Source organism: Rouxiella aceris (genome assembly GCF_012933545.1).
Classification (GTDB): Bacteria; Pseudomonadota; Gammaproteobacteria; order Enterobacterales; family Enterobacteriaceae; genus Rouxiella; species Rouxiella aceris.
The window spans coordinates 115,344-173,014 of sequence record NZ_JAADJU010000010.1 but is presented as its reverse complement, the minus strand read 5'-3'; the positions used below and the strand labels follow the sequence as shown (position 1 = coordinate 173,014).

At 50.5% G+C, this 57,671-nt stretch carries 51 protein-coding genes, 2 tRNA genes and 1 other RNA gene (2 of these 54 cut by a window edge); 31 read left to right on the top strand and 23 right to left on the bottom strand.

Annotation, left to right across the window (positions count from 1 at the left end; all coding sequences use genetic code 11):
- Both pheT and ihfA read left to right on the top strand, forming a co-directional pair.
- A protein-coding gene (gene pheT / locus GW590_RS18510; RefSeq protein WP_169404558.1) for a phenylalanine--tRNA ligase subunit beta crosses the window boundary here: on the top strand, positions 1–2,273 show its 3' portion. The gene continues 115 nt to the left of window position 1, outside the view; 2,273 of the gene's 2,388 nt are visible here — the last part of the coding sequence; its start codon lies beyond the left edge, outside the window; its stop codon occupies positions 2,271–2,273.
- Positions 2,274–2,277: 4 nt separating this feature from the next.
- Positions 2,278–2,574 carry an integration host factor subunit alpha gene (gene ihfA / locus GW590_RS18505; protein ID WP_004717732.1) on the top strand — a complete coding sequence of 99 codons (297 nt, stop codon included), beginning with the start codon at positions 2,278–2,280 and terminating at the stop codon, positions 2,572–2,574.
- Positions 2,575–2,960: 386 nt separating this feature from the next.
- Here the strand turns inward: ihfA and GW590_RS18500 are convergent, their stop codons facing one another.
- The gene (locus tag GW590_RS18500; protein ID WP_169404557.1) at positions 2,961–3,113 is read right to left on the bottom strand and encodes a hypothetical protein; all 153 of its coding nucleotides are present in this window, start codon (positions 3,111–3,113) and stop codon (positions 2,961–2,963) included.
- 265 nt (positions 3,114–3,378) lie between these two features.
- Between GW590_RS18500 and GW590_RS18495 the strand changes: the two genes are divergently transcribed.
- The 15 genes from GW590_RS18495 to GW590_RS18425 all read left to right on the top strand — a co-directional run bounded on the left by GW590_RS18495 (position 3,379) and on the right by GW590_RS18425 (position 18,637).
- Positions 3,379–3,774 carry a DUF2502 domain-containing protein gene (locus GW590_RS18495; RefSeq protein WP_169404556.1) on the top strand — a complete coding sequence of 132 codons (396 nt, stop codon included), beginning with the start codon at positions 3,379–3,381 and terminating at the stop codon, positions 3,772–3,774.
- Positions 3,775–4,214: 440 nt separating this feature from the next.
- On the top strand, positions 4,215–5,222 hold the full coding sequence (gene btuC / locus GW590_RS18490; protein ID WP_169404555.1) for a vitamin B12 ABC transporter permease BtuC: 1,008 nt from the start codon (positions 4,215–4,217) through the stop codon (positions 5,220–5,222).
- Positions 5,223–5,291: 69 nt separating this feature from the next.
- A complete protein-coding gene (locus tag GW590_RS18485) occupies positions 5,292–5,843 on the top strand; it encodes a glutathione peroxidase (RefSeq protein ID WP_169404554.1) in 552 nt (183 codons plus the stop codon).
- Between the two features lie 83 nt (positions 5,844–5,926).
- The gene (gene btuD, locus GW590_RS18480) at positions 5,927–6,676 is read left to right on the top strand and encodes a vitamin B12 ABC transporter ATP-binding protein BtuD (protein WP_169404553.1); all 750 of its coding nucleotides are present in this window, start codon (positions 5,927–5,929) and stop codon (positions 6,674–6,676) included.
- Between the two features lie 366 nt (positions 6,677–7,042).
- Positions 7,043–8,182 (top strand): UDP-4-amino-4-deoxy-L-arabinose aminotransferase, encoded by a 1,140-nt coding sequence (arnB, locus tag GW590_RS18475; protein WP_169404552.1) that lies wholly within the window; start codon positions 7,043–7,045, stop codon positions 8,180–8,182.
- 2 nt (positions 8,183–8,184) lie between these two features.
- Positions 8,185–9,171: an undecaprenyl-phosphate 4-deoxy-4-formamido-L-arabinose transferase gene (arnC, locus tag GW590_RS18470; RefSeq protein WP_169404551.1), complete on the top strand. Its 987-nt coding sequence runs from the start codon at positions 8,185–8,187 to the stop codon at positions 9,169–9,171.
- Positions 9,171–11,153, top strand: coding sequence for a bifunctional UDP-4-amino-4-deoxy-L-arabinose formyltransferase/UDP-glucuronic acid oxidase ArnA (arnA, locus tag GW590_RS18465; RefSeq protein ID WP_169404550.1), 1,983 nt, complete (start codon positions 9,171–9,173; stop codon positions 11,151–11,153). The genes arnC and arnA overlap by 1 nt, the downstream gene beginning before the upstream one ends.
- A gap of 13 nt (positions 11,154–11,166) precedes the next feature.
- Complete coding sequence (gene arnD, locus GW590_RS18460; RefSeq protein WP_169404601.1) at positions 11,167–12,066, top strand: 4-deoxy-4-formamido-L-arabinose-phosphoundecaprenol deformylase; 900 nt, start codon at positions 11,167–11,169, stop codon at positions 12,064–12,066.
- Entirely contained in the window at positions 12,067–13,734 is a 1,668-nt protein-coding gene (arnT, locus tag GW590_RS18455; RefSeq protein WP_169404549.1) for a lipid IV(A) 4-amino-4-deoxy-L-arabinosyltransferase, read from the top strand. It abuts the gene before it with no gap.
- Positions 13,731–14,075, top strand: coding sequence for a 4-amino-4-deoxy-L-arabinose-phosphoundecaprenol flippase subunit ArnE (arnE, locus tag GW590_RS18450; protein ID WP_169404548.1), 345 nt, complete (start codon positions 13,731–13,733; stop codon positions 14,073–14,075). The genes arnT and arnE overlap by 4 nt, the downstream gene beginning before the upstream one ends.
- Positions 14,072–14,455 carry a 4-amino-4-deoxy-L-arabinose-phosphoundecaprenol flippase subunit ArnF gene (arnF, locus tag GW590_RS18445; protein WP_169404547.1) on the top strand — a complete coding sequence of 128 codons (384 nt, stop codon included), beginning with the start codon at positions 14,072–14,074 and terminating at the stop codon, positions 14,453–14,455. The genes arnE and arnF overlap by 4 nt, the downstream gene beginning before the upstream one ends.
- Before the next feature lie 171 nt (positions 14,456–14,626).
- Positions 14,627–15,106, top strand: a complete 480-nt coding sequence (locus tag GW590_RS18440) for an NlpC/P60 family protein (protein ID WP_169404546.1) — start codon at positions 14,627–14,629, stop codon at positions 15,104–15,106.
- Positions 15,107–15,276: 170 nt separating this feature from the next.
- Entirely contained in the window at positions 15,277–15,615 is a 339-nt protein-coding gene (locus tag GW590_RS18435) for a hypothetical protein (RefSeq protein WP_169404545.1), read from the top strand.
- A gap of 720 nt (positions 15,616–16,335) precedes the next feature.
- A complete protein-coding gene (locus GW590_RS18430) occupies positions 16,336–17,064 on the top strand; it encodes an EAL domain-containing protein (protein WP_169404544.1) in 729 nt (242 codons plus the stop codon).
- A gap of 130 nt (positions 17,065–17,194) precedes the next feature.
- Complete coding sequence (locus tag GW590_RS18425; RefSeq protein ID WP_169404543.1) at positions 17,195–18,637, top strand: protein adenylyltransferase SelO; 1,443 nt, start codon at positions 17,195–17,197, stop codon at positions 18,635–18,637.
- Between the two features lie 34 nt (positions 18,638–18,671).
- Here GW590_RS18425 and GW590_RS18420 read toward each other — a convergent pair whose 3' ends face one another.
- The 6 genes from GW590_RS18420 to ppsR all read right to left on the bottom strand — a co-directional run bounded on the left by GW590_RS18420 (position 18,672) and on the right by ppsR (position 24,697).
- On the bottom strand, positions 18,672–19,460 hold the full coding sequence (locus tag GW590_RS18420) for a heme ABC transporter ATP-binding protein (protein ID WP_169404542.1): 789 nt from the start codon (positions 19,458–19,460) through the stop codon (positions 18,672–18,674).
- Positions 19,453–20,481, bottom strand: coding sequence for a FecCD family ABC transporter permease (locus GW590_RS18415; protein ID WP_169404541.1), 1,029 nt, complete (start codon positions 20,479–20,481; stop codon positions 19,453–19,455). Before GW590_RS18415 ends, GW590_RS18420 begins: the two co-directional genes overlap by 8 nt.
- On the bottom strand, positions 20,478–21,308 hold the full coding sequence (locus tag GW590_RS18410; protein ID WP_235955987.1) for a heme/hemin ABC transporter substrate-binding protein: 831 nt from the start codon (positions 21,306–21,308) through the stop codon (positions 20,478–20,480). Before GW590_RS18410 ends, GW590_RS18415 begins: the two co-directional genes overlap by 4 nt.
- On the bottom strand, positions 21,305–22,336 hold the full coding sequence (locus tag GW590_RS18405; RefSeq protein ID WP_169404539.1) for a hemin-degrading factor: 1,032 nt from the start codon (positions 22,334–22,336) through the stop codon (positions 21,305–21,307). The genes GW590_RS18410 and GW590_RS18405 overlap by 4 nt, the downstream gene beginning before the upstream one ends.
- Positions 22,337–22,620: 284 nt before the next feature.
- Positions 22,621–23,673: a 3-deoxy-7-phosphoheptulonate synthase gene (locus GW590_RS18400; RefSeq protein ID WP_169404538.1), complete on the bottom strand. Its 1,053-nt coding sequence runs from the start codon at positions 23,671–23,673 to the stop codon at positions 22,621–22,623.
- 202 nt (positions 23,674–23,875) lie between these two features.
- Entirely contained in the window at positions 23,876–24,697 is an 822-nt protein-coding gene (gene ppsR, locus GW590_RS18395; RefSeq protein WP_169404537.1) for a posphoenolpyruvate synthetase regulatory kinase/phosphorylase PpsR, read from the bottom strand.
- Between the two features lie 680 nt (positions 24,698–25,377).
- Here ppsR and ppsA point away from each other — a divergent pair.
- Positions 25,378–27,753 (top strand): phosphoenolpyruvate synthase, encoded by a 2,376-nt coding sequence (gene ppsA / locus GW590_RS18390; RefSeq protein WP_169404536.1) that lies wholly within the window; start codon positions 25,378–25,380, stop codon positions 27,751–27,753.
- Positions 27,754–28,001: 248 nt separating this feature from the next.
- Here ppsA and rprA read toward each other — a convergent pair.
- Together rprA and ydiK are read right to left on the bottom strand one after the other, a co-directional pair.
- An RNA gene (gene rprA, locus GW590_RS18385) (antisense sRNA RprA) lies at positions 28,002–28,109 on the bottom strand.
- Positions 28,110–28,355: 246 nt separating this feature from the next.
- Complete coding sequence (gene ydiK / locus GW590_RS18380) at positions 28,356–29,453, bottom strand: AI-2E family transporter YdiK (protein WP_169404535.1); 1,098 nt, start codon at positions 29,451–29,453, stop codon at positions 28,356–28,358.
- 388 nt (positions 29,454–29,841) lie between these two features.
- Between ydiK and ydiJ the strand changes: the two genes are divergently transcribed.
- Together ydiJ and GW590_RS18370 are read left to right on the top strand one after the other, a co-directional pair.
- On the top strand, positions 29,842–32,898 hold the full coding sequence (gene ydiJ / locus GW590_RS18375) for a D-2-hydroxyglutarate dehydrogenase YdiJ (RefSeq protein ID WP_169404534.1): 3,057 nt from the start codon (positions 29,842–29,844) through the stop codon (positions 32,896–32,898).
- Between the two features lie 28 nt (positions 32,899–32,926).
- Positions 32,927–33,346 (top strand): hotdog fold thioesterase, encoded by a 420-nt coding sequence (locus GW590_RS18370; protein WP_169404533.1) that lies wholly within the window; start codon positions 32,927–32,929, stop codon positions 33,344–33,346.
- A gap of 114 nt (positions 33,347–33,460) precedes the next feature.
- Here GW590_RS18370 and GW590_RS18365 read toward each other — a convergent pair whose 3' ends face one another.
- Positions 33,461–33,865 (bottom strand): hypothetical protein, encoded by a 405-nt coding sequence (locus GW590_RS18365; protein ID WP_169404532.1) that lies wholly within the window; start codon positions 33,863–33,865, stop codon positions 33,461–33,463.
- A 459-nt stretch (positions 33,866–34,324) separates the two neighbouring features.
- Between GW590_RS18365 and sufA the strand changes: the two genes are divergently transcribed.
- From sufA to GW590_RS18330, 7 genes are all read left to right on the top strand, one after another.
- Positions 34,325–34,696, top strand: a complete 372-nt coding sequence (gene sufA, locus GW590_RS18360) for a Fe-S cluster assembly scaffold SufA (RefSeq protein WP_169404531.1) — start codon at positions 34,325–34,327, stop codon at positions 34,694–34,696.
- A 30-nt stretch (positions 34,697–34,726) separates the two neighbouring features.
- Complete coding sequence (sufB, locus tag GW590_RS18355) at positions 34,727–36,250, top strand: Fe-S cluster assembly protein SufB (protein ID WP_169404530.1); 1,524 nt, start codon at positions 34,727–34,729, stop codon at positions 36,248–36,250.
- A 99-nt stretch (positions 36,251–36,349) separates the two neighbouring features.
- On the top strand, positions 36,350–37,096 hold the full coding sequence (sufC, locus tag GW590_RS18350; protein WP_169404529.1) for a Fe-S cluster assembly ATPase SufC: 747 nt from the start codon (positions 36,350–36,352) through the stop codon (positions 37,094–37,096).
- Entirely contained in the window at positions 37,071–38,372 is a 1,302-nt protein-coding gene (sufD, locus tag GW590_RS18345) for a Fe-S cluster assembly protein SufD (RefSeq protein ID WP_169404528.1), read from the top strand. The genes sufC and sufD overlap by 26 nt, the downstream gene beginning before the upstream one ends.
- Positions 38,372–39,592: a cysteine desulfurase SufS gene (gene sufS / locus GW590_RS18340; RefSeq protein WP_169404527.1), complete on the top strand. Its 1,221-nt coding sequence runs from the start codon at positions 38,372–38,374 to the stop codon at positions 39,590–39,592. The genes sufD and sufS overlap by 1 nt, the downstream gene beginning before the upstream one ends.
- An 88-nt stretch (positions 39,593–39,680) precedes the next feature.
- Complete coding sequence (sufE, locus tag GW590_RS18335; RefSeq protein ID WP_169404526.1) at positions 39,681–40,097, top strand: cysteine desulfuration protein SufE; 417 nt, start codon at positions 39,681–39,683, stop codon at positions 40,095–40,097.
- Between the two features lie 297 nt (positions 40,098–40,394).
- Entirely contained in the window at positions 40,395–41,414 is a 1,020-nt protein-coding gene (locus GW590_RS18330) for a L,D-transpeptidase family protein (RefSeq protein ID WP_169404525.1), read from the top strand.
- Between the two features lie 291 nt (positions 41,415–41,705).
- Here GW590_RS18330 and GW590_RS18325 read toward each other — a convergent pair whose 3' ends face one another.
- From GW590_RS18325 to GW590_RS18305, 5 genes are all read right to left on the bottom strand, one after another.
- Positions 41,706–41,942 (bottom strand): major outer membrane lipoprotein, encoded by a 237-nt coding sequence (locus tag GW590_RS18325; RefSeq protein WP_169404524.1) that lies wholly within the window; start codon positions 41,940–41,942, stop codon positions 41,706–41,708.
- Between the two features lie 293 nt (positions 41,943–42,235).
- Entirely contained in the window at positions 42,236–43,648 is a 1,413-nt protein-coding gene (pykF, locus tag GW590_RS18320) for a pyruvate kinase PykF (protein ID WP_169404523.1), read from the bottom strand.
- A gap of 575 nt (positions 43,649–44,223) precedes the next feature.
- Positions 44,224–44,300: transfer RNA gene (locus tag GW590_RS18315), tRNA-Val, on the bottom strand.
- Between the two features lie 33 nt (positions 44,301–44,333).
- Positions 44,334–44,410: transfer RNA gene (locus GW590_RS18310), tRNA-Val, on the bottom strand.
- A gap of 192 nt (positions 44,411–44,602) precedes the next feature.
- Entirely contained in the window at positions 44,603–45,976 is a 1,374-nt protein-coding gene (locus GW590_RS18305) for an MATE family efflux transporter (RefSeq protein WP_169404522.1), read from the bottom strand.
- A gap of 300 nt (positions 45,977–46,276) precedes the next feature.
- Between GW590_RS18305 and GW590_RS18300 the strand changes: the two genes are divergently transcribed.
- Entirely contained in the window at positions 46,277–46,930 is a 654-nt protein-coding gene (locus GW590_RS18300) for a riboflavin synthase subunit alpha (protein WP_169404521.1), read from the top strand.
- 90 nt (positions 46,931–47,020) lie between these two features.
- Here the strand turns inward: GW590_RS18300 and cfa are convergent, their stop codons facing one another.
- Both cfa and punC read right to left on the bottom strand, forming a co-directional pair.
- The gene (gene cfa / locus GW590_RS18295) at positions 47,021–48,172 is read right to left on the bottom strand and encodes a cyclopropane fatty acyl phospholipid synthase (protein WP_169404520.1); all 1,152 of its coding nucleotides are present in this window, start codon (positions 48,170–48,172) and stop codon (positions 47,021–47,023) included.
- A 345-nt stretch (positions 48,173–48,517) separates the two neighbouring features.
- Positions 48,518–49,717, bottom strand: a complete 1,200-nt coding sequence (punC, locus tag GW590_RS18290; protein WP_169404519.1) for a purine nucleoside transporter PunC — start codon at positions 49,715–49,717, stop codon at positions 48,518–48,520.
- Between the two features lie 167 nt (positions 49,718–49,884).
- On the opposite strand from punC, the gene punR reads away from it, so the two are divergent.
- Positions 49,885–50,787 (top strand): DNA-binding transcriptional activator PunR, encoded by a 903-nt coding sequence (gene punR, locus GW590_RS18285; RefSeq protein ID WP_169404518.1) that lies wholly within the window; start codon positions 49,885–49,887, stop codon positions 50,785–50,787.
- Between the two features lie 40 nt (positions 50,788–50,827).
- On the opposite strand, the gene purR is transcribed toward punR, so the two are convergent.
- Entirely contained in the window at positions 50,828–51,859 is a 1,032-nt protein-coding gene (purR, locus tag GW590_RS18280) for an HTH-type transcriptional repressor PurR (protein WP_169404517.1), read from the bottom strand.
- Between the two features lie 446 nt (positions 51,860–52,305).
- Between purR and cydH the strand changes: the two genes are divergently transcribed.
- On the top strand, positions 52,306–52,395 hold the full coding sequence (cydH, locus tag GW590_RS24645; RefSeq protein WP_169404516.1) for a cytochrome bd-I oxidase subunit CydH: 90 nt from the start codon (positions 52,306–52,308) through the stop codon (positions 52,393–52,395).
- Between the two features lie 190 nt (positions 52,396–52,585).
- On the opposite strand, the gene GW590_RS18270 is transcribed toward cydH, so the two are convergent.
- On the bottom strand, positions 52,586–53,476 hold the full coding sequence (locus GW590_RS18270; protein WP_169404515.1) for a C40 family peptidase: 891 nt from the start codon (positions 53,474–53,476) through the stop codon (positions 52,586–52,588).
- Between the two features lie 547 nt (positions 53,477–54,023).
- Here GW590_RS18270 and GW590_RS18265 point away from each other — a divergent pair.
- Positions 54,024–54,371 carry a Grx4 family monothiol glutaredoxin gene (locus tag GW590_RS18265; protein ID WP_169404514.1) on the top strand — a complete coding sequence of 116 codons (348 nt, stop codon included), beginning with the start codon at positions 54,024–54,026 and terminating at the stop codon, positions 54,369–54,371.
- Positions 54,372–54,436: 65 nt separating this feature from the next.
- On the opposite strand, the gene rnt is transcribed toward GW590_RS18265, so the two are convergent.
- The 4 genes from rnt to GW590_RS18245 form a co-directional block, all read right to left on the bottom strand.
- The gene (gene rnt / locus GW590_RS18260) at positions 54,437–55,135 is read right to left on the bottom strand and encodes a ribonuclease T (RefSeq protein WP_169404513.1); all 699 of its coding nucleotides are present in this window, start codon (positions 55,133–55,135) and stop codon (positions 54,437–54,439) included.
- A 93-nt stretch (positions 55,136–55,228) separates the two neighbouring features.
- The gene (gene gloA / locus GW590_RS18255; protein ID WP_169404512.1) at positions 55,229–55,636 is read right to left on the bottom strand and encodes a lactoylglutathione lyase; all 408 of its coding nucleotides are present in this window, start codon (positions 55,634–55,636) and stop codon (positions 55,229–55,231) included.
- Between the two features lie 259 nt (positions 55,637–55,895).
- Complete coding sequence (nemA, locus tag GW590_RS18250; protein WP_169404511.1) at positions 55,896–56,993, bottom strand: alkene reductase; 1,098 nt, start codon at positions 56,991–56,993, stop codon at positions 55,896–55,898.
- A 110-nt stretch (positions 56,994–57,103) separates the two neighbouring features.
- On the bottom strand, positions 57,104–57,671 hold the 3' portion of the coding sequence (locus tag GW590_RS18245) for a TetR/AcrR family transcriptional regulator (protein ID WP_169404510.1). The gene runs 41 nt beyond the window's last position; only the last 568 of its 609 coding nucleotides appear in the window; the start codon falls outside the window, past its right edge — the gene reads right to left on this strand; its stop codon occupies positions 57,104–57,106.

The window sequence follows — 57,671 nt, the reverse complement described above, 5'->3', positions numbered from 1 at the left end:
CCGGGGCTTTCCACGGAGTGGTGGTCGGTGAAGTGGTGGAATGTGGTCAGCATCCTAATGCCGACAAACTGCGCGTCACCAAAATCAATGTCGGTGGCGACCGCCTGCTGGATATCGTTTGCGGTGCGCCCAACTGTCGCCAGGGCCTGAAAGTGGCCGTGGCCACCGTCGGCGCGGTGCTGCCGGGTGATTTTAAAATCAAAGCGGCAAAACTTCGCGGTGAGCCTTCTGAAGGGATGCTGTGCTCTTTCTCTGAGCTGGGTATTTCTGAAGATCACGACGGCATTATCGAACTGCCGCTGGATGCGCCTATTGGCACCGACATCCGTGAATTCCTGCAGCTCGATGACAAGATGATTGAAATCAGCGTCACCCCTAACCGTGCCGATTGCCTGGGCATCATTGGTATCGCCCGCGACGTGGCTGTTGTTAGCCAGTTGCCGCTTAGCGAACCGCTGATTGCCCCGGTTGCCGCCACTATTGCTGATACCTTGCCCATCGATGTTCAGGCCAGTGAAGCCTGCCCGCGCTATTTGGGTCGCGTTGTCAAAGGCATCGATATTACGGCAGCTACCCCGCTGTGGATGCGCGAAAAGCTGCGTCGCTGCGGTATTCGTTCCATCGATCCGGTAGTGGATATCACCAACTTTGTGCTGCTTGAGCTGGGCCAGCCAATGCATGCCTTCGATCTCAATCGTATTGAAGGCGGTATTGTGGTGCGCCTGGCGCAGAAAGACGAAAGCCTGACCCTGCTCGACGGCACCGTCGCCAAACTTAACGATGATGTATTAGTGATTGCCGACCATAAAAAAGCGTTGGCAATGGGCGGGATCTTTGGCGGCGAGCATTCAGGCGTCAATGCACAGACGCAAGATGTGCTGCTGGAGTGCGCATTCTTTAATCCTCTGTCCATCACTGGCCGTGCTCGCCGCCAGGGGCTGCATACTGATGCATCACATCGCTACGAACGTGGCGTCGATCCTCAGTTGCAGCATAAGGCAATGGCACGTGCGACCGCTTTGCTGCTGGAAATTTGTGGCGGCCAGGCAGGACCGGTAATTGATGTGACTGCCGAAGCACATTTGCCAAAAGCAGCCAAAATCACTCTGCGTCGCGAAAAACTTGATCGGGTCATCGGCCACCATGTTGCCGATGCTCAGGTAACGGATATTCTGCAACGCCTGGGGTGCCAGGTTGAGGTTCAGGCTGATACCTGGATTGCGGTTGCACCGAGCTGGCGTTTCGATATGCAAATCGAAGAAGACCTGGTCGAAGAGGTTGCACGCGTCTATGGCTACAACAACATTCCCGATGTGCCGGTAAAAGCCAATCTGGAAATGACACGCCACCGCGAAGCCGATCTTTCTTTGAAACGTGTCAAGAACCTGCTGGTCGATCGCGGCTTCCAGGAAGCCATTACCTATAGCTTTGTCGATCCTAAAGTTCAGCAATGGCTGCATCCAGACCAAGAAGTGCTGCTGTTGCCAAGCCCTATCTCCGTAGAAATGTCGGCAATGCGCCTCTCATTGTGGACCGGTTTGCTGACTTCTGTGGTTTATAACCAGAATCGTCAGCAGGGACGTGTGCGCTTGTTCGAAAGTGGCCTGCGTTTTGTTCCTGATACACAAGCTTATTTGGGTATCCGTCAGGATGTCATGCTGTCTGGGGTGATCGCCGGTAACCGTAGCGAAGAACATTGGGACCTGGCACGTCAGGCCGTGGACTATTACGATCTGAAGGGCGATCTTGAAGCGATTCTTGAGCTTACCGGAAAATTGGACCAGATTCAGTTCAAGGCTGAAATGAATCCTGCATTGCATCCCGGCCAGAGCGCAGCAATTTATTTACACGGCGAACGTATTGGTTTCATTGGAGTAGTGCATCCGGAATTGGAACGTAAACTGGACCTCAATGGTCGTACCGTGGTGTTTGAAATGTTGTGGAACAAGCTCGCAGACCGCGTCCTGCCTGATGCGCGCGAGATTTCTCGCTTCCCGGCAAACCGTCGTGATATCGCTGTTGTGGTGGCTGAAAACGTCGCCGCAGACGATATTTTGGCAGAGTGTAAGAAAGTTGGCGCAAATCAGGTAGTTGGCGTAAACTTATTTGACGTGTACCGTGGCAAGGGCGTAGCGGAGGGTTATAAAAGCCTGGCTATTAGTCTGGTATTGCAGGATACCGCTCGTACACTGGAAGAAGAGGAGATCGCCGCTACTGTTGCAAGATGTGTAGAGGCCCTAAAACAGCGATTCCAAGCATCCTTGAGGGATTGAACCTATGGCGCTTACTAAAGCTGAAATGTCAGAACACCTGTTTGAAAAGCTCGGGCTGAGCAAACGGGATGCCAAAGACCTGGTTGAACTGTTCTTTGAAGAAGTACGTCGTGCTTTGGAGAATGGCGAACAAGTTAAATTGTCTGGCTTTGGCAATTTTGATCTGCGTGACAAAAACCAACGTCCGGGGCGTAACCCGAAAACTGGCGAGGACATTCCTATTACGGCGCGCCGTGTGGTGACTTTCCGTCCAGGACAGAAGTTAAAAAGTCGCGTGGAAAATGCCACGCCCAAAGAATAAAAAAGTTAGTCTGATAAAAAGGCCGCGTAATGCGGCCTTTTTTTTGCGCCTGGTGGGTTTGTGGTGCTAACTCGTCAGGTAAGCGGGGAAGATCGTCGGTTAATGTCATTTAGGGGGAGGAGACGAAAAGTGAAAAGATAGTGTTAAGGTGTTGGGATTTTCAAGATTAGTCTGATAGATTAAATTTCGCGGTTAAACGAATGCGTTAAGTGGTTTTTATTTGTCTGATACGGAAAAAAACAAATAAAAAGGGACCGAAGTCCCTTGGTAAATAGCAGCAAGATAAATTAATTTTAAGAGAAATAATCAGTGGTGCTATTGATGGGTATAAATAAAATTAGAACTCATTTTCCCCAAAATAAAGCAATGGTCACCATTGAAAATGATTAACGACCTGGTCCGCCACCGTGGTAACCGCCACCACCGCCACCACCGCCGTGACCACCGCCGCCACCAGGGCCCCAAAATGGAGGGAACAGACAGCCACTCAGACTAGAGGCAACCAGAGCAATAGTAAGAAAAGCCAAAATACGACGCATAATTATTTCCTTCGTTTGATTACACCGTCTGAGTATAAATAAAACAATAACATTCTGTTGTCAGACTAGCGTTAAGAGATGTTAGCGTAGTTATGAAAACTGAATATTATTTACTCACAATCCTATTGAATTATTTCAATCGGGACACATCTGTATTTTTAGAGTAAGCCCCCCGTCATTTATTCGAAAGTTATCCCTGTTCTCATAGTCAGTTGTCACTCCCCCTGTTATAAAAAAGAGTAATAATAAAATTAAGGTGGACGTTTTGAATAAATATATTCTGATGTTGTGTTGTGCTCTGGCCCTGCCCGTGGTCGCGCAGGCGAATGTTTCGCTGAATGTCGATCTTCCTGGTGCATCTATTCATATCGGGGATAAGAATGATCGCGGTTACTACTGGGATGGCTATGACTGGCGTCCACCGCAGTGGTGGCACGATCACCAGGGTAAGCATATGGGTGAACGCAACAGCCATGGCTTATATTGGCATGGTAATCGTTGGGAAGCTGCGCCACCGCCAAAACACCAGCCACCTCGGCAGCCGCGGGGAGAGCCCAACCATGGCAATCATGATCCTCACGGCAATCAGGGCAAAGGTGACCAGGGCCATGGTAATCAAGGTCACGGCGAACCATTACCCCCAGACGCTCAGCATCACTAAAAGCGGCTCCGCTGTGTTTTAACCACAGCAGCTCTACGCAGATTTTCAGCGCTACCCTGTTACGAGGCAGCGGGTTATAGCTGGCCATAAGTTTACACTTATGGCCTTTTTAGTTTCCGCAGCCCACCTTTCTTAATGCCAAACGTCAACCACGGTTGCCTGGTTATTTCCTGCAAGTCAGACCATGGTCTGGCCAGCCGTTACTGTGCCAGCCATTGGCTTAGTGAGATAAGATTTTCATCTTGCCGGGTCATCATGATTTGTGCAAACTCACTCTTTGCTTATCTTATCCCCTGCGGATTACATCGCAGACTGCCTGATGTCTTCACAAGCCAGGGGCAGAAAATTGCGCAATGCTGCCAATAATAGATAGGATAAGCGGTCACCGGGACCCGGAACGGGTTATTTATACGGCTATAAGCAACAGGATGCTATTAAGCATGTCAGCCTTTCCTACCTTTACGCAGCTTGAGCAGCAGCAAAAATATCGTGACCGCCGGTGCCTGCAAGGGCTCTCCGCTGCTTTACTCTTGGTGTTGATCTTCAGTCTCTGTGCCGGTGATAGCTGGATATGGCCGAATCAGTGGTTTTCTCCGACATACAAACTCTTTGTCTGGCAAATCCGCTTGCCGCGTGCGTTGGCCGTAATGCTGGTGGGGGCGGCGCTGGCGGTCTCCGGGGCCGTGATGCAGTCATTATTTGAAAACACTCTGGCTGAACCCGGGCTGCTGGGCGTGGCAAGTGGAGCCGGTGTGGCTCTGGTAATTTGCGTTATGCTGGGTAAAGGGCTGCTTTCGCCAGCATTAATGAGCCTGAGTGCCGTACTCGGTGCGCTGGTAGTGACCTTCTTTTTGCTCTATTTTTCACGAAAACGGCTGTTTACCCATTCGCGCCTGCTGTTGGTGGGAGTGGCGATTGGCATAATCTGCAGCGCGATTATGACCTGGGCGGTCTATTTCAGTTCAAGCCTCGATCTGCGCCAGTTAATGTATTGGATGATGGGCGGCTTTGGTGGTATTGACTGGCGACAGTCCTGGATGGGGGTGTTGATGCTACCGGTGTTACTCTGGCTTTGTGCCCAGGGGCGAACCATCAATTTATTGGCGCTGGGGGTACACCAGGCGCAGCAGCTCGGTCTGTCAATCCGCATCTGGCGCAATTTGCTGGTGCTGGCCATGGGCTGGGTGGTGGGTATCAGCGTTGCGCTGGCCGGTGTGATAGGCTTTATCGGCCTGGTTATTCCCCATCTCTTGCGCCTTTGTGGTATCACCGATCAGCGGCGATTACTTCCGGCCTGTGCCCTGGCTGGTAGCACGGTGTTGTTACTGGCTGACGTAGTGGCACGTATTGCGCTCTACGCTGCTGAATTGCCGATAGGCGTGGTAACGGCAGTGCTTGGCGCTCCGTTATTTATTTGGCTGTTGGCGAGAGCAGAACGGTCTGACTAAGTGATGATGGCCTTATTCTGTTAAAGATTATCTCAGCATTTACCTGATCCACAACAATAGGACATGACTATGAGTAACGCGATTTATGCAACACCATTGACCACTATTGATGGCAAGTCCACCACACTGGGGGCCTATGCAAATGAGGTATTGCTGGTGGTGAATGTTGCCTCGCAATGTGGTTTGACCAAGCAATATCAGGGACTGGAAAGCCTGTACCAAACCTGGCATGCCCAGGGTTTTGAGGTGCTGGGATTTCCCTGCAATGAATTTGGTGCCCAGGAGCCGGGCAGCGAAGAGGAAATCCAGGCATTCTGTACTACGCAGTTTGGTGTCAGCTTCCCGATGTTCAGTAAAATCGAGGTCAATGGTGACGGACGCCATCCACTCTACAAAGCGTTGATCGCCGCCAAACCTCAGGCCATCAAACCCGAGGGCAGCGAGTTTTACCAGCGTCTGGCCAGTAAAGGCCGTGAGCCGCTGCGCCCGGAAAATATTTTGTGGAATTTTGAAAAATTCCTGGTTGGTCGTAATGGCCAGGTGCTGGCACGTTTTGCGCCGGATATGACGCCGGAAGATCCGATTTTGGTGGCGGCGATCGGTCAGGCAGTGGCCAAATAATTGTGCCTAGATAGTCCAACCGACAGGGCGACCCTCAGCGTCGCCCTGTGATTTATTGGCTTTTACCAGACAGCGATGCGTGTATGTTGCAATTAAAGCAGTTGGCAGTGGCTTCACGTTTTTCCCCCTTTAGTGCTCAGGTTTATCCCGGTGCTCGGGTACACATTATTGGGCCAAACGGTGCAGGGAAAAGCAGTCTGCTGGCAAGCATTGCCGGAATGCTACCCGGCACGGGCGAGGTGATCCTCCAGGGGCAATCAATTGCGCATCTATCGGGGCTGCAGCTTTCCCGTTATCGCAGTTATTTATGCCAGCAGTCGCTGCCGCTGTCGGTGATGCCGGTATTTCAATATTTATCGTTGCACCAGCCGCAGGCTGCGACACCTCAATGTCTGAACCAAACCTTATCGATGCTGTGCGACCAATTGCATTTGTCGGATAAGCTTGCCAAGCCGGTGACACAACTCTCCGGTGGTGAGTGGCAACGCGTCCGACTGGTTGCGACATTATTGCAGGTCTGGCCCGATCTCAATCCCCTGGGTTGTCTGCTATTACTCGATGAACCGGCAAATAGCCTGGATATTGCTCATCAACAAGCCGTTGATGGACTGATTGCCATGTTTTGTCGTGCCGGCGGAATGGCTATCATCAGCGATCACGATCTTAATCACACGTTGCATCAGGCCGATAACGTATGGTTGATGTCTGCTGGCGAGGTTGTGGCGGCAGGAGAAACCGCAGCAGTATTACAGCCAGAATGTTTATCTTTTCTTTACGGCGTTTCTTTTCAGTTACATAATCTTGCGGGAAAATCCTGGCTTATGACTGATTAGTCGCCAGAAGGTTGAAAAATAGTTTGCAGACTATTCTTTTTTACAGGTTAATGGCTTTATATTGGTTTATAAAATAACCAATCTGCGTGTCTGTAATCTGAAATAAAGCGAACAAGCGACTTGCCAGACAGCAAAAAGGAGTATTTTCCATTTTTAAAATGATTTAAATCAACAAGTTCACTATTGTGTTTTCTTAAAAAAAAACTGCCGTAGCGACTTGAATATCCTTAATGTTAAATTAAGATTAAACGACAATACTTTAACTATTATTATTCTTAGAGCGTTTACTCTCTGTTAAATAAACAGTCTATACAGTCTGCGATGATTACCGCTTCATTGCCGTCGTTAAATGACAGGATTTGCTACATGGAAAATTTTTTACCTTTTTCTCGTCCATCAATGGGTGATGAAGAAATCAAAGCAGTTGAGCAGGTATTACGTTCTGGCTGGATCACCACAGGTCCACAAACCAATCAGTTGGAAGAAGATTTCTCCGCTGCATTTGGTTGTAAACACGCCATAGCCGTCAGCTCAGCAACCGGAGGGATGCATGTTACCCTGATAGCCCTGGGGATCGGGCCTGGCGATGAAGTGATCACCCCGTCACAAACCTGGGTTTCCACCCTGAACATGATTACTCTGCTGGGTGCAGAACCGGTAATGATTGATGTAGATCCTGATACCCTGATGGTTCGTCCCGAAGACGTTGCTGCCGCCATTACTCCAAAAACCAAAGCCATTATTCCTGTTCACTACGCCGGTGCCGCGCTGGATCTCGATCCGCTGTATGCATTGGCGCAAGAACATAACATTGCGCTGATTGAAGATGCCGCCCATGCTTCCGGTACCCAGTACCGTGGTCGCTGGATTGGTGCCAAGGGCACGGCGATCTTCTCTTTCCATGCCATCAAGAATATGACTTGTGCCGAAGGCGGATTGATCGCCACCGATGACGATGAGTTGGCCGCGCGCGTGCGGGCATTGAAATTCCATGGCCTGGCCGTTGATGCCTTTGACCGTCAGGTACAGGGTCGCCGTCCGCAAGCCGAGGTGATTGAACCCGGGTTTAAATACAACCTGTCGGATATTCATGCCGCCATTGCCGTCGTTCAACTGAAGCGTTTACCTGAAATGAACGCAAGACGGGCGCACCTGGCGCAGCTTTATCTCGAGAAATTGCAAGGGACACCTTTCCTGCCAGTCCATGTGCCGACTTATCCGCACCTGCATAGCTGGCACTTGATGATAATTCGCGTTGATGAAACACGCTGTGACATCAGTCGAGACACATTGATGGAACGCCTGAAAGAGCGTGGCATTGGTACCGGATTACATTTCCGCGCGGCCCATACGCAAAAATATTATCGTGAGCGTTACCCCGATTTAAAATTACCTAACAGTGAATGGAATACGGCCAGGATGTGCAGTCTGCCTCTGTTCCCTGATATGCAAGATAGTGATGTTGACCGGGTTGTTGACGCTCTTAAATCCCTGGTGGAGATGTAGCAGTGGCTCAGTTTGAAGTAATTAAGAAAGTTTCCGTGGTCATACCCGTCTACAATGAGGAACAGAGCCTGCCCGCCTTGCTGTCGCGCACTATTGCCTCTTGTCGCCTGTTAACCCAGTCTTACGAGATTATTTTGGTTGATGACGGCAGCAGCGATCGTTCGATTGAACTGCTGACCGAAGCGGCTGAAGTGCCGGAAAACTGTGTGATCGCCGTATTGCTCAACCGCAACTATGGACAACATTCGGCTATTATGGCCGGGTTTAATCATGCGAGCGGCGATCTGGTGATCACCCTTGATGCCGATTTGCAAAACCCACCGGAAGAGATCCCGCGGCTGGTGCTCAAGGCAGAAGAGGGTTATGACGTCGTCGGTACCGTGCGTGCTAACCGCCGTGACTCCTGGTTCCGTAAAAGTGCTTCCAAGATGATCAATATGATGATCCAGCGGGCCACCGGTAAATCCATGGGGGACTATGGCTGCATGCTGCGTGCCTATCGCCGCCATATTATCGAAGCGATGCTCCATTGCCATGAGCGAAGCACGTTTATTCCCATCCTCGCCAACACCTTTGCCCGCAAAACCGTTGAAATCCCGGTGCAGCATGCAGAGCGCGAGTTTGGTGACTCCAAATACAGTCTGATGAAGCTGATCAATCTGATGTATGACTTGATCACTTGTCTGACGACCACGCCGTTAAGATTGCTGAGCGTCGTGGGTAGCATAGTGGCCTTATGCGGGTTTGTTCTTGCATTGGCCTTGATTCTTATGCGTGTGATCTTTGGCCCGGTATGGGCGGCAGACGGCGTTTTCACGCTGTTCGCGCTGCTGTTTATGTTTATCGGTGCGCAATTTGTTGGAATGGGGCTGTTGGGAGAATACATCGGTCGCATTTATAACGACGTTCGTGCACGTCCCCGCTATTTTGTTCAGAAAGTCATCGGGACAGGTTCCGTCGATGTCGATACAGATCAGGAAAATAAATAATGAAAGCGATAGTATTTGCCTACCATGATATTGGTTGCGCGGGTTTAAAAGCCCTGGTTGAAGCGGGTTATGATGTGCAGGCAGTATTCACTCATACTGACTCCCCAGATGAAAACAACTTCTTTGCTTCGGTCGCCCGTACAGGTGCTGACCTGGATCTGCCAGTCTATGCACCGGAAGACGTTAACCATCCGTTATGGGTTAACCGCATCCGCGAGTTGCAGCCAGATGTTATTTTCTCATTTTATTACCGCAATATGCTCAGCGAAGAAGTGCTGTCATTAGCTCCGTTGGGCGGTTTCAACTTGCATGGTTCTCTGCTGCCACGCTATCGCGGACGCGCGCCAATCAACTGGGCCGTGCTCAATGGCGAAACCGAAACAGGCGTCACCCTGCATAAAATGGTTAAACGTCCGGATGCCGGTGATATCGTTGGTCAGCAAGCTGTGGCTATTGACCCACAAGACACGGCATTTACCCTGCATGGCAAAATGCGTGACGCAGCAGAGTCCCTGCTGAAGAAACTGCTGCCGGGCATGTTGGCAGGCGAGATGACGCTGACACCGCAAGATGAGTCACAGGCCAGCTATTTTGGTCGTCGTACCGCCGCTGACGGTGAAATTCATTGGCATAAATCTGCCAGCCAGATCAACAATCTTATTCGTGCCGTTACCGAACCTTACCCGGGTGCATTCAGTTACCTCGGCGAGCGTAAACTGACTATCTGGCGTGCTCGTGTCCTCGAGCAGGCTCACGATAAACAGCCTGGTACCGTATTGTCCAACGAGCCGCTGGTGATTGCCTGTGGTGAAGGTGCGCTGGAAATTGTCGCCGGGCAGACTGAGTCTGGTCTTTACGTTCAGGGTAGCCGTTTGGCCCTTGAAATGGGCATTATGCCTAACGTAAGACTGTCTCCGCGCCCAACGGCGGTGATGAAACGCCGTACTCGCGTGTTGATTTTAGGGGTGAACGGTTTTATCGGTAACCACCTCAGTGAACGCCTGCTGCGTGATGGCAACTATGAAATCTTCGGTCTGGATATCAGTTCCGATGCCATCAGCCGCTTTATGGATAACCCGAATTTCCACTTCGTTGAAGGTGATATCAGCATTCATTCCGAATGGATCGAATATCACATTAAAAAATGCGACGTTGTGTTGCCGCTGGTTGCCATTGCGACCCCAATCGAATATACCCGCAATCCACTGCGCGTCTTCGAGCTGGATTTTGAAGAAAACCTGAAAATTGTTCGCGACTGCGTTAAATACAAAAAACGCATCATTTTCCCATCAACCTCTGAAGTCTACGGTATGTGCGACGACAAAGAGTTTGATGAAGATAACTCACGCCTGATCGTGGGTCCAATCAACAAACAGCGCTGGATTTACTCAGTCTCCAAACAGTTGCTTGACCGTGTGATCTGGGCTTACGGCGTGAAAGAAGGTCTGCGCTTTACGCTGTTCCGTCCATTCAACTGGATGGGTCCGCGTCTGGATAACCTTGATGCTGCCCGTATCGGCAGTTCACGTGCCATTACCCAGTTGATCCTCAATCTGGTTGAGGGTTCGCCTATCAAGCTGGTTGACGGTGGCGAGCAAAAACGCTGCTTTACCGATATCAACGACGGTATCGAAGCCCTGTTCCGCGTGATTGAAAACCGCAACAATATGTGTGACGGTCAAATCATCAACATTGGTAACCCGACTAACGAAGCCAGTATTCGTGAACTCGCTGAAATGTTGCTCAAGAGCTTTGAAGCCCATCCGCTGCGCGATCAGTTCCCTCCATTTGCCGGCTTTAAAATGGTCGAAAGCAGCAGCTACTACGGTAAAGGCTATCAGGACGTTGAACACCGTACGCCAAGCATTAAAAATGCCCGTCGTTTGCTGAACTGGCAGCCTGAAGTCAGCATGGATAAAACGGTTGATGCCACACTGGACTTCTTCTTGCGTTCAGTTGAATCACCTGCCGAAAAGGGGTAACACCTTGACCGAAATGAAAAAAGTAGGTCTGCGGATTGATGTTGATACCTGGAGTGGCACCCGCAAGGGTGTCCCTGAATTACTAAGGCTCCTGGATAAGCATCAAATCAAAGGCAGTTTCTTTTTCAGTGTCGGGCCAGACAATATGGGGCGCCATTTATGGCGCCTTTTACGTCCCCGCTTTCTATGGAAGATGCTGCGATCCAATGCCGCCTCGTTGTATGGACTGGATATTTTGGTAGCGGGTACCGCCTGGCCAGGCAAACTTATTGCCAAAGGTTTTGCGCCTTTAATGAAACAGACTGCCGACCAGGGTCATGAAGTGGGGCTGCACGCCTGGGATCATCAGGGATGGCAGGCGAAAGTCGAAAAATGGACGCCAGCACAACTTGAGCAGCAGGTCCGTAAAGGACTGGTGGCTCTGGAGAACAGTATTGCTCGCCCGGTGGATTGCTCCGCTGTGGCCGGATGGCGCGCCGATCAGCGTGTCATTGATGTCAAAGAAAAATTTGGCTTTCGCTATAACAGCGATTGCCGCGGTACCTCGCCTTTTCGTCCACTGTTAGCCAACGGTGAACCGGGTACGGTACAGATCCCGGTGACATTGCCCACCTATGATGAGGTGATTGGCAGCAAGGTGGATAGCCAGGGCTTTAACGATTTTATTTTAGATGCCATAGCGCGCGATGAAGGGGTGCCGGTTTACACCATTCATGCCGAGGTTGAAGGTATGTCGCTCGCCGCTATGTTTGATGAGTTACTCTCGCGCGCCAGAGAGCAGGGAATTGAGTTTTGTCCACTGGGTAGTTTATTGCCTGCGGATACCCAATCCTTGCCGGTAGGGCGAGTTGTACGTTCGGAATTCCCGGGAAGGGAAGGGTGGTTGGGCTGCCAGCAAAAAGGGTTGAATTGAATGTCGAACAGTATTAAACGTGCTTATGGTTTTATGTTGTTGTTGTTTTTTACCGTACTTTATTTGCTGCCTCTTGATTTACGTTCTTTATGGCAACCGGATGAAACACGCTATGCCGAAATCAGTCGTGAAATGCTGCAACGTGGCGACTGGGTGGTGCCTCATTTCCTGGGGCTGCGCTATTTCGAAAAGCCGATAGCGGGGTATTGGATCAACAATATCAGTCAGATGATTTTTGGTGATTCTAATTTTGCTGTGCGCTTCGGTTCAGTATTCTGCTCCGCCATTAGCGCCTTGCTGGTGTTCTGGCTGGCCAACCTGATGTGGCACAATCGGCAAAAAGCCTATATCGCGACGCTGATTTATCTTTCCTGCGTATTGGTGTTTAGCATCGGTACTTACAGCGTACTGGATCCGATGATCACGCTGTGGATGACCGCAGCGATGGTCAGCAGCTATTTTTGCCTGCGCGTAAGCGGCACAAAGCAGAAGGCCCTGAGCTGGTTAGTACTGGGATTGGCTTGCGGTATGGGGTTTATGACCAAGGGGTTTCTGGCGCTGGCCGTGCCGGTGATTTCAGTGCTGCCGATTGTCTGGCGTGAAAAACGCTTTAAAACCTTACTCTGCTGGGGGCCGTTGGCCATTGTCAGCGCCTTTTTGCTGAGTCTGCCCTGGGTCCTGGCCATTGCCCAGCGTGAACCGGACTTTTGGCACTATTTCTTCTGGGTTGAGCATATTCAACGCTTTGCCGCCAAAGATGCACAGCATAGCGCACCCTTTTGGTACTACTTACCCATGCTCTGCCTGGGGGCCTTGCCTTGGCTTGGGCTATTGCCAGGGGCGCTGATCGGTGGCTGGAAAAAAAGAGCGTTGCGACCTGAGCTGTTTTTCCTGCTGAGTTGGGCAGTGATGCCGCTGATTTTCTTCAGTATTGCCAAGGGTAAATTACCAACCTATATCCTGCCATGCTTTGCACCGCTGGCCTTATTAATGGCAGACTATTTTGAGCAGGTTCGCCAGTCGCTCAGCTCTCGAGTGCTTAAAGTTAACGGTATCATCAATATTATCTTTGGTGGGCTGGTCGTTGTGACGCTGGTGGTGCTGTCCGGACGCTTGCCGCTGCATGTCAAAGCGATCTATGCGCCAGAAGAACTGCATAAATGGCTGATGGCGATTATGTGCTTTGCCACTTGGGCATTGGCTGGTGCGATGAGCATTACCGCTCCTCGCCGCTGGTATTGGGCTGCCGCCTGTCCATTAGTGCTAGCTTTGCTGGTCGGTCAGGCCATTCCGCAACATGTCATCGACTCCAAGCAGCCGCAGGAATTTATTCAGCAAAATATCCAGCCGCTAAAACAGAGCCGTTTTGTACTTAGCGACAGCGTAGGTGTGGCCGCGGGATTAGCCTGGGAGCTAAAACGTAGCGATATCCTGATGTTTGACGAGAAGGGTGAGCTGGAATATGGCCTGAATTATCCTGATGGTCAGAGCCACTATATCAGCGGTGCTGACTTCCCGACGTGGCTGCTAAAGGCGCGGGAGCAAGGAGACGTTTCAGTGATGATCCAGCTTGACAGTGACCTGCAGACCAGGGCAAAACTGCCACCGGCTGACAGTGAAATCAGCGCCAATCGCTTTAAGCTGCTTATCTACAAAAAACTGCCATGATTGGTTATCTGCTGGTTGTTGTTGTTAGCGTCCTGACCTGTGCCGGCCAGCTTTGTCAAAAAAAGGCGGCGCAGGTTGGCGCCATTCAGGTCGCGGGTAATCTTAAATTTATCCTGCGCTGGATGGCGTTGGCTATCCTGCTGATGGGTGTCGGCTTGTTACTCTGGCTGCGTGTATTGCAACTGCTGCCTTTGAGTATCGCCTATCCGATGTTGAGCATGAATTTTGTGCTCATCACTTTTAGCGCTCACTGGTTTTTTAACGAAACCATCGATCGACGTCATTGGGTCGGCGTGGCATTTATTATGCTGGGAATTTTGCTGATGGGACTGAGCCATTGAAAGGATATGGATGGGGCGTCGCCAGCCTGCTGTTGGTGACGCTGGCGCAGTTGTCCATGAAATGGGGCATGAGCCATTTGCCGACGATTTCACTGGATATAATTAACTATGCTGTGCTGATCAATAACCTGCTGCCGATATTTGTCGTCTGCTGCGGCATTGGCGGCTATGCACTTTCTATGCTCTGCTGGTTCTTTGCCTTGCGAGCGATCCCATTAAATCGCGCTTATAGCTTGCTAAGCTTAAGTTACGCGCTGGTCTATCTTGCCGCTGTTTGCCTGCCTGGTTTTAACGAAAACCTACACTGGTTAAAATCATTGGGCGCATTGTCAATTTTGTTTGGTGTGTGGCTTATTCACAGTAAACCGGCAAACCATTAAGCTAAATAATCGCTGTTGTTTACATTTTCTTTCGTTACATACAGCGATTTTTGTTGGATAGCGGATAAAATAGCGCTAAATTCTTTTAATCCTTAGATAACGGTAAGTTATCCCATCCACTGCTCCGCACCGATGGCGTGATTGTTGGATGTCTGCACAGGAACAAAAGAGATGCATAAGCGCACGGGACTTTTATATTCGCTGTTGGTCGTAGTTGCCCTGATCCTCAGCGGCTGTAGCAGCCATGCCCCGCTGCCCAGCGGCAATCTGGCTGATGCCGGTGCCGTGAGAGCGCAGTTAAACGACCAGCTCAGTGAATGGCATGGTACTCCTTATCGCTATGGCGGGCTGGAGCGTAACGGCGTCGATTGTTCGGGATTTGTATTTCGTACTTTCCGTGACCGCTTTGGCGTTATCTTGCCCCGTTCAACGGCAGAACAAACCAGGATTGGTACCAAAGTTTCTCGCAAAGAACTTTTACCCGGTGATTTGGTATTTTTCAAAACCGGCAGCGGAGAGAATGGCCTGCACGTAGGCATTTACGATACCAACGATGAATTTATTCACGCCTCCACCAGTCAAGGGGTGATCCGTTCTTCGTTGGATAATGTCTACTGGCGTAGGGTCTATTGGCAGGCGCGACGTATTTAATGCGATCCGGATAGGTATTTTCAGCCGAAAAACTATAGGGTACAAAAATAAGGATGATTTATAAAAAACTCAGCTTTTGCTGAGTTTTTTATTGAGTGAAAAAACCGCGTTGATCACGATAATAGGGCTGCTGTTTTATGGGATTTGATTATTAATAGGGATATTAATAAATGGCAAATCCTGCTTTTAGCTGGCTGGAAGATGACTTTATATACCCACCAAATACCTTGCTCAAAACAAGCAAGATGGCTATCCCGGGAGCCGGATTAAAAGCCGGTGAGAGTCGAATGCGACGTCTTGTCTTTGTTTTGGCCCAGGGAATGACAGAAAGCTGCCGCGTGCCGGGGGTATCCCTGGTTGCGCGCACTATGCCGATTTCACCCGCATTCCCCGATAACGATTTGTACAAAGTGAAACACGACCTTTCTCCCGCCTTCGTGGACATGGTTTTATTAAATTTACCTTATCTTCAGCAGGTTAAGGATTTTTCTGATTTTCACATAAATTAAGGGCAAAGCATATTATGTGTATATCAACGGCCTCTCCGCTTGGTAATATTAAGTTACAATTAAGGGGTGTTGATATATCAGGCTTGCCGAAGCCAGTGGGCGGGGCGTTATCTTATAAAAGATGCGACTGCATTAGTAGCAAGGCCGACAGGGAACCCTTTGCGTGGCCAATGCCAGTTAATGTCTTCAGCGAGCGGATGGTGCCTATGACAAATGCTGTAAGACCCTATAATGATTAAAAATAATCGTATGTTATCTGTACAGCTTAGGCGCTCAGAGACATTATCAATATGCATTAAAGGTACGGCGTAACAGGTAGCGACAGCCAGGGCAAGATCACAAAATTACGCTGCCATTCATGTAATTGTATTAAAGTTGCTTAAAAATGAAGGTAAATGACGTTCTTTTGCGCCGAAATTTTGATTAGCTGTGTTTATTAAAGGGCAAAGTTGCGTCATTTAGTCGCTAGAGATAAGATTGAACCGATCAGACTCCTTTATGTATGCCAATACCCCGTTAAAGAGGGTAGGGTAAGGTGTCAAAACGATGAAATGGACATTTTTAGGCATGGATGCGAAGCCACTTTTCGCAACCCGGACGGGATCTTTTTGATATCAATACGCCGCGAAACTGTCATTGACTGTTCGCCTGGGGCTTATGAGATTGATATGCAACAAAGACATTAATCAATAAGTCGTGCCGTAGAAGTGTTGGAAAAAAATGAAAATACAATTCGATACGGCATTTAACAGCAGTTATCTTTGCCAGCCGGTGTATTCACTTGAAGGGAAATTATTAGCGATAGAGTTGATTTGTCGCTTTTCCAGTACAGATAGCAAGTTAATCATGCCTACTGAACTGGTTTTGAATTTATTAACCACCCAGCAGTTGATCCGTTTTCTCGAGGAGCAAACCGCTTGGGTAAGAGTGCATCGGCCGTGGTTTGAAAAGCATAACGTTTTGCTGAATATCAGCGTCGACGAAAAATTGACAGACCTGCTTATTGAGAACGTTGCACTGCGTGAGGCCATTAAAGCCCTCTCTTTTGTCAATATATCGGTGAGTGAGTCATTTCCCCAGCTTTCGCAGGGACGAAGGAATGAAAGGTTGGTAAAGCTGAAGAAGCATTTTCCCCTGTGGTTAGAAAATTTTGGCTCGGGAAATGCCAATATGGCCGCAGTTTTCGATGGTTTATTTAGCTTTGTAAAACTTGATAAAGGTTTTTTTTGGCAATTATTTGCCAGCGAGCATTTTACTCTGGTATTGCCATCACTGCTAAGAAACATCAATCGCTATTGCCGTCATGTCATCGTTGATGGCGTCGATAGCGAGGAGTATCTGGCGGCGTTGAATATCACTCAAGTGCAGGGCATAAAGGGACTGTTATGGCCAGCCGTGGAGTCTACACAGCTTGATTTATTGCTGATCAAACCGTCGCAGTTTGCGTAGTTCACACCCGGTGCCGTCAATGCGGAACCGGGTGAACGGGTAATAATGGTCTTTTGTCGTTATATCCCTGCTGTTACTCCGTGTTAATCCCCGACGAAGCCCTCTACACTTAATAAAAAGAGAGGAGCCTATGCCGCAATTCGAACATCGTTATCTCGACCAATTACCCGGTTTTTACACTGAACTTGAGCCAACGCCGCTTAAAGGCGCGCGCTTGTTGTATCACAGCGCCCCTTTAGCTGCCGAACTGGGACTGGATAGCGCGCTATTCAATGCCGAAAATAGCGCCTATTGGAGCGGGGAACGGCGTTTTGCCGGGATGCGGCCATTGGCGCAGGTCTACAGTGGCCATCAGTTTGGTGTCTGGGCCGGACAACTGGGAGATGGCCGGGGCTTGCTGCTTGGTGAACAAAAATTGGCAGACGGCCGTTATCTTGACTGGCATCTGAAAGGCGCTGGTCTGACGCCCTATTCCCGCATGGGGGATGGCCGCGCCGTGCTGCGTTCAGTGGTCCGCGAGTTTCTGGCTTCTGAAGCACTGCACTATCTGGCGATCCCTACCACCCGCGCGCTGACGATTGTTACCAGCGAGGAGCCGGTTTTCCGCGAGCAGGTCGAACAGGGTGCCATGCTGATGCGTATTGCCGAAAGCCATATCCGCTTTGGTCATTTTGAGCATTTTTATTACCGCAAGCAGCCAGAACAGGTCGTGCAACTGGCCGACTACACCATCGAGCATCATTGGCCGCAGCTAAGCGGTGAGGTTGACCGCTATCAATCCTGGTTTAAAGATGTGGTTGAACGTACCGCCAGATTGATGGCCAAATGGCAAAGCGTCGGCTTCGCACACGGTGTTATGAATACCGATAATATGTCGATCCTCGGTCTGACTCTCGATTTTGGTCCTTATGGTTTTCTTGATGACTACCAGCCCGATTTTATCTGCAACCACACTGATCACCAGGGACGTTACAGCTTTGATAATCAGCCAGCGGTGGCCTACTGGAATCTGCATCGGCTGGCGCAGGCCTTGTCCGGCCTGATGTCTACCGAAAGCTTGCAGGCAGCCCTCGCCGCTTATGAGCCTGCGCTGATGGCCGAATATGGCTTGTTGATGCGCGCCAAACTGGGCTTTTTTACCGAGAACAAACAAGACAACGGCTTACTGACCGGACTGCTGAGCCTGATGGCGAAAGAGCGGTGTGACTATACACGTACCTTCCGTTTGCTCAGTGATGTCGTGCCGTCGGACGCCGGTACGCTATTGCGCGATGAGTTTATTGACCGTGCAGCGTTCGATAACTGGTATCAGGCTTATCGTCAGCGCCTGCTGCTGGATGAACGCGATGATGCCCTCAGGCAACAGGCCATGAAGTTGGCCAATCCGCGCATTATTTTACGCAACTATCTGGCGCAGCAGGCTATCGAAGGCGCAGAGCAAGGGGATATCAGTGCCTTGCAGGCGCTGCATCTGGCGCTGCAAAATCCTTATAGCGACGACAGCCGCTTCGATGCCATGGCGGCCATGCCACCGGATTGGGGCAAGCATATTGAGGTGTCTTGCTCCAGCTAGCGTAATACTGCTGTCAGTTATAGCCTGGCGGCAGTTATTGTCGCAAAAATATCTGCGGGATCGGCTGTTCCGGATGGCTGACCACGCCGAGGTCCGCACCATACCAGCGCTGCAAAATTTCGCTTTGCAGCACCTGTGCCGGTGTCCCTGCCGCCACCAACCTGCCCTGATGTAACAGCAGGATCCTGTCGGCATAAAGCGCCGCCAGATTGAGATCGTGCAGCACACAACACACGGCCAGGGGGGACTGTCGAGTTAAATGGCGCAATAGACGCAGGCTGTGTTGCTGGTGGTAGAGATCCAGCGCCGAAGTTGGCTCATCAAGAAACAGCCAGCGCGGCGCAGGAGTGTCGCTCCAAAGTTGAATCAATACCCGGGCAAGCTGGACACGCTGTTGTTCCCCGGCAGAGAGCTGCCCATAATCCCGTTCGGCGAGAGACAGACAATCCGTTTGCGTCAATACCTGCTGCAATGCACGCTGTAGCTGCCGATTGTTGTGTGGCGATCGGCCCAGACTGACCACCTCTCGCACACTGTAGCCAAAGGCCAGTTCACTGCCTTGTCGCATCACCGCGCGTATTCGCGCCAGCTCCAGCGGGTTCCAGGCGGACAGCGCCCGACCTTGCAGCAGACAACTGCCCGACTCTGGCGTCAGATAGCCGGTAAGCAAGCGCAGCAAGGTCGATTTACCTGCCCCATTGGGACCAATCAGCGCCACCAGTTGGCCACTGGCTAACTGCAATGAAATATCACTGATCAGTGGCCGATTTCCCGCGCGATAGCAAAGATGACTGGCCTGCAGCATGCTCATATTATCAATCATGGCGTTGTCCTCGCGAGCGTAAAATCAGCCACAGAAAATAAGGACCGCCCAGTAACGCGGTGAGCAGACCCACCGGCATTTCCGCCGGTGCTACCAGTGTGCGCGCCAGGGTATCGGCCAGCAGCAGCAGACAGGCGCCCCCCAGCGCCGAACCCGGCAGCAACCAGCGATGGTCGGCACCTATATGCATGCGCAGCAGATGAGGAATAACCAGGCCAATAAATCCTATAATGCCGCATACTGCCACACAGGCACCTACCAGCAGGGCGCTGAAAAATAGCAGGAAACGCTGAATACGGCGGACGTTGACCCCCAGATAGTGGGCGTCTTCATCACCCAATTGCAGCAGATTCAACTGACGGCCAAGACATTGAATGGCGATGCTGGCGGGAACGATCACCGAGGCGGCGACGATCAGGGTTGACCACTGTGCCTGACCGAGTGAGCCCATGGTCCATAGGGAAAACTGCCGCAGCTGACTGTCGTTGCTGATAAAAGTCAATACGCCCACCGCCGCACCGCAAATGGCATTGATGGCAATACCAGCCAGCAGCAGTCGCGACAGACCCTGTTGTCCCAGGCGACTAAGCAAAAACACCAGCAAGGAGACCGCAAGACTGCCGCAAAATGCTGCCAGCATCTGACTATACAGCGCCAGAAACGGCGGTAGAGGTAAAGGCAGAACGATCAGCAGGGCGACAAACAACGCGGCTCCGCTGCTGATACCCAATAGTCCGGGATCGGCGAGGGGATTACGGAACACCCCTTGCATCACGGTGCCCGAGCAGGCGAGGCCACAGCCGACGACCATTGCCAGCAGCACGCGTGGCAGACGGATCGTGACCCAGACTTGCCATAAAGGGTTATCGAAAGGGCGGTGCAGCAAAGCGCTTAACGAAACGGTAATCGCGCCACTGCTGGCGGCGATCACTGCCAGTAGGATCAAAAGTGCCGCCAATCCCAGCAATACCCAGACCTGCACCGGTAGCCGCGCATGGACAGCACCGCTGATGCTGCTCATTTTACCTGTTCCGCAGCCTGGCGAAGACGGGCCAGCACGGCCGGTGTCTGCAGGCCAAACCCCAGCAGTGCCATATCATCTACGACCAGTACCCGTCGGTTTTTACCTGCCGGGGTCATCGCCATTCCGGGAAGTTTCCACACATTGTCCAGCCCGCCGAGGGTACGCACACCATCGCCAGTCAACAGCAGCAAATCGGGCGCAGCGGCGACAATGCCCTCCTGAGAAAGCGGGCGATAGCGACTGAAGCCCTGCATGGCATTTTGCGCCCCCGCTGAGGTAATTATCGCTTCAGCGGCGGTATCCTGCCCGGCGACCATCGAACTCATACCTCCGTGGCTGAGGATAAACAGCACTTTTACCGGCAGCGCACTGCGTTTGACTGCCGCCAGTTGCTGATGATAGCTGGCAATCAATTGTGCACCTTGCGTTTCACGATGCAGGGCAGCGGCAATCACCCTGATTTTCTCTGCTACCGTATCCAGCGTGGCAGTACCGGGGACGTGAACAACCTGAACCTGGCTTTGCGCCACCTGTTGTAATGCCAGCGAAGGCTGGGCGAGGTCAGAAGCCAGCACCAGCGTCGGCTGCATCGACAAAATCCCCTCGGCATTAAGTTGACGCATATAGCCGACATCGGGCAGTTTGCCTGCTTGCTCAGGATGAGTACTGGTGCTGTCGCGGGCCACAAGTTCACTGCCTGCGCCTAGCGCATAGATAATTTCGGTGACGTCACCGCCGATGCTGACAATCCGTTGCGCGGCGTGCAGGGGCGATAACACCGCCAAACACAGGACAGCACAGGCTATTTTCCAGTGAAGTTTCATGCGGTGGCCCCTTGTGGGGTCAGGGTGGCAATCTGATCGCGCCATTGGCGTTGTTCGTGATCACCTTCGCTGCGTTGCCCAAACAATTGCGCAATTTGACTGCCATCGGCGGCAAACAGCTCGAGGCTGGTGACATAACCGTCGCGGGTCGGTTTGCGGGTTACCCAACTTTCTGCAATCGCGCTGGCGAGCACATGCAGCGTAAAACGATCATTAAAGACATTAATCCACTCGCCATGTGGCGTAACCCGATCAATACCACCGGTGAAAATCTGCACGCAGCCTTTGTTGCCGACAAAGATCATAATTTCATTATTATCTTGTGCAGCGGCATGCAGGATCTGCGTTAGCGACTCATTGCCTACCTGATAAGCCAGCTCATCACTGACGGCGCGAAAAGCCTGTTGCCGGGTAAGCTGGCGCCGACGTAATAACGGAAAGAACTGATGAATATCGGTCATTTGCCGCCATTCGGCGTCGAGCCCGGCAGTATCACCGTTATCGCTGTCAGTTTGTGGCGCGGATTCTACCCGCAGCGGCAAGGGGTTTTTGGCCTGATATTTTTCAATTAATGCTGCCCATTGGTCGAGATGGGTTGCCGCGGTGGCATAGATTTTATGTACCGCTGTGCCCTGTAAATCAAAAAATTGCAGGCTATGGCGTATTCCTTGGGCCGAGTCTTCACTCAAGGCATAGATGCTCTGCCAGTGACTAAGAAACAGTCGCAAATCCAGCGCGCGGGGATTGAGGATCAAACCGGCGTGCCCCTCCAACTGCTGGTTTTTATACTCACCTACCTGCTCATGAACGGCAAATCCATTGCGGGTGATCGCCTTGACCTCGCCGACCTTTGCCAAAGCGGCGAGCAGGGTGCGGGCATCGCTATCCAGCCGGAGGGCATCAAAGGACACCCGCGAGTCGATCAGTTCAGCCTCGCTGATATGTAAAAGTGCGGCTAAATCGCGGGCATATTTACCCGGGTTTTGGGCTTTAATGTGCAGATAAGTTTCATGGCTGATTGGTGGCATGGGCATCTCTCGCGCTGGAATAGGCAATATAATCATTTGTTGGTAATGGTAATCAATATCATCTTAATAATCATTATCATGTTAACGCGATTTTACAGCAAGTGAAATTTGATAACCTGGATGGCAGATCACTCTGTGGGGAGGGGAACAGAAATGGCAGGATGCAGCAGGGGATAAATAGCAACAGGCATGGCTTGATTCAGCAGCGCAATACGCGAACATGGCGCGGCAGTCAACAAGCTACGACCCCAAGGCAGCGCCTGTGGGGTCGTAAATTCGGTGGACTAAGCGGTAAAACGGCTGTCGGTAGCCTCAGCCAACATGGCCAGCAGCGTTTCGGTATCTTCCCAGCTCAGGCAGGGATCGGTGATCGATTTGCCATAAATCAGCGGGGCATCTGCGCTCACCGGCTGAGTCCCTTCTTGCAGGAAGCTTTCTGCCATAATCCCGGCGATACGTTTGCTTCCGCTACGGATTTGCTGGCAGATATCTTCGGCAACCTGCAGTTGACGGCGGTGCTGCTTTTGACAGTTGCCGTGGCTAAAATCCACCACCAGCCGCTGCGGCAGATCAAACTCCGCCAGATTGGCACAGGCCTGCGCGACGTCTTCGGCATGATAGTTGGGTTTCTTGCCACCGCGCATAATGATGTGACCATACGGATTGCCTGATGTACGGTAGATAGTCATCTGCCCGCTTTTATCCGGCGACAGGAACATATGGCTGACCCGTGAGGCGCGGATGGCATCGATAGCAATACGGGTATTACCATCGGTACCATTTTTAAAACCGACAGGGCAAGAGAGCGCCGAGGCCATTTCACGGTGGATTTGGCTTTCGGTGGTACGTGCGCCAATGGCTCCCCAACTGATTAAATCGGCCAGATATTGACCAATTACCATATCGAGGAACTCGGTGGCCGTCGGCATCCCCATTTCATTAATAGCCAGTAAAACCTTGCGGGCAAGTTCGATACCGTGATTAACGCGGTAGCTGCCATTGAGATCCGGATCGGAGATCAGGCCTTTCCAGCCGACGACGGTACGGGGTTTCTCAAAATAGGTGCGCATCACAATTTCCAGGCGGTCCTGGTATTTTTCACGCAATACATTGAGTTTCCCGGCGTAATCCAGGGCGGCTTCTATATCATGGATAGAGCAGGGGCCGACAACAACCAGCAAACGCTGGTCTTCACCGCTGATAATCTTTTCAATACGCTGACGTGAGGTCGTGACCTGTGTTGCCACAGCAAGCGAAACCGGTAATTTTTCTGCCAGGGCTTGTGGCGTAATCAGGCGATCGATGCGCGTCGTACGCAGTTCATCTGTTTGTGACATGTGATTCTCTGAAATTTTTTTCTTCGCTGCGGCAGGAGTACCGGGAAGTGATGGCGATCACAATAACTCAAAACCGAAGCAATTCAACTCTTGTCGGCGGTGAATGTCGTTTAAATCAGTAAAAATCCGCATAAAAGGTCCATTTTTCTGCTGACGATCACGGACATCAGGGCCATTTACGCATCACCGCCTGGCAGCGTTCCTAGTACATACGCCGACTCATACCAAAACTATCGAGGATTTTTGCCGAGATCTCTTCGACAGAATAGTTGGTGCTGTTGAGATAGCGGATCTGGTTTTTACGAAACAACGCCTCCACTTCGGAAACTTCCATTCGGCACTGTCGCAAAGACGCATAGCGGCTGTTTTCCACCCGTTCCTGACGTATGGCCGCAAGGCGTTCCGGATCGATAGTCAGACCATAAAGTTTATGCTGATGCGGTTTTAACGCGGCGGGAAGCTGAATATTATCCATATCATCCGCAGTAAAGGGATAGTTTGCCGCGCGGATGCCAAACTGTAAGGCGAGATAAAGGCTGGTCGGTGTTTTGCCGCAGCGCGATACCCCCAACAGGATAATCTGAGCCTGATCGAGATTACGCAACGAGATGCCGTCATCGTGGGCCAACGTGTAGTCAATGGCCGCAATACGGGCGTCATACTTATTGATATTGTTGGCGGTCAAACCGTGGGTGCGATTAGCCACCGGCATCGGATCCACACCCAGCTCATTTTGCAACGGTGCCACCAGGGCCTGCACAATATCCTGACAAAACCCCTCGCTGGCGGCGATGATATTGCGCACCTCAGTGGAAATAATCGAGTAGAAGACCAGCGGCCTTACCCCGGTTTTGGCGTAGATATCATTAATCTGTTGGCACACCGCTTTCGCCCGACCTTCATTTTCCACAAAAGGCAGTGAAAAGGTGGTGGCATTGACCGGAAACTGCGACAACACGGCGTGGCCCAACACTTCAGCCGTGATCGCCGTACCATCCGAAATATAAAACACACATCTGTCCACGTTTTATCCCGATTTTTTTGTGCCCGTCAGGCAAATTGAAGATGACAACCGGGCGAGAATCGCCCGTTGCCGACGAAATTTGTTCTTATTGCGGGTGGATAGCGATAAATAGCCATTAACCCAGCGTAGAGTGATTTCATTATTAGCGCGTTTTCGCGTAATAAAAAAGTTTGCCGACGGGAGTTTTATCAATTCGCGACATTGCGCAGTGCTGCCGTATTCAAACTACGGACTTGTCGTCGGCCGCGACCAAACAATAGTTATAATTTTGGTGATCACTTCCCGGAAATAATAAAATGACATTTTAAATTATTTAACCGTGCTACTCGGTTTTTGACAACGTTCAGCAAGCCATCAGCAAACGGCTTGCTGGGTACAAAAGGGGCAATAAACTACACTTTTATGCCTGATTTTCAACAATAATTCATAATTTATCGCAACAGTTGGATAAAACTCGGGGAATAGTCTGAAAGCAAAAAAATATTGATTAGCTGTATCGATTCACCTGTCTTATTGCTATGGATGATTATGCTAGGCTGAAATAGTTGAGTGCAGCTCAACTCATCGATTTAATAAATTTTTTGTATACCAGACGTGTCGCGCCATTGTGTTATGCCCCATTGGCAACACGCCTAAACGCAGTCTCTAATTTTCGAACTAAAAATTTAAAGGATTGTTTCATGGCCAATCTCGATGCTGATTTGCGCAATGTCATCTGGTACAACCAGTTGGGTATGCACGACGTTGATAAAGTCGGGGGCAAAAATGCCTCCCTCGGGGAGATGATCACCAACCTGACCGATCTGGGTGTGTCGGTGCCCAACGGTTTTGCTACTTCATCTCAGGCGTTTAACGATTTCCTCGATCAAAGTGGCGTTAATAAGCGTATCTATGACTTGCTCGATCAAACCGATATTGATGATGTCACAGAGCTGGCCAAGGCAGGCGCCCAGATCCGACAATGGATTGTAGAAACCCCTTTCCAGGCCCAGTTGGAAAAGGACATCCGCGATGCCTATCAACAATTGTCAGAGGGGGAACCGGACGCCACTTTTGCCGTACGCTCCTCGGCAACGGCGGAAGATATGCCGGATGCCTCTTTTGCCGGGCAGCAGGAAACCTTTCTTAATGTGCAGGGCTTTGAGGCGATCCTTATCGCTGTCAAACACGTTTATGCCTCCCTGTTTAACGATCGTGCCATCTCATACCGTGTGCATCAGGGCTACGATCACCGTGGTGTGGCGCTATCGGCGGGGGTGCAGCGGATGGTGCGCTCCGATTTGTCCGCCTCTGGCGTGATGTTCACCATTGATACCGAGTCCGGCTTTGATCAGGTGGTGTTTATCACCTCGGCTTATGGCCTGGGTGAGATGGTGGTGCAGGGAGCGGTCAACCCGGATGAATTCTATGTGCATAAACCGACGCTGGCGAAAAACAAACCGGCTATCGTCCGCCGGACCATGGGATCAAAGAAAATCCGCATGGTGTATGCCGACAGCCAGGAGCATGGCAAGCAAGTGCGCATCGAAGATGTGCCGGAAGCCCTGAGCCAGCGTTTCTCTCTGACCGATCAGGAGATCCAGGATTTGGCGCGTCAGGCCTTGCTGATTGAAAAACACTATGGTCGCCCGATGGATATCGAGTGGGCCAAAGACGGCCATAACGACAAGCTCTATATTGTCCAGGCGCGTCCGGAAACCGTGCGTTCTGGTGGGCAGGTAATGGAACGCTATCAGCTTAATGGCAAAAGCAAAGTGCTGGTGGAAGGTCGCGCCATTGGTCAGCGTATTGGCGCCGGACCGGTGAAGATCATTCACAATATCAGTGAAATGCACCGCGTGAAGGCCGGGGATATTCTGGTGACCGATATGACGGATCCCGATTGGGAACCGATTATGAAAAAAGCCTCGGCGATTGTCACCAATCGCGGTGGCCGTACCTGTCATGCGGCAATCATTGCCCGTGAATTGGGGATCCCGGCGGTGGTTGGCTGTGGTGATGCCACTGAACGCCTAAAGGAAAACCAGAAGGTCACGGTGTCATGTTCTGAAGGTGATACCGGCTATGTCTATGAGGATCAACTGGACTTCAGTGTGCAAAGCTCCGAAGTCAATGAGTTGCCTGAGTTGCCGCTGAAAATCATGATGAACATCGGTAACCCAGACCGGGCGTTTGACTTTGCCTGTCTGCCAAATGAAGGTGTCGGCCTGGCGCGTCTGGAATTTATTATCAACCGCATGATCGGCGTGCATCCCAAAGCCTTGCTGGAATTTGACAAGCAGGAGCCGGAGCTGCAGGAACAAATCGGTAAACTTATTCAGGGTTATGATTCACCGGTTGAGTATTATGTTGCCCGTTTGACCGAGGGTATCGCCACGCTGGCAGCAGCCTTCTGGCCAAAACGAGTAATTGTGCGTTTGTCAGATTTTAAATCCAACGAATACGCCAATCTGGTTGGTGGCGAAAAATACGAACCTCATGAAGAAAACCCAATGCTTGGTTTCCGCGGGGCGGGTCGTTATGTCTCTGATAACTTCCGTGAATGCTTTGCCCTGGAGTGTGAAGCCGTGAAACGGGTACGTAACGATATGGATCTGACTAACGTTGAAGTGATGATCCCCTTCGTGCGCACTGTGGCTCAGGCTGAGGCTGTGGTCAAGGAACTCGAAAATCAGGGGCTTAAGCGCGGCGAGAATGGCCTGAAGGTGATTATGATGTGCGAAATCCCTTCTAACGCCCTGTTGGCGGACCAGTTCCTTGAGCACTTTGACGGTTTCTCGATTGGCTCCAACGATATGACGCAACTAACGTTGGGTCTCGATCGTGACTCTGGCGTGGTGTCGGAGCTGTTTGATGAACGTAACCAAGCAGTGAAAATTTTGCTGTCGATGGCGATTAAGGCGGCGAAAAAACAGGGTAAATATGTCGGTATCTGTGGACAGGGTCCATCTGACCATCAGGACTTTGCCCAGTGGTTGATGGATGAAGGTATTGATAGCCTGTCTTTAAATCCGGATACCGTGGTGCAGACCTGGCTGGCGTTGGCGAATAAATAATCGCCAGCGCAACTACCCACTTTATGGTCAACTAAGGTTGGGTGACCCATATTAATCAAGCCGTCAATGCGTTATTCCTGGCATTGGCGGCTTTTTTTATTTTGTGCATAGGCGCCGATCCAGGTGCAATAAAAATATCACCGCATTAATTACCTAAGAATTAAAAAGAGAGTCAGCAGGATAAGGCTAAAAATTATTTTATATTTTAAAATAATGTAGAGAGAATGTCCGCGAATGCGATAAAAAGATAAAAAAAAAGCCCATCATAGGAGACAGGCAAAGACTACACACAGCAATTCTGGGGTATGCGTGCTCAGGGGAAAGCCAGCATATAAAACAGGGGGTTGAAATCCTAACTGTCAATAATACTAAGGTTCCTACGCCGTTTAGTATGTAAGATTTTTCTTAATAGGAATTATTTACACCGAGGCGACTTTATTATTTAACAATGGCAGCGGGGCTGGTCTTGGGGGAATGACAGATACCTTTGGCAATATTTTCTTGCTGATATCCGTATTATTTAGCACATTGCAATCGAACCGGGTGTTTTGCAATGTGCTATTGGGAGGACTTATTGCCGCACGCCATGCAGCATGGCGATTTTATTCGCCAAGTAATTTATTGACCTCTTCGAGATCTTTTTCTGGTTCGGGCGCTTCATTAATCCACAGCGAAATCAGTCGATAGGATACCGCCAGTACCACCGGACCAATAAACAGCCCGATCATGCCAAAGGCGACTAAACCGCCAATGACCCCAGACAGAATCAACAGCATTGGCAAGTCGGCACCCATACGGATTAGCACCGGGCGTAATACGCTATCAAGCGAGCCGACCACGCAGCTCCACACCAGCAAGATGGTGCCCCAGGTATTATCCCCGGTCCAGTAGAGCCAGACAATCGCCGGTATCAATACCAGCAGTGGACCAATTTGTGCCACGCAGCAGACAAACATCACCACCGTTAATACCGTGGCATATTGAAATCCTGCAATTGCCAGGCCGATACCGCCCAACACTGATTGCACAATGGCGGTCACTACCACCCCCAATGCCACGGCGCGAATGGCTTGTCCGGCCAGAATAACCGCAGCGTCACCGCGATCGCCTGCCAGACGTACCGCAAAGTGGCGGATGCCCATACCAACCTGTTCACCGCGGCTATAGAGCAGGGCGCTGAATAACAGCATCAAGGAACAGTGCAGAATAAAGCGACCGAGATGCGCCGCCTGAGCCACAAACCAACCGGCTGTTTGCCCGATATAGGGCTGAACCCTGGCCATCAGGGCGCTACCGCCGCTGTTAATCAGGGTATGCCAGCCGCTATAGGCTTTATCACCTACCAGGGGAATGGCATGCAGCCAGGCAAAATTGGGCATATGCAGCTGCGACGGGTTGCTGGCCAACTTGACCAGCGGGGCACCGTTTTCAATGGCGCTGGTGATCAACAAGGCAATAGGCAACACAAACAGCAAGATCAGCAACAGGGTCATCACGATAACCGAGAGTATGCGACGCCCCCAGAGTATCGACTGAATTTTTATCATCAGCGGCCAGGTGGCAATCACCACCATGCCCGCCCAGGCAAAACCGAGGACAAAGGGCTGTACCACCCAGATGCTGGCGATGGTCATAAGCGCAATAAATAGCACGCCAAACATGATTTGCGGTAAATCATAACGCTTATTCGGGAGGTTCATCAGTCATTCTCATCTAAAAAGCAAAGCCAGATAGCCACTAAAATGGCTTCAAAAAAGCGCAATACCCACGAAATTTCATTGTATTGCCCGCGCGGTTTCGACCTCCCTTCGGTGGATAACCAGAGGCAGAGTGCGGGTTGCCAATACCCGGGCAAACTGAAAAATATCAGGGGACATTAGCATGGAGTATTCCGCCGCTTTTGAACATAGCAGCGGGTCTGATTTTATCCCCTGGTTTGTCAAAATTTATCTTTAATGGCAACGAGACGGAGCGCGACAAATCGAAGTATGTTAGTTTTTAGCTTGGGTTTTGACAGGATGGGCCCGCATGGCGGATCCTCGGCCGCCTACCGGCCAGCACACAACAACAAAGACAGAGTCGTAATCAATGATCCCACAAATTTCTCAGGCACCCGGCGTCATTCAGTTGGTGCTCGACTTTTTGGACACGTTAAAACAAGACGGTTTTACCGGCGATATGGCCACCAGCTACGCCGATCGTCTGACCATGGCCACCGATAACAGTATTTATCAGCTATTGCCGGATGCGGTGCTTTTTCCCCGCGCCACTTCCGATGTTGCGCTGCTGGCTCGTCTGGCGGGCCAGGAAAGGTTTAAAACGCTGGTATTTACCCCGCGCGGTGGCGGTACCGGTACCAACGGGCAAGCGCTGAACCGGGGCATTGTGGTGGATATGTCCCGTCATATGAACCGTATTCTCGATGTCGATATCGAAGCCGGATGGGTCAAGGTAGAAGCGGGGGTGATCAAAGACCAGCTCAATGACTATCTGCGTCCGCTGGGTTACTTTTTCTCGCCGGAACTCTCTACCAGCAACCGCGCTACCCTGGGGGGCATGATCAACACCGACGCCTCGGGGCAGGGTTCGCTGGTTTACGGTAAAACTTCGGATCATGTGCTGGGTCTGCGGGCGGTGGTGCTGGGTGGCGATATGATTGACACCCAGGCAATGGCTATTGAACTGGCGCAACAGCTGGGGCAAGAAAACTCCGTTGTGGGTCAAATCTATCGCACCGTGCTTGATAGCTGTCGCGAAAACCGTCAACTGGTCATTAATAAATTTCCTAAACTTAACCGCTTCCTCACCGGTTATGACCTGCGCCACGTATTAAGCGATGATCTGCAAACCTTCGATTTAACGCGAATTTTAACCGGCTCTGAAGGGACGTTGGCCTTTATCACCGAAGCACGGCTGAATATTACCCCGATCCCTAAAGTCCGGCGGCTGGTAAATATCAAATATGATTCCTTTAACTCTGCCTTGCGCAATGCGCCTTTTATGGTGGAGGCCCAGGCGCTGTCGGTAGAAACAGTGGATTCGAAAGTGCTTAACCTGGCGCGGGAAGATATCGTCTGGCATACGGTACGCGATTACATTACCGATGTGCCGGGTAAAGATATGCAGGGACTGAATATTGTCGAATTCGCCGGTAACGACCGCGATATGATCGATAAACAAGTGGAGTCCCTGTGTGAACGCCTTGATGATTTAATCCACAGTCAGGACGCCGGGGTTATCGGCTATCAGATTTGTGCCGATCTGGCGGGTATTGAGCGTATCTATAATATGCGCAAAAAATCCGTTGGTCTGCTGGGCAACGCCAAAGGGGCTGCCAAGCCGCTGCCTTTTGCCGAAGATACCTGCGTGCCACCTCAGCATCTTGCCGACTATATCGTCGAGTTTCGTGCGCTACTCGACAGTCATCACCTGAGCTACGGCATGTTTGGTCATGTTGACGCCGGGGTATTGCATGTTCGTCCGGCGCTGGATATGTGCGATCCCCAGCAAGAGATCCTGCTGAAAGAGATTTCCGACCAGGTTGTGGCGCTGACCGCCAAATATGGTGGTTTACTGTGGGGCGAACACGGCAAAGGTTTCCGTGCCGAATACAGCCCGGCATTTTTTGGCGATGAGCTGTTTCATGAATTACGTCGTATCAAAACCGCCTTCGATCCGGCAAACCGTCTTAATCCGGGTAAAATTTGCCCACCGCTGGACTGTGATGAACCGATGATGAAAGTGGATGCCGCCAAGCGCGGCACCCTCGACCGCCGCATCCCTGTGGCAGTGCGCAGCGCCTTTCGCGGCGCAATGGAGTGTAACGGTAACGGGCTGTGCTTTAACTTTGATGTCAAAAGTCCAATGTGCCCGTCAATGAAAATCACCGGCAGCCGTATCCATTCGCCAAAAGGTCGGGCGGGTCTGGTGCGTGAATGGCTAAGATTATTGGCGGAGCAGGGCGTCGATCCGGTGGCCCTGGAGCAGGCGTTACCCAACAAAGGCATCAGCTTTAGAACCCTGATCGACAAGACCCGTAACAGCTGGTACGCCAGCAAAGGCGAGTACGATTTCTCTCATGAAGTCAAAGAGGCCATGTCGGGTTGTCTGGCATGTAAAGCCTGCTCGACGCAGTGTCCAATCAAAATTGATGTGCCAGGATTCCGTTCGCGCTTTTTGCAGCTTTATCACACCCGCTACCTGCGCCCGGCGCGCGATTACCTGGTGGCCGGCGTTGAAAGCTATACGCCATTGATGGCGCGGGCACCGAAAGTGTTTAACTTCTTCTTTAAACAGCCGTGGGTACGTGAACTTAGCCGTAACACTATTGGCATGGTGGATCTGCCGTTGCTGTCCACGCCGACTCTGCGGCAACAGCTTTCCGGGCACAGCGCCATCACCATGACGCTGGAGCAACTGGAAAAAATTGCCCCGGCTGACCGCGCACAATATGTGTTAATCGTGCAGGATCCCTTTACCAGCTATTACGATGCGAAAGTGGTCGCTGACTTTGTGCGTCTGGTTGAAAAGCTGAAACTCAAACCGGTACTGTTGCCATTTTCCCCTAATGGCAAGGCGCAGCATATTAAAGGCTTCTTGCAGCGCTTTGCCAAAACGGCGAGAAAAACCTCAATATTCCTTAACCGTATTGCGCAGCTCGGTATGCCATTGGTGGGGGTCGATCCTGCACTGGTACTTTGCTACCGCGACGAATATCAGGAGATACTCGGTGAATCACGGGGATCTTTCCAGGTGCAGCTGGTGCACGAATGGCTGACCACGCTGCTGGCTGACCGGCCAGAGATGCAGCAAAGCGGCGAGTCCTGGTATCTGTTTGGTCACTGTACCGAAAGTACCGCGCTGCCAACCAGCACTAAGCAATGGGCCGATATTTTTGCCCGCTTTGGTGCCAAGCTGGAAAATGTCAGTGTAGGCTGCTGCGGTATGGCGGGAACCTACGGCCACGAAGCCAAAAATATTGAAAACTCCCTCGGGATTTACGAGCTTTCCTGGCATAAGTCTTTGCAGCGTTTACCGCGCCAGCGTTGTCTGGCTACCGGCTATTCCTGCCGTAGCCAGGTCAAGCGTATTGAAGGCAATGGTCTGCGCCATCCCTTGCAGGCATTGGTTGAGATGATCCGTTAATCGTGGCGTAGAAGAGGAGAATATAGACGTGGCACTATGGAAACGCGAGACGACCCTCGAAGAACTGAATAAAACCAGTCAGGGGTGCATGGTGGGGCACCTGGGTATTGAATATACCCTGCTGACAGAAGATCGCCTTGAAGCGACCATGCCGGTAGATGAGCGCACCACGCAGCCGTTTAAACTGTTGCACGGTGGGGCCTCGGTGGTGTTGGCGGAGTCGCTGGGCTCTATAGCGGGATATCTGTGCACCAAAGGCGACCAGCAGATTGTCGGCATTGAGGTCAATGCCAATCATCTGCGTGCTGCCCATCGCGGTCGGGTTAAAGGTGTATGCCGGGCATTGCATCTTGGGCGCAGAAATCAGGTGTGGGAAATAAAGATATTTGATGAAAATGAGCATCTTTGCTGTATTTCACGACTGACCACTGCCGTAATAGACCTATAACTGACCTTTAGTGCTAAAATAATAATCAAGGGTGGTGGCATTTATTGGCCAGCACCCTTATTTATTGGTGGGCTATTAACCCTGTAAACAGTAAGTTTATTCTGTCGTCAGTTATCAAAGTTGAAAAGGAACCCGTTTTACAAAATCGGTTTGAAACGCTGTTGCTTTGTCCCAGATGCCCATCATGGCATAATAGCGGCAGATCATTTTTAATGTGTGGCGAGCAAAGTGGTAGCTTTGTATACGAAACAGCTCATTGCGTTGAGGGTTATTAATTTCCAGTATCAAACGGTTATGCAGTTTGCATAAAGCGTGAAGATAGCTGGGATCGTCACCGTTTTGCAGGCAAATATTGGCCCTATCCAGACAAAGACTATTGTAGCCTTTTAGCTGGCTTATATCGGCGTCAGGGCGTTTTAATGCTGCGTCGGCCATATAATAGTCGACGGTGGCATCGCGAACGGTGAATTTATACTCGTCGATTTTACCCTGCAACCACGCATTAATTGATAGAGCCATGTGTACATTCCAGTTTGAATGATAACTATTATCATATTCAAATCATCATATTGGCAAAAATGCAGCGGATCAATGTTTTCTATCTCCTTTTTTTGACCTTATTTATTGTGGGGTTAATGGTCAAAAAGAGCCATATTGGACGATAGGGAATAAGAAATTAATAAATAGGTATTTCCGATGAATGTTTAAACGTAGTAAAACAGTAGGACAGAAATGTCGGTTTAATTCATCGCTTGGGTTTTCTTAACAAAAAATTGACAACTTATTCAATCAGTTGATGACCTGTTTTGCAGATCGTCAAAAATGTCGAAATGTATATTACCGACACTCCTGAGACTCTTTGCCGCACGTAATGGCTATACCCTCTTAAAACAAGAGGTTGAAGTGATTTTTGTAATCACTAAAATAGAGAGTATTAGGGTTGTCTATTAATAACCTGATATCTATGAGGTAGAACAGATGCAAACCGAAACTGTCGGCACGTTCTCATTGGATGACAACGTATGGCAAGGTGTGACGCTGACTGATTCCGCAGCCAGCCAGGTGAAAACATTGATGCAGCAGGACCCTGAAGTCAAAGGGTTACAGCTCTCCGTTAAACAGTCGGGCTGTGCGGGTTTTGCTTATGTACTCGATTTAACCAAGCAGCCGGCCAGCGACGATCTGCTGTTTGAGCACGACGGCGCTCATTTGTATATTCCTTTGAAAGCCATGCCTTTCATTGATGGAACTGAGGTGGATTTTGTCCGTGAGGGACTGAACCAGATCTTTAAGTTCAATAATCCTAAAGCTCAACATGCCTGTGGGTGTGGCGAAAGCTTTGGCCTGTAATTCTAATGTAATCGAAGCGATGTAACCAACATGTCACGAAGCAACGTAGAAATTCCAGACAATGTGCAGTCTTGGGTTGGCGATGGGAATAAATACAAGGAAGGATTTTTCACCGCGCTGGCAACCGATGAACTTGCGTCCGGCATCAATGAAGATGTTGTGCGTGCCATTTCCGCAAAACGTAAAGAGCCGGAATGGATGCTGGAGTTTCGTCTGCAGGCTTATCATGCTTGGCTCAAAATGGAAGAACCACATTGGCTTAAAGGCGAATACACCCCTTTGGACTATCAGGACTACAGCTATTATTCCGCGCCGTCTTGCGGCAGCTGTGATGATACCTGTGGATCCCAACCAGGGGCGACGCAGCAGTCGACGGCAGATTCACTCGGGGTTCCCGCCCTTGACGGCAAGAACTTCCTGACCAGCGAAGTCGAAAAAGCCTTTGACCAGTTGGGCGTGCCGGTACGTGAAGGCAAAGAAGTGGCCGTTGACGCCATTTTTGACTCGGTATCAGTGTCGACCACCTACCGTGAAAAGCTGGCGGAATCCGGGGTGATTTTCTGTTCCTTTGGCGAAGCCATCCACGAATATCCGGAACTGGTCAAACAGTATCTCGGTAGCGTAGTGCCGCCGGAAGATAACTTCTTTGCCGCCCTGAACGCTGCGGTCGCTTCTGATGGCACCTTTGTCTACATTCCCAAAGGTGTGCGTTGCCCAATGGAGCTGTCGACCTATTTCCGTATTAACGCCGCCAAAACCGGCCAATTCGAACGCACCATCCTGATTGCCGATGAAGGCAGTTATGTCAGCTATATCGAAGGTTGCTCGGCCCCGGTACGTGACAGCTATCAGCTGCATGCGGCAGTGGTGGAAGTCATTATTCACAAAGATGCCGAAGTGAAGTACTCCACGGTGCAAAACTGGTTCTCGGGCAGTGAAGAGAGCAGCGGTGGTATTCTTAACTTTGTTACCAAACGCGCGATTTGCGAAGGTTCGGGCTCGAAAATGTCCTGGACCCAGTCGGAAACCGGTTCGGCGATTACCTGGAAATACCCGAGCGTTATTCTCAAAGGGGATAACTCTATTGGTGAATTTTTCTCTGTTGCCTTGACCAGCGGCAAGCAGCAGGCGGACACCGGGACCAAGATGATCCACATTGGTAAAAACACCCGGTCAACCATTATTGCCAAAGGTATTTCGGCGGGACGCAGCGAAAACACCTATCGTGGCCTGGTTAAAATCCTGCCTTCGGCAGAGAACGCCCGTAACTTTACCCAGTGCGATTCCATGCTGATTGGAGCGGACTGTGGCGCGCATACCTTCCCTTATATTGAGGTGCGTAATAACAGCGCGCAGCTGGAACACGAAGCGACAACATCGAAAATCGGTGAAGATCAGCTCTTCTACTGCCTGCAGCGCGGGATCAGTGAAGATGATGCCATCTCGATGATTGTTAACGGTTTTTGTAAGGATGTGTTTTCTGAACTGCCGCTCGAGTTTGCCGTTGAGGCGCAAAAACTTCTGGCCATCAGCCTTGAACACAGCGTCGGGTAAGTCCGGCCCGAGCGACTTTTCTTTGTTGATGCAAAGAAAAGCAACCAAGCATAAGCACAGCAGAATCAAGAGCGCAAAGACGCAAAATCAAGGATACACATGTTAAGCATCAAGAATTTAAAGGTCCGTGTAGAAGAGAAGGAAATTCTTAAAGGGCTGGATCTCGAGATCAAGCCAGGGGAAGTACATGCCATTATGGGCCCGAACGGCTCAGGTAAAAGTACCCTTTCTGCTACCCTTGCGGGCCGTGAAGATTATCAAGTGACGGAAGGCAGTGTCGAATTCAACGGCAAAAATCTGCTGGAACTGGATCCTGAAGATCGTGCCGGTGAAGGCGTGTTTATGGCGTTTCAATACCCGGTGGAAATTCCCGGCGTCAGTAACCATTTCTTCCTGCAAACTGCGGTTAATGCGGTGCGTAAATACCGTGACCAGCCGCCGATGGATCGCTTTGATTTTGCCGACTTTATGGATGAGAAAATTGCCCTGCTGAAAATGCCAGCCGACTTGTTAAGTCGTTCTGTTAACGTCGGTTTCTCCGGTGGCGAGAAAAAGCGTAATGATATTTTGCAAATGGCCGCGCTTGAACCAAGCCTGTGCATTCTCGATGAAACCGACTCCGGTCTGGATATCGATGCGTTAAAAATCGTTTCCGGCGGCGTTAACGCGCTGCGTGACGGTAAACGCTCATTTATTATCGTGACTCACTACCAGCGTATTCTCGACTATATCAAACCTGACTTCGTGCACGTGCTGTGGCAGGGCCGCATTGTAAAATCCGGTGATTTCAGCCTGGTTAAACAATTAGAGGAGCAGGGTTATGGCTGGCTTACCGACCAAGAGTAATGTACCGGCAGCCGGTAGCTCGCATGCCATGCAGCAGTTTTACCGCCTGTTTGAAAGCGCCGGTGGCGAACATTCCGTACATGCCCATAACCACTGGCAGCAAGTTCTGCGCCTGGGTTTCCCCCATGCCAAGCTGGAAAACTGGAAATATACCCCGGTAGCACCGCTGCTCGGTAATCAGTTTTTTGCGCCAGAAAAGCAGACATTATCTGCCGATGTGCTTAAATCGCTGGCGCTGCCGCTCGACACCTATCGTCTGGTGTTTGTTGATGGCCGTTTTGACGCTGAGCTAAGCGATAGCGACAGCGGTGAGTTTGAAATTGAAAAACTCACGCCAGCCAGTCAACAAACTTTGCCTGAAGCGATTGAGTCAGAAGTCTTTCTGCATTTGACCGAGAGTCTGGCGCAGGACGGACTTAAAATACGTCTTCCTGCCGGCAAACAAGCAGCCAAGCCTTTGTATTTGCTGCATATCAGCAGTGGTCGTGAAAAGTCCCGTGAAGTGAACAGCATTCATCATCGTTATCACCTGATGATTGAACGCGGTGCCCATGCCGAAGTGATTGAGCATTATGCCAGTCTCGGCGAGAGCGGTCACTTTACCGGTGCGCGTCTGACGGCAAATATTGGCGATAATGCCGATTTTACCCATTACAAACTGTCGTTTGAAAGTCAGGCCAGTTTCCATTTTGCCCATAACGACCTGCTGATTGGCCGTGATGCTCGCGTTGCCAGCCATAGCTTCCTGCTGGGTGCCGGCTTAACCCGCCATCACACCAGCGCCCAGCTTAATGGCGAGGGCAGCGATCTGAATATTAATAGCTTGCTGCTGCCTGTTGACAGCGAGATTGCCGATACCCGCACCTATCTCGAGCACAACAAGGGCTATTGCAATAGTCACCAGTTGCACAAGGTGATTGTCAATGACCGTGCCAAAGCGGTGTTCAACGGCATGATCCAGGTGGCCAAAGGCGCGGTTAAAACCGACGGTAAAATGACCAACAATAACCTGCTGCTCAGCAAGCAGGCGGAAGTGGATACCAAGCCACAGCTGGTTATCTTTGCCGATGACGTCAAATGCGGGCACGGTGCTACCGTGGGTCGCATGGACGAAGAACAGCTATTTTATCTTCGTGCCCGCGGGATCAGTGGGCTAGACGCACGTAACATGATTATTTTTGCTTTTGCCGCTGAGCTGACCGAAGCCATTCAAAATGAGACGCTGCGTGAGGTGGTTATTGCACGGATTGCGGACCGACTGAATCGAGGTAAGTGATGACGTTTCCATTGGACAGAGTGCGTAGTGATTTTCCGCTGCTGAGCCGCGAAGTTAACGGCCAGCCGTTAGCCTACCTGGACAGTGCGGCCAGTGCACAGAAGCCGCTGCAGGTTATCGATCGCGAACGTGAATTCTACCTTCACGACTATGCCGCCGTGCATCGTGGCATTCATACGCTCAGCGTCGAAGCCACTGAGCAGATGGAAAATGTGCGCAAGCAGGCGGCGGCATTTATCAATGCCGCCTCCGCCGAAGAGATCGTGTTTGTCAAAGGGGCCACCGAAGCCATTAATCTGGTCGCCAATACCTTTGGCCGCACTATGCTCTCCGCCGGTGACCGCATTATTATCACCGAGATGGAGCATCACGCCAATATCGTTCCCTGGCAAATGCTGGCCCAGGAACGCGGTTTGCACATTGATGTCTGGCATTTAACGCCAGAGGGCGAGCTGGATCTCGATCAGTTTGCTTCTTTGCTGACGCCGCAAACCCGACTGCTGGCATTGGCCCATGTCTCAAACGTTCTGGGGACGCGTAACCCGCTGGAAACCATTATTCCTCAGGCCAAGGCCGCAGGTTTGTATGTGCTGGTGGATGGGGCGCAGGCGGTGATGCACCATAAGGTGGATGTGCAGGCATTGGACTGCGATTTCTACGTGTTCTCCGGTCATAAGCTCTATGGCCCGACCGGTATTGGTATTCTGTACGGCAAAGCCGCGCTGCTTGACCAGATGCCACCCTGGGAAGGCGGTGGGTCGATGATCAAACACGTCAGCCTGACGGAAGGCACCACCTATGTGAAAGCGCCATGGCGTTTCGAGGCTGGCTCGCCAAATACCGGTGGCATGATGGGACTGGGCGCGGCGTTTGACTACGTTAACGCCCTTGGCCTGGACGCTATCCATGATTATGAACAGGCATTAATGAACTATGCGCTTGAGGCGATGGCCGAGATCCCCGATATCCATATTTATGGACCGGCGGTACGCTCCGGGGTAATTGCCTTTAATCTCGGTAAACACCATGCCTACGATGTTGGCAGTTTTCTTGACCAATACGGTATCGCCATCCGCACCGGTCATCACTGCGCCATGCCATTAATGTCGTTCTATGGCGTACCGGCCATGTGTCGTGCTTCTCTTGCGATGTATAATACCCGTGAAGAAGTTGACCGTTTGGTGGCAGGACTGAAACGCATTAGCCTGCTTCTGGGTTAACTCTGTCAGCGCTTACGCAAGCGTAAGAGGCGATGTACCCTTATTCCGCAAAATGTCGCGATGCCAGTGATCAGCAGGGTGGTTTTTTATGGCAAATTTGCCAGATAAACAGAAATTAGTCAGAAACTTTTCCCGTTGTCCTAACTGGGAAGAGAAATACTTGTACGTCATCGAGCTGGGGGCGCAGCTTGCCCCTTTAAGCGCCGAAGATCGTCAGGAGCAATACCTGATCTCCGGCTGCCAAAGCCAGGTGTGGATTGTGATGCATGGCAGCGATAATGGTCAGCTGACATTCTCGGGTGATAGTGATGCCGCGATTGTCAAAGGACTGCTGGCGATTGTATTTAGCCTGTACAGTGGCTTGACCGCTGCGGAAGTGATGGCGCTGGATGTCCGTCCTTTCTTTGCCGAGCTCGAGCTTAGCCAACATCTTACTCCCTCGCGTTCTCAGGGCCTGGAAGCAATGATCCGTGCTATCCGCGCAAAAGCCGCGGCAATGGTTTAACGACGTCGCGTTACCTGTTCTCTGCGCTTTATAGCCCGACTTGTTAGGAATCTTCTGCTAATGAGTCGGGCTGATTCTCTCAGCCGTTCTTTTCCCCCTCTGATTTAGTTGTGATTTTTCAGCAGTTTAATTGCTGATTATTCCTTATTGCCTGTGAGTAAGGACGTTTTGTAACGCGTTGATTTTAGACGCGTAAATTGTTTTTGCCGCCATGACTGCTAGTATTAACTCACACAATGAAAGGCCCGTCAGGTAACTGATGAATCGGTCCGATAACTTTGCTGAGCAGGAATAAGCATGAAATTATCCCCCCCTCTAATGGCAACACTTTTCGCCAGCCTACTGGCCGCCGGGATCACCAGCACACAGGCTGCCGAGTATGCGCTGCCCGCTGAAAATAGCCGACTAATCGGCGAGAATACCACCTACGTTGTGCCCAATGATGGCAAGCCGCTGGAAGCGGTGGCCGCCAAATACCAGATAGGGCTGATTGCCATGCTGGAAGCCAATCCCGGGGTTGATCCTTATCTGCCCAAGGCAGGAACGGTATTGACTATCCCCAGCCAAATGCTGCTGCCCGATACCAAGCGCGAAGGTATAGTGGTCAATCTGGCGGAGTTACGCCTCTATTACTATCCCAAAGACCAGGACAAGGTCATCGTCTATCCCATAGGTATTGGCCAGTTGGGGCGTAATACTCCAGAAATGATCACCTCGGTTAGTCAGAAAATCCCTAACCCCACCTGGACGCCGACGGTGAATATTCGCAAAATTTATTTAAAAGAGCAGGGGATCACGCTGCCAGGGGTGGTGCCAGCCGGACCTGATAACCCAATGGGGTTGTTTGCCATGCGCTTGTCGGCTGGCAAGGGGCAATATCTTATCCATGGCACCAATGCCGACTTTGGCATCGGCATGCGTGTTAGCTCCGGCTGCATTCGTCTGCGGCCAACGGATATCGAAGCCTTGTTCAATAGCGTTCCCAAGGGCACCCGCGTGCAGATCATCAACCAACCGGTGAAATTTGACGTTGAACCTGACGGGAAACGCTACATAGAAGTTCATCAACCGCTTTCCCATACCGCAAAAGACGATCCGCAGACAATGCCGATTGCCATCACTGCCGGGTTAAAGAAATTCAAAAGCAATGCAGAAACTAACCAGGAGATGCTGAAAAACGCCATGGTACGCCGCTCGGGGATGCCTATCCTGGTGAACAAAGGCGTGGCGGAGAGCGATAGCGCGGCAAAGATAGCGACTCCTGAAACTGCCAATAGCGCTGCGGCAGCCAACGTCACCACCGCATATCGGCAATAGCTGTTCAAAAAATAGCCCCCGATTTAAGGGCAGAGCTACGAGGGGGCTAATTATAGCCCTTTTTTTATGTGGTAGGGTCAGTAGGGACGATCTCTGGCTGGCAGATAGCCAGTAAAAGCCCCTGAGCGTCGTTTTAAGCTATTTAATTTGTATTGGTTGAAGGATGGTAGTTGTGACGGCTATCACAGCTGTGTGAGCCGTTGAGGCGCTTTCAGCAGGGGAAGAACATGGCGGGGGATAACAGGCAAAAAAAATGGCGCACTATGTGCGCCATTGATAGAGAAGTAATTATTACTTCTTGTAAGCGTGTGCTTGGTTGTCAAGACGTTGGTTAGCGCGTGCTGCGTCGTCTTTAGCTGCCTGAACGTCAGATTTGATTGCAGCAACATCGTTGCTCAACTGGTCAACTTTAGAGTTCAGAGTTGAAACGTCAGAAGACAGTTGGTCGATTTTAGCATTGCTTGAACAACCAGCCAGCAGAGTAGAAGCCAGAATTACTGCGCCCAGTACCAGTTTAGTGCGATTCATTATAAAACCCTCTAGATTAAGTTAATCTCCATGTAGCGTTACAAGTATTACACAAACCTTTTTCTAATGAGAATAAATTTTTATCGTCGAATGCTTTATTTTGCTCGTTCGCTCAAAGAAGCACCTTTTTTTACATAAAAGTTAAAAAACATCAGCTAAAACAGCCTTATTCCATGAGACTTATCCCATTTTCAGAACATCCTGTTTGACCGCCACTGAAAAAAACCGCAAAAAAAAGTCAAAAAAAAACGCCGCATGTCGCGGCGTTTATCAAATTTTAAGCAGAGAAGTCGTTAGACAACGTGTACAGAAGAGGTATTGGTGGTGCCACTTTGCACTAAAGCACCGGAAACCATGACCACTACGTCGCCTTTTTGCGCCAGGCCACTTTCGATTGCCGCTTCTTTACCGATGCGGTAGAAATCGTCAGTTGAGGCAATTTCTTTGACCAGCTGAGTGACTACGCCTTTGGACAGAATTAACTGACGAGCGGTCACTTCATTGGTGGTCAGCGCCAGGATGGTGGCGTGTGGGAAGTATTTACGTACTGCCTTGGCTGATTTGCCGCCGTTAGTGGCAACCACAATCAGTGGTGAGTCCAGTTTTTCAGCCATTTCAACAGCACCGCGACAAACTGCTTCGGTGATGCGCAGTTTACGGCTGTCAGTTTGACCTTCAATGCGGCTTTGCATTACGCGATCGGTACGTTCGCAGATGGTCGCCATGATGGTCACGGCTTCAAGAGGATATTTACCCTTGGCGCTTTCACCAGACAGCATCACGGCATCAGTACCGTCGATGATGGCGTTGGCAACGTCACCAGCTTCTGCGCGGGTTGGACGTGGGTTTTTGATCATTGAGTCGAGCATCTGCGTTGCAGTGATAACCACTTTACGAGCACGGTTACATTTCTCAATCATCATTTTCTGCGCGAAAATAACTTCTTCTACCGGGATTTCAACGCCGAGGTCACCACGCGCGACCATGATGCCGTCAGAGGCTTCAAGGATCTCGTCGAAGTTGTTCAGGCCTTCCTGGTTTTCAATTTTAGAGATGATCTGGATGTGTTCGCCACCGTTGGCTTTCAGGTGTTCGCGAATTTCTACCACATCTGAACGTTTACGGATAAAAGACGCAGCGACGAAATCGACGCCTTGCTCACAACCAAAAATCAGGTCGCGTTTGTCTTTTTCAGCCAAGGCTGGCAGGGCAATAGAAACGCCTGGCAGGTTAACGCCTTTGTTTTCGCCCAGATCACCGTTGTTCAGTACTTTACAGGTTACTTCGGTTTCGCTGACGGCAGTAACTTCCATACCGATCAAACCATCATCAACCAGCACGATATTGCCGACTTTCAGATCGGCGGCGAAGCCGGCATAAGTAACAGCGACGCGTTCGTTATTGCCTACTACGCTCTGATCGGTAGTGAAGACAAATGTCTGACCGGCAACCAGAGAAGCGTCTTTGCCGCCTTCCAGTTTGATGGTGCGAATTTCCGGGCCTTTGGTATCAAGCAAGATGCCTGCTTTGTGACCGGTCTTCTGCATTACATTACGGATATTTTTAATGCGTTGACCGTGCTCTTCGTAATCACCGTGAGAAAAGTTCAAACGCATGACGTTCATACCTGCATCAAGCAGTTTAGTCAGCATTTCTTCGGATTCGGTTTTTGGTCCGATAGTACAAACAATTTTAGTCTTTTTCATGACGATTCTTTCTACAAGTTGAGATGGATTGGATTAGAGAGCGCAAGGCAGCGAAGTATATGCCTTTTACGCTGAATGGGGTTGTGACCTGGTTTAAGAAACACATCAATTTAAGCAAAACATTACTAAGAATAGGCGATTGCAGGAGAAATGCTGTGTAAAGTTTGACGGGCGCGCAGTTATCTGGACGAGTTTTAATCGTTTCATTCGTGAAAACGTTTGTTATATGACGGTATTGATAGATCAAGAGGCTGAATCCATTCAATCTAGGAACTGTGCCAGTTATATGGCTTATAGTATAGGGGGTAAGGGGCAGGGAAACCAAACAAAAAATCACATGATGCGCAATGGATGCATGTTATCTGTGCCTTTGTTGCGCAATAAATATTAAATCTTCGGCCTTATATAACAATCATTTTTAAGAAATTAACAATTCGGGTTCTATATTAACCTGGTAAGTATTCGGCAAGCATTGAGAAAAACGGTGACAAGGAAGAACAACGGCAGGAGAGTCGCTGATATAAGTCAAATAAGATGTTTAAAGGGAGTTTATTCATAAAACGCGGTGCTTTGCATGGTGCGTCCGAGTGAACTCGAATCACCGACCCCCACCATGTCAAGGTGGTGCTCTAACCAACTGAGCTACGGACGCACATCATAAAGCAAATTTGAAACCAGAGAGAATTGGTGCGTCCGAGTGAACTCGAATCACCGACCCCCACCATGTCAAGGTGGTGCTCTAACCAACTGAGCTACGGACGCATCGTTATCTCTGTCTGCCAGTGCTGGCAGCGGGGACGAATATTAACGGCACGACGGATGACTGGCAAGGGAAAAAATGCATTTTCCTGACATATTGCGTGTGATTGATGCCAGAGTGCTCATTGCGTTGATTATTTAAACATTAATTGCGGTGCGCTGCTTAAAAACAGCGCACCCGGCGGTCAGGAAAAACTAACGCCCCGCACGTTGTAAAATAGAAAATGAAGACTGCTTTTGTATCCAACGCATGCGCAGGGCCATCATGGCGGCGGCAAAGGTCAGACCAACAATAAAGCCGCACCAAAATCCACCAGGGCCCATGGCTGGAACCAGGTAGTCAGTCAGCGCCAGCAGATAACCGATCGGCAGACCAAGGATCCAGTAGGCAATAAAAGTAATATAAAAAATTGAGCGGGTATCTTTATAGCCACGCAAAACGCCGCTGCTGATCACCTGAGTAGCATCCGATATCTGGAAAAACGCGGCAAACAGCATCAGATGCGAGGCCAGGCTGACCACGTCGGGATTATCGTTGTACAACCGGGCAATATGTCCGCGTAGCATCACCACCGTCAGCGCAATAATACAGGCCATAATAATGCCGGTAACAATGCTGGTATAGGCCGAGACTTTGGCCGCTTCCGGGGAGGATCGCCCCAAGCCGGATCCAATGCGGATCGTCGCCGCCACCCCCAGCGACAGGGGGACGACAAACATTAATGAGCCGACGTTGAGGGCAATCTGGTGACTGGCCACCGCCACAATCCCCAGCGGGGAAACCAGTAACGCCACAACGGCAAACAGGGTGACTTCAAAAAACAGTGCCAGCGCGATTGGCATCCCCAGTTGGATTAACCGTTTTAATATCGCCCAGTCAGGTTTGGCAAAGGGGGCACTGGGCACAATATCTTTGATCCAGTACGCGCGTTTGGTATAGATGCGCATCATGATAAACATCACCCAGTAGACGGTTCCCGTGGCTACACCACAGCCGACGCCACCAAGGGCCGGAGCACCCAATTTGCCGTAGATAAAGACAGTATTGACCGGGATATTGACCAGCAAGCCGATAAAACCGAATACCATCCCCGGCTTGGTTTTGGACATGCCTTCGCACTGGTCGCGCAATACCTGGAAAAACAGATAGCCTGGGGCACCCCACATAATGGCGCGCAGATACGCAATGGCTTTTTCTTTTAAAAGCGGATCGATGTTATGCATCAGACCGATCATCAGGTCACAGCGATAAATTACCGCCATGATCAGAATAGAGACGCCAGCGGCAAGCCAAAAGCCTTGCTGCACCTGATCGCCAATTTTTTCCCGTCGACCGGCACCATTAAGATGGGCAATGGTTGGCGTCAGTGACAATAAAAGACCGTGGCCAAACAAAATGGCTGGCAGCCAGATGGATGTGCCAACGGCCACGGCCGCCATATCCGTTGCGCTAACGGAACCTGCCATTATGGTATCGACGACACCCATGGCTGTTTGGGCGATTTGCGCCAGAATAACGGGGATCGCGAGAGCCAATAGACTACGCGCTTCTGTAAGGTACTTCTGCACGCCTACACCTTTATAATATGAGTGATAACTATGCCCGATAACCTGCACAGTGCAGGTCGTTGAGGGATAAAGCAAAAAAGGCCATCCGTGGGCGGCGACAATATCTTGCGGGTTGTTGAAAGATTGTACCTTGTCGGTTTTTTTTAGCAAATCACCCGCTTAAATTTCACATTGGCTCATTATGCTGCCATTTTGTTCTGCATATTGTTTTCTTCCCGCTTTGAGTTTGGCTTTCGTGACGTTCTGCGGCAAACTTAACAGAATTGAAGCTGATGAAATTGAACTGACGAGGCGGGGCTTATGTTTACCGGAATTGTGCAAGGCACGGGCACAGTAGTGTCTGTTATCGAAAAACCGAATTTCAGGACACATGTTATCAAGATGCCGACAGCGATGCTGCCGAACCTGACGTTGGGAGCATCAGTGGCCCATAATGGTTGCTGTCTGACGGTCACCAAGATTGAGGGCGATTTGGTCAGTTTCGATATGATCAAAGAAACGCTGCGTCTGACCAATCTCGGTGATTTGCAAGAGGGTGATGCAGTTAATCTGGAGCGAGCCGCCAGTTTTAGTGATGAAATTGGCGGACACCTGATGTCGGGGCATATCGTCTGCACCGCCGAGGTGGCAAAAATCCTCACTTCTGAAAATAATCGCCAGATCTGGCTGCGTATGCCCCATACCGAATATATGAAATATATTCTGCACAAAGGCTATATCGGTATTGATGGTATCAGCCTGACAGTGGGCGAGGTTACAGCCAGCCGTTTTTGCGTGCATCTGATCCCGGAAACCCTTGAACGCACCACCTTGGGAACAAAACGTCTCGGCGACAAAATCAATATTGAAATCGATCCGCAAACTCAGGCGATTGTCGATACCGTTGAGCGCGTACTCGCCAGCCGTGAAGCCGCAATGGCTGCCGCCGCCGCATTGGCGCAACAGCCGGAATAAGTCCTGGCCGTCCAACGCCTGATGGCCGCATAAATAAAAAACCTGAAACAAGTCGACTTGTTTCAGGTTTTTTTATTGCGTAAAGAAGGTTTAGCGCGGAACGCGAATGCCGCCTTCAACACCGTTCGGGCTAAGCACCACTTGCCACAACTGAATATCACGCGCCCGGAATGCACCGGCACAGGCGTTAAGATAATAAGTGAACATGCGGTAAAACCGGTCGGAATACTTTTCTGCCAGATTGGGCCAGGCTTTCAGAAAACGTTCGTGCCAGGCCATCAGCGTACGATCGTAATCGGTACCGATGTTGTGCCAGTCTTCCATCACAAACAACCCTTCAGTGGTCTGGGCGATATGTTTGACTGAAGGCAGACAACCGTTGGGGAAAATATATTTATCAATCCAGGGATCGACATTGAGATCGGTTCTGTTGGCACCAATGGTATGCAGCAAAAACAAACCATCAGGTTTGATATTGCGTTTAACCACTTCAAAATAGGTTTGGTAGTTTTTTGGCCCAACGTGTTCAAACATGCCAACGGAGACAATGCGATCGAACTGATCGTTCAAATCACGATAATCCTGCAACAGGATGGTGACATCGAGACCATCGCAGCGTTGCTGGGCAAGTTTTTGTTGTTCAGCCGAAATAGTCACGCCGAAAACACTGACACCGTAGTTTCGGGCTGCATATTCCGCTAAACCGCCCCATCCGCAACCAATATCGAGTAGACGCTGTCCTGGCCGAAGTTGCAGCTTATCGCAGATCATTTTGAGTTTGGCTTCTTGCGCCTGTTCGAGCGTGGTGGCCTCTTTCCAGTAGCCGCAAGAGTATTGCATATAGGGGTCAAGCATCTTGCTGAAAAGATCATTTCCCAAATCGTAATGCTCTTTGCCGACAATCCACGCACGTTTTCTTGATTGCAGATTGGTCAGGCGCGCAGCGGCGATGCGCAGCGTGTCTTTCAGATGATGCGGGAGTTTGTTTTCCAGCCCGGCGGCAACGACGCGCTGAAAGAAAATATCCAGCCTGTCGCATTCCCACCAGTTGTCCATGTAACTTTCGCCTAGACCAAGAGAGCCATCCTGCAAGACGCGCTTAAAAAAATCGGGATTTTTTACTCTAATGTCAAAAGGGCGCGTTCCATTGACTTCAATGCCAGCCATGGCCAACATTTCGCTGGCGATGCGGTACCACTGATTGTCTGGAATGCTCAGGTCTTCTACACACGATGAACTCATAGCTTCTCCATCACTTTCTCTTCTGACTTATTAACCTGCTTATCAAGCATTGGCTATTGGCAGGTCTTATGAGAACAGACGGTTAATCCGCCTTGTCTGATATATGACTATGAACAGAGGAAATATTAACAAGCTCAAGGGGATTTCACGGCGACGTGAGATATGCTTGCACTTATTAATGTGACGCAGTCCGCGCGTCAAAAAGTTAATTGTGATAAAAGTTTTGTAAAAGTGTTACTTTCTAATGTTTGATTGAGTATAAGCTCGCCTGCAGGCATTCTCAACAGTAAATCGCTACAGGCGGACATATTCTTCAAGTTATTGTTACGTAGGGTAATTATAACATTAGTTAGCATGCTTCGCTTGGCGAGACTTTCCTTCCTCTGTTTTTCCAGCTCGTATTACCAAAAAGTAGCCCATTGCAGCCAGCGCGACAGTTGTCAGCATGACAGTCACCGTAGAGAACAGCGGCTGTGCAATAAATGTCGATACCAGCATGCTGGCTAAAAAACACAAACCTAATTGTAGTGTATTTTGCAACGCCGCGGCCTTTCCTGTATTGGCAGGAAATGGCATTAATGCGTTTGCGACCACAATCGGATAGCAGGCCCCGTTAACTAGCGCCATAAAACAGAAGGGAATCAATAAAGTAACTAATGTTGACTGTGTCAGTGTGGCGATAAAATAAAGTGCAATTACGCTTACGGCATAGCCACATAACAGCCAGGGTAGCAGACGGCTGCCATCAATTTTGGCAATCAGCATGCGGCAACCGTAGCCGCCCAGTAAAAAAGCCACGGTTTGCGGCACATAACTCAGACCGATCACCGCCGGCCCGTAACCCATTTCGCTTAAAATAAACGGTGAACCGGTCAGCCAGGCAAAAAAGCCGGCCGAACAGGCGGAATATATCAACACGTTGCCGCTGTACACTGGACAAGCCAACATGGCAGACAGACTGATTTTTGCCAGGCGTAGCTGCGCACGATTCTTTTTCTTCTCCTGGAGCGTCAGAGTGAAGAACAACAGCAGGACACTGATCACCAACAGCAAGGCGAAAATAACCCGCCAGTTAAAATGATTGAGCACCCAGGCACCCACCAGTGGTGCCAGCGCCGGTGAAAGGGCAACCAGTGGCATAATGCTGGCAAATGCCCGTTTGGCCACCTCGCTGGAATAACGGTCAACGACCAGTGCCTGCCAACTGACCGCCGCCGCACAGACGCCAATCGCCTGGACAAAACGCAAGGCCAGCAGCAGCGGCGTGCTCTGCACCCAAATCATCCCCAGACAACCCAGGGAAAATAACGCCAGTCCGATAAGCAAAATAGGTTTGCGACCAAAACGATCGGAAAGCGGTCCCCAGAACAGCTGTGCCAGGGCAAAACCGGCGAGAAAAATGCTTAGACTTGAACTGATGGCACTGGCAGAGGTGTCCAGTGACGCTTGCATGCTGCCAAAGGCGGGTAAATACATATCCGTGGCCAGAAAACCGAGCATGCTTAAACCGGCCAGGTAGAGTAAAAAGCCAAATGAGGGTTTCATGATGTATCTCTTATTTACTGAAAGGTTAAAAATTTATAGCGGGACTAACGTTGCGCGCAGTGTAGCCGCTTGGCCTGACGGTTGTGAAACGCTAATATTTGCACCATGGGATTAAAAAATTTGAAGGCAGGAATGCAGCATGAACCGTCCCCTGACAAGAGGTCACCATGTGGTCTGAATATGCACTGGAAGTGGTCGACGCCGTCGCGCGCAATGGCAGCTTTACTGCCGCGGCGGCTGAGCTTAATCGCGTTCCTTCGGCAATCAGCTATCAGGTCAGACAGCTGGAGGCCTGGCTGGCAGTGCCGCTGTTTGAGCGGCGTCATCGCGATGTGGAATTGACCCCGGCGGGACGTCTTTTTGTCGATGAAGCACGGGTGCTTATCAAAAAAATGATATCAACCCGGCGTCAGTGTCAGCAGGTAGCCAATGGCTGGAGTGGTCAGCTACGGGTGGCGGTGGACCGTATTGTCAAACCTCAGCGCACCCGGCAACTGGTGGTCGATTTTTATCGCGCTTTCCCCGATACCGAGCTGATAATTCAGGGGGAAGTGTTTAACGGCGTGTGGGATGCCCTGGCCGATGGACGCGCCGATGTGGCCATTGGTGCCACCACGGCGGTGCCGGTGGGAGGGCGTTTTAGCTTTCGCGATATGGGTACGCTACCCTGGCACTGTGTGGTGAGTCGTCATCATCCATTGGCCAGCGTTGACGGCGCGCTAAATGATGAGGCGCTGCGTCCTTATCCGGCGCTTTGCATTGAAGATACCTCGCGGAATTTACCCAAGCGTGATACCTGGACGCTGGATAATCAGCGCCGCCTGGTGGTACCGGACTGGACCTGTGCCATTGATTGTCTGTGCGAGGGGCTCTGCGTTGGTATGCTGCCCGCACATATGGCATCGTCGGCGATTGCCGAAAACCGGCTGAGCGTACTGGCGCTGGCAAATACGTTTCCGGAGAGTCCATGCTGCCTGAGTTGGGACCAGCGTAATCAATCCCCGGCACTGGATTGGTTGCTCGATTATCTCGGCGAAAGCGAGACGCTGAATCAGGAATGGCTAAGGTGAAAACCTCACGCCTGCAGCGGCAGGCGTGAAGAGGGCAGAGTTACTGCTGACGGCGATAATCAAGAAAAGGGCCATCGGCCACGGAGCGGCGCTCCACCAGTTTCGGTTTGACTTCGATGGTTTGTTGCACTTCGCGCTTGCTGATAATACGGTCGAGCAGCATGGTAAAGGCCATTTCGCCCAGGCGTTCTTTGGGTTGATGCACGGTGGTTAACGCTGGAGAAAAATAGCGGGCATTACGCACATTATCGTAGCCAATGACTGAAATATCCTGCGGGACGCGCAGCCCCATTTCGTCGGCGGCGCAAATTGCGCCCATCGCCATGACATCCCCGCCGCAAAAGACGGCAGTAGGCCGGTGTTTTTGGCTAAGAATTTTTTGCATTGCCTGGTAGCCGGATTCCGGCTCAAAATCGCCCTGAACCACCCACTCATCGTGCAAGGGGATATTGGCTTCGTGCAGCGCTTTTAAAAATCCGCGATAGCGACCGCCACCAGTATTACGGTTGAGCTGGCCGGGGATGGCGCCGATATCGCGATGTCCACGCTCGATCAAATAGCGACCCGCCAGATAGCCGCCTTCAAAGGCGTTATCGATAATCGAATCGGTAAAATCGTTTTGTGCTTCGCCCCAGTCCATTACCACCATCGGAATGGAACGGTACTCTTCAAGCATCGCCAGCAACTCCTGAGGATACTCGGCACACATCACCAACAAGCCATCAACGCGTTTTTGCGCCAGCATGGCCAGATAGGCTTTTTGCTTTTCCAGATTATTATGGGAATTGCACAGGATCAGCGTATAGCCTTTGGCAAAGCAGCTATTCTCTACCGCTTCAATCACCTCGGCAAAGTAGGGCGCTTCGCTGGAGGTGGCCAGCAAACCAATGGATTTGGTGTTATTAACCTTCAGACTACGTGCTACTGCACTGGGAGAATAGTGCAGATCTTTAATGGCGGCGCGAACGGCAGCGCGTGTTTCTTCGGCGACGAAACGTGTTTTATTGATGACGTGCGACACGGTGGTGGTTGAGACCCCGGCGCGTTTGGCGACATCTTTTATCGTGGCCATGTAAAAATCACTCCTGAACTAACCATTTTCAGCACGTTAGTTATTTGTTAATCGTTTGCCTGCGTGGATTCAACTAAATAAAACATTTAATACAGTTGAATCTTTGGGTTGTTTCAGGGAGGCCTGAAAGAAGCGTCTAACGACGATCAGCACGCAGTGCGGTAACCGCTAATTTTCTCTTATATCAGTAAAAAGGGGAAGCCTAATTTATCTTTTCGTCCCAAGTGACATCATTTAACCCCTATCCATGGTCCGCAGAGCGAAAGGCGCGGCATGCGGTGATGTTATTTTGGGCCCGGGGCGATGATTGGCAGAGTGTCTATTGAAATTTATCGAATTCCGAGGCATTGCAAGTGGTAATTTTGCCAATACTTGGGCAAAATGACATGGCTCACAAACAGTAAGGCCTTGTCGCTTGGCCTAAATTGATCTCGTAAGGAGTTTACGTGGATACCAACCTAAAATATTCATTAATTACCGTAGTTTGCGCTTTTGCCATGATTATCGCGTTTAGCTTCACTGCGGTTATGCACTGATTGCGACACCCTTCGGCTGCGTTGGCCACCATTGACGCAGCAATGAAAAGGGCGATTTCTTATTCAGAAATCGCCCTTTGCTATTTGGCTTAATTTTTACTGGTAGTTCTGCCTGTGCGATGATAACGACCCGTGTTTCGGAAACCATTCGTTAAATGCTATTCATATCTATCGATAGAGAAATCATTATTTAACGAATCGTTTTAGGTGTCATCACGCGACGTGCGCCAACATAGTGCCCTTGCCAATAATCATCTGCCAGATAACTGATTTTTATATCTTCGCCGGAACGTGGTGACTGGATAAACTTGCCATTACCCAGGTAAACCCCAACGTGATCCGCTGCACCGCGTTTAGTGATCCTAAAGAACACCAGATCGCCAGACTCAAGCTCACCGCGTTTAACCGGTGCCGCATCGCGCAAATGGTACATCTCGTTGGCGGTACGCGGCATTTTAATGCGCATTAAATCTTTATAAGCGTAATAGACCAAACCACTACAGTCGAAACCGGTATGAGGCGAAGTGCCACCCCAACGATAAGGCTTACCGACCTGGTGCATCAACTTGGTCATCGCCGTTTGTTTGGCATTGATGTACTTTTTCTTATGTGCGGCACTCAATGTTACCGGTGCACACTTCTCGGCAACTGCCTTGTGTTTGCGGTGTCTGCCGTAAGCTTTTTTCCCTTCTTTGGCACAGACCACACTACTGGTGCTGGCAACTTCACGGGTAATGCTTTTGATCTCTTTTGCCGGTTTTTCGGCTTTATGTCTTACCAGCTTGGTGCTGACAGGATGCTTGTGATCAACTTTGGTCTTGGCATGCACGGCTTCTTTGCTTTTGCTGTGGTCTTTTGTTTTGGCGGTGACTTTGAGCTTTGCTTGCTCTTTTGCCGGAACAACCTTGGTCTTTTTGCTGGTTCTCGCCACGATCTTTCGCTTTCGTCGCTCGTCAGGTTTGGCCTGACTACTGTGCTTTTCGCCTTGTTCAGCGGAGACACGGTTGCTTGGCGAAGCATGCGCCAAATTCAAAAAGAGCTGGGTAAAGAGCAGCACAAAAAGCGTAAACATTAAACGCATAGCGTCGCTACCAATATTAGGCCGAAGTTAAACATCAAAAGATGTACCAGTATTCCCCAAAAAGGGGAGACAAAACAGCACGAATTGCTTCGATTCTAATTCATATTGTGAGAAAAAGTTAATATCTTTTTTTTTGCCGATAAAATGAGCTATGTTGGTGATAAAATAACCTGAATTTCAGGTGGTTAAGCTTATTTATAGCAAAAGTTCCTTTCAGGATCGCCTGGGTTAACCTCACAAAATTAAAATGTTATTCTGTGCGTCTGTCTTTTTTGCCCTGATTGGGCAATTAGCGAGCTAGCCTAACACCGACATGACCTACCTGCATCAATCACAGGTCACACCGTGATAAAGACCTTGCAAAAAATGGCGTTTTTATCTGATGCCTGCCATCGTTACAATGGTAGACAGTTGATCCGGTTTTTCTGTCATGACTGTGTCGTCACCGCCCGTTTGATGGCAGAGTATGGACAAGCAGCAAGAACGAGAGCATTCATTTCACTTCAGGTGATCGAGACAGCCATTAATGGCTTGAGGAAGCAAAAAAATGACCACTACTATCGAAAAAATCAAACAGCAGGTTTCTGAGAACCCGATCCTTCTTTATATGAAAGGTTCTCCAAAACTGCCAAGCTGCGGTTTCTCGGCTCAGGCCGTTCAGGCATTGTCCGCCTGCGGTGAACGTTTTGCCTATGTGGATATCCTGCAGAATCCGGATATTCGCGCCGAGATGCCAAAATTTGCCAACTGGCCAACTTTCCCACAGCTGTGGGTTGACGGTGAACTGGTAGGCGGTTGTGATATCGTGATTGAGATGTATCAACGCGGTGAATTGCAGCAGTTGATCAAAGAAACTGCCGACAAGTACAAATCGAAAGAAGAACAGTCTGAGTAAGTGACCTTTCTTCAAAAAGATAGCGGCTGAAATAGCCGCTTTTTTTTGCCCGATAGAAAAAAGCTTTACTGCTCTTGCGGCGCTTCCTCGTCGGCGTCGATGGGCAATGGCCAGCCTCCCAGACGTTTCCAGCGGTTGACCAGCTCACAGAACAAGTGTGCCGTTTGCTCGGTATCATACAAGGCCGAGTGGGCCTGCGAGCTGTCGAAAATCATCCCGGCGCTGATACAGGCTTTGGCCAGTACGGTTTGTCCCAATACCAATCCGCTTAATGCCGCAGTATCAAAGGTGGCAAAAGGATGGAAAGGATTGCGCTTAAGACCGGCACGCTCAGCGGCAGCCATCAGAAAGCTGTGGTCAAAATTGGCGTTATGCGCCACGATAATCGCACGGTTGCAATCCTGCTCTTTCATACCTTTGCGTACCGCTTTAAAAATAGCGTGTAGCGCGTCGTACTCACTCACTGCACCGCGCAGTGGATTGGTCGGGTCGATGCCATTAAATGCCAGGGCTTCAGGATGGAGAATCGACCCCTCAAACGGCTCAACGTGAAAATGCACGGTCTCATCGTTGTGCAGCCAGCCGTCCTCATCCATACGTAAGGTCACGGCTGCAATTTCCAGCAAGGCATCGGTTTGGGCATTAAACCCGGCGGTTTCTACATCTATCACCACGGGATAAAACCCGCGGAAACGGCCTCTCAGGGCGTTAATGTCACTTTTGGCAGCCATCGGTTTCTTATGTTTAAAGAATTCAGCGCGCATTATGGCAAATTTTCAGGCCAGATGCAGGAAGGAAGATAAAAATGAGGAAAGGGCGCCAAATTCGCGCCCTTAAGGTTTCTATGGCAGAGCGGATTAATTGCCCAAACCCTGACCCGCATGTTTTGATTCGATTAGCTCGATTTTGTAGCCATCCGGATCTTCGACGAAGGCGATTATGGTGGAACCGCCTTTTACCGGACCGGCTTCACGTACCACTTTGCCACCGGCATGACGAATGTCTTCGCAAGTCTGGGCAACGTTATCAACGCCTAACGCCAGATGGCCGAATGCCGTACCCATCTCGTAGCTTTCTACGCCGTAGTTATAGGTCAACTCGATCACTGCACCTTCGCTTTCATCGGTATAACCCACAAAAGCCAGGTCGTATTTGTATTCGGTATTCTGGCTGGTACGCAGCAGTTTCATACCCAGCACTTCGGTATAAAATTTAATGGCGCGCTGCATGTCGCCAACGCGGATCATAGTATGGAGTAAACGCATAATTTCCTCTGATTGCCGGTTAAATACTGATAAATACTACACTAGCTCAATGCTATCGCTTTGTCTTTAAGAGAGATCCTGACTGCACTAAAAAGCGGCAATCAAATGATTGCCGCCGAGTTTGATGACAACGTGGTCTTGACGATCGAGATACCCGGGCATAGCACCCCTAGGTGTACTCTCCCTAAAAACGGGCTTTGTCAGCAGTGTGAGCGGCAATCAAATGATGGCCGCCGTGGTGATGCGCAATAAAAATCAATTACAGGGTAGGGTAGTCGGTATAGCCCTGTGCGCCGCCGCCGTAGAAGCTTTCGGCTTTCGGTTCATTCAGCGCTGCATGACTCTTGAGGCGTTCAACCAGATCCGGATTGGCGATATAGCTACGACCAAAGGCCACGGCATCGATATAGCCTTTGGCAATCAGTTCTTCAGCTTTCTCGGCGGTATAAGCACCCGCGCCGACGATTACTCCCTGGTAATGCTGACGAATAATTTTACGGAATTCTTCGGTATAGGCTTTGCCACCCGCCCAGTCAGGTTCGGAAATATGCAGATAGGCGAGATGACGTTTGTTCAGTTCATCGAGCAGGTAAATGGCCGCTTCTTGCTGGTCTTCGCCATTATCCAGACCATTGAAAGGACCCATCGGCGAAATGCGGATACCGACGCGATCGGCGCCGATTTCAGCCACAGTGGCATCCACCACTTCCAGCGTCAGACGGGTACGGTTTTCAATGCTGCCGCCGTACTGATCTTCACGCAGGTTAGAAGCCGGTGACATAAACTGATGCAGCAAATAACCATGGGCGGCATGCAGCTCGATATAGTCAAAGTCCGCTTCGCGAGAGTTGGCGGCAGCCAGACGGAAATCATTAACGATCCCCGGGATTTCGCTGGTTTCCAGGGCGCGTGGCAGAGAGCACTCTTCGCGGATGGCATTACCCTGGGCATCACGCAGGCTGGTACGGGTCCCTGCCGCAATGGCTGAAGGGGCTACCGGTGGCTGCTGACCCGGTTGCAGGCTGCTGTGGGAGATACGGCCCACATGCCAAAGCTGCACGGCAATATGACCCTCTTTGGCATGCACTCCGGCAACAATTTTTTTCCAGGCGGCAGTTTGTTCTGGCGTATGCAGACCTGGCGCACCGGCATAACCTTTGGCCTGGAACGAAACTTGTGTCGCCTCGGTAATAATCAGGCCGGCACTATGGCGTTGTGCATAGTACTCGCCCATCAGTGGCGTCGGGATATCACCTGGCTCAATGCTGCGCAAACGGGTCAATGGCGCCATAAATACGCGATTGGGTAAAGTTTTTTTGCCAACTACAAGTGGGGTAAAAAGCTTGGTCATTTTCATTAACTCCTGTGAATAGACTGGTCGACTCATAATAATTTGTGATCCCGGGCATCATAAGGCTAAAGAATCCCGGTTTTATCTGCGTAGCTACTTGCCGCTTACCGCTCTTTTCAGGCTCCAGCCGGAGGTTGTAGCAGTATCTCCAACAGTTCCAGCGCGGCGGCAAGCGGTGCCACCGAGTGTTTTATTTTGGCGCGCAGTGAGGCACCTAACCATAATGAATAAATAATCTCTGCGGCCACTGCCGGTGGTTGTAAAACCTGTAACGACCCTTCAGCAATACCCTGCTCGATGGCCGTGGCCAGCTGTTTAACTACAGTCGCGGTACCCTTTTCCAGCACGTGACGCATGGGTTCGGACAAGTCGCTGACCTCGGCGGAAACTTTTACCGCCAGGCAGGCGTTGTGGCATTGGCTGTTACAAAAATTTGTAATAGCCTGGGCATAATAACTGAGCAGATGCTGGCGCTGATTACCGTTTGGCTGATTGAAATGCCGGTGCAGCGCTTGCTCATAGTTATCGAAATAACGTTGGATCATCGCTTCGCCAAAAGCTTCTTTCGACTTGAAATGATGATAAAAGGAACCCTTTGGCACGCCAGCGGTGGTCAGAATTTCAGTCAGCCCCATCGCGGTAAATCCCAGGCGCATACTGAGTTCTTCACCAGTAGCCAGTAAA

Coding starts and splice junctions, on each gene's coding strand:
- ihfA (WP_004717732.1), top strand. CDS start 2,278: ATGGCGCTTACTAAAGCTGAAATGTCAGAACACCTGTTTGAAAAGCTC.
- GW590_RS18500 (WP_169404557.1), bottom strand. CDS start 3,113: ATGCGTCGTATTTTGGCTTTTCTTACTATTGCTCTGGTTGCCTCTAGT.
- btuC (WP_169404555.1), top strand. CDS start 4,215: ATGTCAGCCTTTCCTACCTTTACGCAGCTTGAGCAGCAGCAAAAATAT.
- GW590_RS18485 (WP_169404554.1), top strand. CDS start 5,292: ATGAGTAACGCGATTTATGCAACACCATTGACCACTATTGATGGCAAG.
- btuD (WP_169404553.1), top strand. CDS start 5,927: ATGTTGCAATTAAAGCAGTTGGCAGTGGCTTCACGTTTTTCCCCCTTT.
- arnB (WP_169404552.1), top strand. CDS start 7,043: ATGGAAAATTTTTTACCTTTTTCTCGTCCATCAATGGGTGATGAAGAA.
- arnA (WP_169404550.1), top strand. CDS start 9,171: ATGAAAGCGATAGTATTTGCCTACCATGATATTGGTTGCGCGGGTTTA.
- arnD (WP_169404601.1), top strand. CDS start 11,167: ATGAAAAAAGTAGGTCTGCGGATTGATGTTGATACCTGGAGTGGCACC.
- arnT (WP_169404549.1), top strand. CDS start 12,067: ATGTCGAACAGTATTAAACGTGCTTATGGTTTTATGTTGTTGTTGTTT.
- arnE (WP_169404548.1), top strand. CDS start 13,731: ATGATTGGTTATCTGCTGGTTGTTGTTGTTAGCGTCCTGACCTGTGCC.
- GW590_RS18440 (WP_169404546.1), top strand. CDS start 14,627: ATGCATAAGCGCACGGGACTTTTATATTCGCTGTTGGTCGTAGTTGCC.
- GW590_RS18435 (WP_169404545.1), top strand. CDS start 15,277: ATGGCAAATCCTGCTTTTAGCTGGCTGGAAGATGACTTTATATACCCA.
- GW590_RS18430 (WP_169404544.1), top strand. CDS start 16,336: ATGAAAATACAATTCGATACGGCATTTAACAGCAGTTATCTTTGCCAG.
- GW590_RS18425 (WP_169404543.1), top strand. CDS start 17,195: ATGCCGCAATTCGAACATCGTTATCTCGACCAATTACCCGGTTTTTAC.
- GW590_RS18420 (WP_169404542.1), bottom strand. CDS start 19,460: ATGATTGATAATATGAGCATGCTGCAGGCCAGTCATCTTTGCTATCGC.
- GW590_RS18415 (WP_169404541.1), bottom strand. CDS start 20,481: ATGAGCAGCATCAGCGGTGCTGTCCATGCGCGGCTACCGGTGCAGGTC.
- GW590_RS18410 (WP_235955987.1), bottom strand. CDS start 21,308: ATGAAACTTCACTGGAAAATAGCCTGTGCTGTCCTGTGTTTGGCGGTG.
- GW590_RS18405 (WP_169404539.1), bottom strand. CDS start 22,336: ATGCCACCAATCAGCCATGAAACTTATCTGCACATTAAAGCCCAAAAC.
- GW590_RS18400 (WP_169404538.1), bottom strand. CDS start 23,673: ATGTCACAAACAGATGAACTGCGTACGACGCGCATCGATCGCCTGATT.
- ppsA (WP_169404536.1), top strand. CDS start 25,378: ATGGCCAATCTCGATGCTGATTTGCGCAATGTCATCTGGTACAACCAG.
- ydiK (WP_169404535.1), bottom strand. CDS start 29,453: ATGAACCTCCCGAATAAGCGTTATGATTTACCGCAAATCATGTTTGGC.
- ydiJ (WP_169404534.1), top strand. CDS start 29,842: ATGATCCCACAAATTTCTCAGGCACCCGGCGTCATTCAGTTGGTGCTC.
- GW590_RS18365 (WP_169404532.1), bottom strand. CDS start 33,865: ATGGCTCTATCAATTAATGCGTGGTTGCAGGGTAAAATCGACGAGTAT.
- sufA (WP_169404531.1), top strand. CDS start 34,325: ATGCAAACCGAAACTGTCGGCACGTTCTCATTGGATGACAACGTATGG.
- sufB (WP_169404530.1), top strand. CDS start 34,727: ATGTCACGAAGCAACGTAGAAATTCCAGACAATGTGCAGTCTTGGGTT.
- sufC (WP_169404529.1), top strand. CDS start 36,350: ATGTTAAGCATCAAGAATTTAAAGGTCCGTGTAGAAGAGAAGGAAATT.
- sufD (WP_169404528.1), top strand. CDS start 37,071: ATGGCTGGCTTACCGACCAAGAGTAATGTACCGGCAGCCGGTAGCTCG.
- sufS (WP_169404527.1), top strand. CDS start 38,372: ATGACGTTTCCATTGGACAGAGTGCGTAGTGATTTTCCGCTGCTGAGC.
- sufE (WP_169404526.1), top strand. CDS start 39,681: ATGGCAAATTTGCCAGATAAACAGAAATTAGTCAGAAACTTTTCCCGT.
- GW590_RS18330 (WP_169404525.1), top strand. CDS start 40,395: ATGAAATTATCCCCCCCTCTAATGGCAACACTTTTCGCCAGCCTACTG.
- GW590_RS18325 (WP_169404524.1), bottom strand. CDS start 41,942: ATGAATCGCACTAAACTGGTACTGGGCGCAGTAATTCTGGCTTCTACT.
- pykF (WP_169404523.1), bottom strand. CDS start 43,648: ATGAAAAAGACTAAAATTGTTTGTACTATCGGACCAAAAACCGAATCC.
- GW590_RS18300 (WP_169404521.1), top strand. CDS start 46,277: ATGTTTACCGGAATTGTGCAAGGCACGGGCACAGTAGTGTCTGTTATC.
- cfa (WP_169404520.1), bottom strand. CDS start 48,172: ATGAGTTCATCGTGTGTAGAAGACCTGAGCATTCCAGACAATCAGTGG.
- punC (WP_169404519.1), bottom strand. CDS start 49,717: ATGAAACCCTCATTTGGCTTTTTACTCTACCTGGCCGGTTTAAGCATG.
- punR (WP_169404518.1), top strand. CDS start 49,885: ATGTGGTCTGAATATGCACTGGAAGTGGTCGACGCCGTCGCGCGCAAT.
- purR (WP_169404517.1), bottom strand. CDS start 51,859: ATGGCCACGATAAAAGATGTCGCCAAACGCGCCGGGGTCTCAACCACC.
- GW590_RS18270 (WP_169404515.1), bottom strand. CDS start 53,476: ATGCGTTTAATGTTTACGCTTTTTGTGCTGCTCTTTACCCAGCTCTTT.
- GW590_RS18265 (WP_169404514.1), top strand. CDS start 54,024: ATGACCACTACTATCGAAAAAATCAAACAGCAGGTTTCTGAGAACCCG.
- rnt (WP_169404513.1), bottom strand. CDS start 55,135: ATGCGCGCTGAATTCTTTAAACATAAGAAACCGATGGCTGCCAAAAGT.
- gloA (WP_169404512.1), bottom strand. CDS start 55,636: ATGCGTTTACTCCATACTATGATCCGCGTTGGCGACATGCAGCGCGCC.
- nemA (WP_169404511.1), bottom strand. CDS start 56,993: ATGAAAATGACCAAGCTTTTTACCCCACTTGTAGTTGGCAAAAAAACT.